General features: G+C 37.1%; 60 protein-coding genes and 1 riboswitch (1 of these 61 running past the window's edge). Of the genes, 33 read left to right on the plus strand and 27 right to left on the minus strand.

Features of this window, described 5'->3' with window-relative positions:
* Positions 1–472: 472 nt before the first annotated feature.
* The gene (locus ELS83_RS16405) at positions 473–1399 is read left to right on the plus strand and encodes a CsgG/HfaB family protein (RefSeq protein ID WP_171596635.1); all 927 of its coding nucleotides are present in this window, start codon (positions 473–475) and stop codon (positions 1397–1399) included.
* Between the two features lie 79 nt (positions 1400–1478).
* On the opposite strand, the gene ppgK is transcribed toward ELS83_RS16405, so the two are convergent.
* Entirely contained in the window at positions 1479–2219 is a 741-nt protein-coding gene (gene ppgK, locus ELS83_RS16410; RefSeq protein WP_171596636.1) for a polyphosphate--glucose phosphotransferase, read from the minus strand.
* A 234-nt stretch (positions 2220–2453) separates the two neighbouring features.
* On the opposite strand from ppgK, the gene ELS83_RS16415 reads away from it, so the two are divergent.
* From ELS83_RS16415 to ELS83_RS16425, 3 genes are all read left to right on the plus strand, one after another.
* Positions 2454–4964, plus strand: coding sequence for a S9 family peptidase (locus ELS83_RS16415; RefSeq protein WP_171596637.1), 2511 nt, complete (start codon positions 2454–2456; stop codon positions 4962–4964).
* Between the two features lie 194 nt (positions 4965–5158).
* Positions 5159–5662 carry a hypothetical protein gene (locus ELS83_RS16420; protein ID WP_171596638.1) on the plus strand — a complete coding sequence of 168 codons (504 nt, stop codon included), beginning with the start codon at positions 5159–5161 and terminating at the stop codon, positions 5660–5662.
* A gap of 7 nt (positions 5663–5669) precedes the next feature.
* On the plus strand, positions 5670–6410 hold the full coding sequence (locus ELS83_RS16425) for a L,D-transpeptidase family protein (protein WP_171596639.1): 741 nt from the start codon (positions 5670–5672) through the stop codon (positions 6408–6410).
* Here ELS83_RS16425 and ELS83_RS16430 read toward each other — a convergent pair whose 3' ends face one another.
* A complete protein-coding gene (locus ELS83_RS16430) occupies positions 6411–7457 on the minus strand; it encodes a 3-deoxy-7-phosphoheptulonate synthase (RefSeq protein WP_171596640.1) in 1047 nt (348 codons plus the stop codon). It lies immediately after the preceding gene.
* A gap of 366 nt (positions 7458–7823) precedes the next feature.
* Here ELS83_RS16430 and rsgA point away from each other — a divergent pair, with 366 nt between their 5' ends.
* The gene (rsgA, locus tag ELS83_RS16435) at positions 7824–8879 is read left to right on the plus strand and encodes a ribosome small subunit-dependent GTPase A (RefSeq protein WP_171596641.1); all 1056 of its coding nucleotides are present in this window, start codon (positions 7824–7826) and stop codon (positions 8877–8879) included.
* A gap of 54 nt (positions 8880–8933) precedes the next feature.
* Here rsgA and ELS83_RS16440 read toward each other — a convergent pair whose 3' ends face one another.
* Together ELS83_RS16440 and ELS83_RS16445 are read right to left on the minus strand one after the other, a co-directional pair.
* Positions 8934–10001 (minus strand): NAD(P)/FAD-dependent oxidoreductase, encoded by a 1068-nt coding sequence (locus ELS83_RS16440; RefSeq protein ID WP_171596642.1) that lies wholly within the window; start codon positions 9999–10001, stop codon positions 8934–8936.
* A gap of 94 nt (positions 10002–10095) precedes the next feature.
* Complete coding sequence (locus ELS83_RS16445; RefSeq protein ID WP_171596643.1) at positions 10096–11142, minus strand: NAD(P)/FAD-dependent oxidoreductase; 1047 nt, start codon at positions 11140–11142, stop codon at positions 10096–10098.
* A gap of 209 nt (positions 11143–11351) precedes the next feature.
* Here ELS83_RS16445 and trhO point away from each other — a divergent pair, with 209 nt between their 5' ends.
* The 19 genes from trhO to ELS83_RS16540 all read left to right on the plus strand — a co-directional run bounded on the left by trhO (position 11352) and on the right by ELS83_RS16540 (position 25452).
* A complete protein-coding gene (trhO, locus tag ELS83_RS16450; RefSeq protein WP_171596644.1) occupies positions 11352–12407 on the plus strand; it encodes an oxygen-dependent tRNA uridine(34) hydroxylase TrhO in 1056 nt (351 codons plus the stop codon).
* 29 nt (positions 12408–12436) lie between these two features.
* A complete protein-coding gene (locus tag ELS83_RS16455) occupies positions 12437–12970 on the plus strand; it encodes a GNAT family N-acetyltransferase (RefSeq protein WP_171596645.1) in 534 nt (177 codons plus the stop codon).
* 27 nt (positions 12971–12997) lie between these two features.
* Complete coding sequence (locus ELS83_RS16460) at positions 12998–13996, plus strand: tRNA dihydrouridine synthase (protein WP_171596646.1); 999 nt, start codon at positions 12998–13000, stop codon at positions 13994–13996.
* Between the two features lie 547 nt (positions 13997–14543).
* Complete coding sequence (locus ELS83_RS16465; RefSeq protein ID WP_171596647.1) at positions 14544–15317, plus strand: hypothetical protein; 774 nt, start codon at positions 14544–14546, stop codon at positions 15315–15317.
* A 12-nt stretch (positions 15318–15329) separates the two neighbouring features.
* Positions 15330–15893 (plus strand): hypothetical protein, encoded by a 564-nt coding sequence (locus ELS83_RS16470; protein WP_171596648.1) that lies wholly within the window; start codon positions 15330–15332, stop codon positions 15891–15893.
* A gap of 201 nt (positions 15894–16094) precedes the next feature.
* A complete protein-coding gene (locus ELS83_RS16475; RefSeq protein ID WP_171596649.1) occupies positions 16095–16508 on the plus strand; it encodes a flotillin-like FloA family protein in 414 nt (137 codons plus the stop codon).
* Between the two features lie 6 nt (positions 16509–16514).
* Positions 16515–17222: a GNAT family N-acetyltransferase gene (locus ELS83_RS16480; protein ID WP_171596650.1), complete on the plus strand. Its 708-nt coding sequence runs from the start codon at positions 16515–16517 to the stop codon at positions 17220–17222.
* Between the two features lie 21 nt (positions 17223–17243).
* A complete protein-coding gene (locus ELS83_RS16485; RefSeq protein WP_171596651.1) occupies positions 17244–17678 on the plus strand; it encodes a hypothetical protein in 435 nt (144 codons plus the stop codon).
* Positions 17679–17742: 64 nt separating this feature from the next.
* Positions 17743–18492, plus strand: a complete 750-nt coding sequence (locus ELS83_RS16490; protein ID WP_171596652.1) for a hypothetical protein — start codon at positions 17743–17745, stop codon at positions 18490–18492.
* A gap of 57 nt (positions 18493–18549) precedes the next feature.
* Positions 18550–19137: a hypothetical protein gene (locus tag ELS83_RS16495; RefSeq protein ID WP_171596653.1), complete on the plus strand. Its 588-nt coding sequence runs from the start codon at positions 18550–18552 to the stop codon at positions 19135–19137.
* Positions 19138–19175: 38 nt separating this feature from the next.
* Positions 19176–20273, plus strand: coding sequence for a nitrilase-related carbon-nitrogen hydrolase (locus ELS83_RS16500; protein WP_171596654.1), 1098 nt, complete (start codon positions 19176–19178; stop codon positions 20271–20273).
* Between the two features lie 23 nt (positions 20274–20296).
* The gene (locus ELS83_RS16505; protein ID WP_171596655.1) at positions 20297–20986 is read left to right on the plus strand and encodes a hypothetical protein; all 690 of its coding nucleotides are present in this window, start codon (positions 20297–20299) and stop codon (positions 20984–20986) included.
* Positions 20987–20997: 11 nt separating this feature from the next.
* A complete protein-coding gene (locus tag ELS83_RS16510) occupies positions 20998–21333 on the plus strand; it encodes a carboxymuconolactone decarboxylase family protein (protein ID WP_171596656.1) in 336 nt (111 codons plus the stop codon).
* Positions 21334–21388: 55 nt separating this feature from the next.
* Complete coding sequence (locus ELS83_RS16515) at positions 21389–22039, plus strand: hypothetical protein (protein ID WP_171596657.1); 651 nt, start codon at positions 21389–21391, stop codon at positions 22037–22039.
* A gap of 35 nt (positions 22040–22074) precedes the next feature.
* Positions 22075–22749 carry a hypothetical protein gene (locus tag ELS83_RS16520; protein WP_171596658.1) on the plus strand — a complete coding sequence of 225 codons (675 nt, stop codon included), beginning with the start codon at positions 22075–22077 and terminating at the stop codon, positions 22747–22749.
* Between the two features lie 170 nt (positions 22750–22919).
* Positions 22920–23141 (plus strand): hypothetical protein, encoded by a 222-nt coding sequence (locus tag ELS83_RS16525; protein ID WP_171596659.1) that lies wholly within the window; start codon positions 22920–22922, stop codon positions 23139–23141.
* Positions 23142–23143: 2 nt separating this feature from the next.
* A complete protein-coding gene (locus tag ELS83_RS16530; RefSeq protein WP_171596660.1) occupies positions 23144–23593 on the plus strand; it encodes a hypothetical protein in 450 nt (149 codons plus the stop codon).
* The gene (locus tag ELS83_RS16535) at positions 23590–24621 is read left to right on the plus strand and encodes a Rieske 2Fe-2S domain-containing protein (RefSeq protein ID WP_171596661.1); all 1032 of its coding nucleotides are present in this window, start codon (positions 23590–23592) and stop codon (positions 24619–24621) included. Before ELS83_RS16530 ends, ELS83_RS16535 begins: the two co-directional genes overlap by 4 nt.
* Positions 24622–24642: 21 nt before the next feature.
* A complete protein-coding gene (locus ELS83_RS16540) occupies positions 24643–25452 on the plus strand; it encodes a hypothetical protein (protein ID WP_171596662.1) in 810 nt (269 codons plus the stop codon).
* Here ELS83_RS16540 and ELS83_RS16545 read toward each other — a convergent pair.
* The 6 genes from ELS83_RS16545 to pta all read right to left on the minus strand — a co-directional run bounded on the left by ELS83_RS16545 (position 25449) and on the right by pta (position 34512).
* Complete coding sequence (locus tag ELS83_RS16545; RefSeq protein WP_171596663.1) at positions 25449–26588, minus strand: twitch domain-containing radical SAM protein; 1140 nt, start codon at positions 26586–26588, stop codon at positions 25449–25451. The genes ELS83_RS16540 and ELS83_RS16545 overlap by 4 nt on opposite strands.
* Before the next feature lie 122 nt (positions 26589–26710).
* Entirely contained in the window at positions 26711–27622 is a 912-nt protein-coding gene (locus ELS83_RS16550) for a phosphate acyltransferase (protein WP_171596664.1), read from the minus strand.
* A gap of 73 nt (positions 27623–27695) precedes the next feature.
* Positions 27696–28601, minus strand: coding sequence for a bifunctional enoyl-CoA hydratase/phosphate acetyltransferase (locus ELS83_RS16555; protein ID WP_171596665.1), 906 nt, complete (start codon positions 28599–28601; stop codon positions 27696–27698).
* A gap of 365 nt (positions 28602–28966) precedes the next feature.
* Positions 28967–32011: a sensor histidine kinase gene (locus ELS83_RS16560; protein ID WP_171596666.1), complete on the minus strand. Its 3045-nt coding sequence runs from the start codon at positions 32009–32011 to the stop codon at positions 28967–28969.
* 234 nt (positions 32012–32245) lie between these two features.
* Complete coding sequence (locus ELS83_RS16565) at positions 32246–33454, minus strand: acetate/propionate family kinase (RefSeq protein ID WP_171596667.1); 1209 nt, start codon at positions 33452–33454, stop codon at positions 32246–32248.
* Positions 33455–33510: 56 nt separating this feature from the next.
* Positions 33511–34512, minus strand: coding sequence for a phosphate acetyltransferase (gene pta / locus ELS83_RS16570; protein WP_171596668.1), 1002 nt, complete (start codon positions 34510–34512; stop codon positions 33511–33513).
* A 219-nt stretch (positions 34513–34731) separates the two neighbouring features.
* Between pta and ELS83_RS16575 the strand changes: the two genes are divergently transcribed.
* The 4 genes from ELS83_RS16575 to ELS83_RS16590 all read left to right on the plus strand — a co-directional run bounded on the left by ELS83_RS16575 (position 34732) and on the right by ELS83_RS16590 (position 41940).
* Positions 34732–37659 carry an FAD-binding and (Fe-S)-binding domain-containing protein gene (locus ELS83_RS16575; RefSeq protein ID WP_171596669.1) on the plus strand — a complete coding sequence of 976 codons (2928 nt, stop codon included), beginning with the start codon at positions 34732–34734 and terminating at the stop codon, positions 37657–37659.
* Between the two features lie 146 nt (positions 37660–37805).
* Entirely contained in the window at positions 37806–39596 is a 1791-nt protein-coding gene (locus ELS83_RS16580; protein ID WP_171596670.1) for a sensor histidine kinase, read from the plus strand.
* Positions 39586–40350 carry a LytR/AlgR family response regulator transcription factor gene (locus ELS83_RS16585; protein ID WP_171596671.1) on the plus strand — a complete coding sequence of 255 codons (765 nt, stop codon included), beginning with the start codon at positions 39586–39588 and terminating at the stop codon, positions 40348–40350. Before ELS83_RS16580 ends, ELS83_RS16585 begins: the two co-directional genes overlap by 11 nt.
* A 147-nt stretch (positions 40351–40497) precedes the next feature.
* Positions 40498–41940 carry a S41 family peptidase gene (locus tag ELS83_RS16590; RefSeq protein WP_171596672.1) on the plus strand — a complete coding sequence of 481 codons (1443 nt, stop codon included), beginning with the start codon at positions 40498–40500 and terminating at the stop codon, positions 41938–41940.
* A gap of 9 nt (positions 41941–41949) precedes the next feature.
* Here ELS83_RS16590 and ELS83_RS16595 read toward each other — a convergent pair whose 3' ends face one another.
* From ELS83_RS16595 to ELS83_RS16610, 4 genes are all read right to left on the minus strand, one after another.
* Entirely contained in the window at positions 41950–42507 is a 558-nt protein-coding gene (locus ELS83_RS16595; protein ID WP_171596673.1) for a cysteine hydrolase family protein, read from the minus strand.
* Positions 42508–42541: 34 nt separating this feature from the next.
* Positions 42542–43348: a bifunctional hydroxymethylpyrimidine kinase/phosphomethylpyrimidine kinase gene (gene thiD / locus ELS83_RS16600; RefSeq protein ID WP_171596674.1), complete on the minus strand. Its 807-nt coding sequence runs from the start codon at positions 43346–43348 to the stop codon at positions 42542–42544.
* Positions 43349–43367: 19 nt separating this feature from the next.
* Positions 43368–44015 (minus strand): thiaminase II, encoded by a 648-nt coding sequence (tenA, locus tag ELS83_RS16605; RefSeq protein WP_171596675.1) that lies wholly within the window; start codon positions 44013–44015, stop codon positions 43368–43370.
* An 88-nt stretch (positions 44016–44103) separates the two neighbouring features.
* A riboswitch (TPP riboswitch) is annotated at positions 44104–44203 on the minus strand.
* Positions 44204–44232: 29 nt separating this feature from the next.
* The gene (locus ELS83_RS16610) at positions 44233–44586 is read right to left on the minus strand and encodes a hypothetical protein (RefSeq protein ID WP_171596676.1); all 354 of its coding nucleotides are present in this window, start codon (positions 44584–44586) and stop codon (positions 44233–44235) included.
* A gap of 207 nt (positions 44587–44793) precedes the next feature.
* Here ELS83_RS16610 and ELS83_RS16615 point away from each other — a divergent pair, with 207 nt between their 5' ends.
* On the plus strand, positions 44794–45204 hold the full coding sequence (locus tag ELS83_RS16615) for a hypothetical protein (RefSeq protein ID WP_171596677.1): 411 nt from the start codon (positions 44794–44796) through the stop codon (positions 45202–45204).
* A gap of 6 nt (positions 45205–45210) precedes the next feature.
* Here ELS83_RS16615 and ELS83_RS16620 read toward each other — a convergent pair whose 3' ends face one another.
* From ELS83_RS16620 to ELS83_RS16630, 3 genes are read right to left on the minus strand one after another with little or no spacing between them, the layout of a single operon-like run.
* Positions 45211–45885: a hypothetical protein gene (locus ELS83_RS16620; protein WP_171596678.1), complete on the minus strand. Its 675-nt coding sequence runs from the start codon at positions 45883–45885 to the stop codon at positions 45211–45213.
* A 10-nt stretch (positions 45886–45895) separates the two neighbouring features.
* On the minus strand, positions 45896–46795 hold the full coding sequence (locus ELS83_RS16625; RefSeq protein WP_171596679.1) for a DUF4434 domain-containing protein: 900 nt from the start codon (positions 46793–46795) through the stop codon (positions 45896–45898).
* A gap of 12 nt (positions 46796–46807) precedes the next feature.
* Positions 46808–47968 carry an AGE family epimerase/isomerase gene (locus tag ELS83_RS16630; RefSeq protein ID WP_171596680.1) on the minus strand — a complete coding sequence of 387 codons (1161 nt, stop codon included), beginning with the start codon at positions 47966–47968 and terminating at the stop codon, positions 46808–46810.
* A gap of 149 nt (positions 47969–48117) precedes the next feature.
* Between ELS83_RS16630 and ELS83_RS16635 the strand changes: the two genes are divergently transcribed.
* Both ELS83_RS16635 and ELS83_RS16640 read left to right on the plus strand, forming a co-directional pair.
* Positions 48118–48501: a C-GCAxxG-C-C family (seleno)protein gene (locus ELS83_RS16635; protein ID WP_171596681.1), complete on the plus strand. Its 384-nt coding sequence runs from the start codon at positions 48118–48120 to the stop codon at positions 48499–48501.
* Positions 48498–48899 carry a (deoxy)nucleoside triphosphate pyrophosphohydrolase gene (locus ELS83_RS16640; RefSeq protein WP_171596682.1) on the plus strand — a complete coding sequence of 134 codons (402 nt, stop codon included), beginning with the start codon at positions 48498–48500 and terminating at the stop codon, positions 48897–48899. The genes ELS83_RS16635 and ELS83_RS16640 overlap by 4 nt, the downstream gene beginning before the upstream one ends.
* Here the strand turns inward: ELS83_RS16640 and folK are convergent.
* From folK to ELS83_RS16655, 3 genes are read right to left on the minus strand one after another with little or no spacing between them, the layout of a single operon-like run.
* Positions 48887–49255, minus strand: coding sequence for a 2-amino-4-hydroxy-6-hydroxymethyldihydropteridine diphosphokinase (gene folK / locus ELS83_RS16645; RefSeq protein ID WP_171596683.1), 369 nt, complete (start codon positions 49253–49255; stop codon positions 48887–48889). The two genes, ELS83_RS16640 and folK, sit on opposite strands and share 13 nt — an antisense overlap.
* A 17-nt stretch (positions 49256–49272) precedes the next feature.
* Positions 49273–49623 carry a dihydroneopterin triphosphate 2'-epimerase gene (folX, locus tag ELS83_RS16650; RefSeq protein ID WP_171596684.1) on the minus strand — a complete coding sequence of 117 codons (351 nt, stop codon included), beginning with the start codon at positions 49621–49623 and terminating at the stop codon, positions 49273–49275.
* Positions 49624–49633: 10 nt separating this feature from the next.
* On the minus strand, positions 49634–50350 hold the full coding sequence (locus ELS83_RS16655; RefSeq protein WP_171596685.1) for an SDR family NAD(P)-dependent oxidoreductase: 717 nt from the start codon (positions 50348–50350) through the stop codon (positions 49634–49636).
* A 161-nt stretch (positions 50351–50511) separates the two neighbouring features.
* Between ELS83_RS16655 and ELS83_RS16660 the strand changes: the two genes are divergently transcribed.
* Positions 50512–51171: a B3/B4 domain-containing protein gene (locus tag ELS83_RS16660; RefSeq protein ID WP_171596686.1), complete on the plus strand. Its 660-nt coding sequence runs from the start codon at positions 50512–50514 to the stop codon at positions 51169–51171.
* Between the two features lie 55 nt (positions 51172–51226).
* On the opposite strand, the gene ELS83_RS16665 is transcribed toward ELS83_RS16660, so the two are convergent.
* The 7 genes from ELS83_RS16665 to ELS83_RS16695 all read right to left on the minus strand — a co-directional run bounded on the left by ELS83_RS16665 (position 51227) and on the right by ELS83_RS16695 (position 57416).
* The gene (locus tag ELS83_RS16665; RefSeq protein ID WP_171596687.1) at positions 51227–51946 is read right to left on the minus strand and encodes an energy transducer TonB; all 720 of its coding nucleotides are present in this window, start codon (positions 51944–51946) and stop codon (positions 51227–51229) included.
* Between the two features lie 188 nt (positions 51947–52134).
* Positions 52135–52833 (minus strand): energy transducer TonB, encoded by a 699-nt coding sequence (locus tag ELS83_RS16670; protein ID WP_171596688.1) that lies wholly within the window; start codon positions 52831–52833, stop codon positions 52135–52137.
* A 66-nt stretch (positions 52834–52899) separates the two neighbouring features.
* Positions 52900–53604, minus strand: a complete 705-nt coding sequence (locus ELS83_RS16675) for an energy transducer TonB (protein ID WP_171596689.1) — start codon at positions 53602–53604, stop codon at positions 52900–52902.
* Between the two features lie 101 nt (positions 53605–53705).
* Positions 53706–55472: a TonB family protein gene (locus ELS83_RS16680; protein WP_171596690.1), complete on the minus strand. Its 1767-nt coding sequence runs from the start codon at positions 55470–55472 to the stop codon at positions 53706–53708.
* Positions 55473–55529: 57 nt separating this feature from the next.
* Positions 55530–55871, minus strand: a complete 342-nt coding sequence (locus tag ELS83_RS16685) for a BlaI/MecI/CopY family transcriptional regulator (protein ID WP_430438939.1) — start codon at positions 55869–55871, stop codon at positions 55530–55532.
* A 202-nt stretch (positions 55872–56073) separates the two neighbouring features.
* Positions 56074–56856 carry an amidohydrolase gene (locus tag ELS83_RS16690; protein WP_171596691.1) on the minus strand — a complete coding sequence of 261 codons (783 nt, stop codon included), beginning with the start codon at positions 56854–56856 and terminating at the stop codon, positions 56074–56076.
* Between the two features lie 11 nt (positions 56857–56867).
* Positions 56868–57416 carry a 1-acyl-sn-glycerol-3-phosphate acyltransferase gene (locus ELS83_RS16695; protein WP_171596692.1) on the minus strand — a complete coding sequence of 183 codons (549 nt, stop codon included), beginning with the start codon at positions 57414–57416 and terminating at the stop codon, positions 56868–56870.
* A 182-nt stretch (positions 57417–57598) separates the two neighbouring features.
* Here ELS83_RS16695 and ELS83_RS16700 point away from each other — a divergent pair, with 182 nt between their 5' ends.
* Positions 57599–57671, plus strand: partial view of a YitT family protein gene (locus ELS83_RS16700; protein ID WP_171596693.1) — the beginning only. The gene runs 938 nt beyond the window's last position; only the first 73 of its 1011 coding nucleotides appear in the window; the start codon lies at positions 57599–57601; its stop codon lies off the right edge, out of view.

Consider the following 57671-nt stretch of genomic DNA (forward strand, 5'->3'; position numbering starts at 1 on the left):
AGCAAATTCTTAGTAAAACCGGAAGCTGAGAACTTGTTCGAAGATCAGCCGGTTGCACTTAGAATTTGCAACAATGAAGGTGGGATTTATCATGTAGCCTTGAGCTTTTTGCTTCGTTTTTGGGTCAAGCCAAAAATGAAGAGACCTTCCAGCTTGAAACTAAGTCTAAAACGCTAAATAATATCTAAATTCGAACATGCCGTTGCAGTGATTTCCCAGAACAAATCAAAAGAAGCAAGGGCAACAATTTAGTTCATTACCACAAACCCAGGTTGACAGTCGCTTCAATCTTTAGACCTGGAAGAGAATAAAATTGGCCTTTCAGGTAAATAATCAGATGAAAGTTTGCACTGCCTTTGTTGCAAACAAAAAAGAAAAATCCACATCAAAATCCCCCCTTTACAAGCTCCATAAATTTCCGTAACTTACTTTATCTATTGATTTTTAGAATATTAACTAAACTTAAACCAAAATGAAAAAATACGGAAATTACATCAGGATAAGTGTTGTACTTATCTTATTTTCCTTCATAGCTTTTAAAGTATCGGCACAAGAACCACAAATTAAAAAGCGAATTGCAGTTTTTGTTTTTGAAGATAAAACAGATAAGAGTTGGAGATGGTGGAACAACAAGGGAGTTGGTGACGGTGTTAGCGATATGCTTACCACTGCATTGGTAAAATCGGGAAACTACCGAGTGATGGAACGTGCCGAAATTGATCGAATTTTAAATGAACAGGATTTTGGTCAGAGCGGTAGAGTAACCCAACAAAGTGCAGCAAAAATTGGCCAGGTATTGGGTGTCGAAATTGCAGTGATTGGTTCGGTTTCTGAATTTGGATACAAAAAGGGAGAAACCGGTGGTGCCATAAAAGGACTTGGTATTGGAGTATCGAACCAGCAGGCTGTTGTAGGTGTTGATGTGAGAATGGTAAATACAAACACAGGTGAAATTATTACTGCCGAGAATGTTCGTAAAAAGAAATCGGCAAAAGGTTTAAAGTTAAGAACCAATAAACTGGCCTTTAAAGACCGGAAAGATTTTGATGAATCCTTGGTTGGAAAGGCCGCCAGGGAAGCCATTGAAGATGTTGTTTCCATGATAGATAACAGTGCAAATAACATTCCATGGCAAGCCAAAGTGATCACCGAAAAGGGCGGAGTTGTATTTATCAATTCTGGCGAAGCTGATGGTCTTAAAGTTGGCGACGTATTTTCAGTTTACAGCAAAGGTGAAGATTTAATTGATCCGGACACGGGAATTTCACTTGGTAGCGTGGATTCCAAAATAGGAGAAATAAAAATTACAGATGCAAGCGTAGGAAATGGAAAAGCATCGAAATGCTCCATTGTACAAGGTTCAGGTTTTGCCAAAGGAAACTTTGTTAGGGTAAAATAGGAGAAACAATCCTAAAAATAAAAAACGCAGGATGGCATTTCATCTTGCGTTTCTTGTTTATTGTAGATTGAATCAATTCTTACTTAAGCCCATTGGCACTCACAGCAGCCCCAATAATACCAGCTCCATTCTGGAATTCGGCTACCAAAACAGGAACTTCCACATCAATTTCATCTTCGAATTTGTGAAGCTTCTTACTTGCTCCTCCTCCTATAATAAAGTAATCAGGAGCACATATTAAATTTACATGATGCAGAAATTCATTGAACCTTTTCCCCCACTCCGGAAAACTCAATTCTTCTTTTTTTCGAACTGAATCGGCTGCATATTTTTCAATAATTTTTCCATTCTTATACTTGAGCTGCCCCAATTCAAAATTTGGCAACAAGTGTCCGTTATAAAATACTCCAGAACCTAAACCAGTTCCGATGGTAACCATTACTACCAGGCCCGACTTATCTTTCCCAACTCCATATCTCATTTCGGCTAATCCTGCTGCATCGGCATCGTTCACTACTGTAACTTCCAGTCCGGTTTTCTTGCTAAAAAGTTCATCGACCTGAACGCCAATCCATGAAGGATCCATATTGCCGTGTGCCATTGCTTTTCCGTGCGAAATAATGGTAGGAAAACCACAACCCACAGGACCTGTCCAATTGAAATGATCAACGATTTCCTTTATCACATCAGCAACAGCTTCGGGTGTAGATGGCTGAGGTGTTGGAATTCTAAATCTTTCTTCCAACTGTTCGCCCGTTACAACATTCACCGGAGCTCCTTTAATTCCCGATCCTCCTATATCTATTCCTAGTATTTTCATAAATTTTGATTGTGGTTTTTAAATGATCAATAAAAATACAAAAATCAAAGGAGGAAATTCTCAACACAAGGCAATAATTGTAATGAATTCACCGAAATAAATCTTTACTATTGAATTACATCCCGAAAAATCACATCATTATCGAAATTGTGAAAATTTCCTCCTTTTATTTCGTCCTCTTCCTTATTTTTATTGTCTTAATTGCATTAATGCATAAAACAACAACTACCAATCATGAATAAACATTTATTGACTTTCCTGTTTTTGTTAATAGGAATTGGTGTATTTGCTCAGAAAACACCTGTTACACAGGCAAATTATGAATTGCCTGCAAAATTCTCACCTACCAAACTGAAGTCTATGGTATTCTCGACCAAGGTAAGACCACATTGGTTGAAGAATGGTCAAAAGTTCTGGTATACCTACAAAACTTCTGATGGTTTAAACTACTATTTGGTTGATCCGGTAAGAAATTCGAAGACCAAACTTTTCGATCCTGTAAAAATGGCTGCTGATATGAGTCGCCTTACGGGTGATCCGTTCGATGCCAAACACACAGACATTAAAAAACTGAAGTTCATTAAAAATGAAAGAGTAATTCAGTTCGAAGTGAAAAGTAAATTGGCCGAAGAGGAAGAAAAAGAAGAAGAGGAGAACGGCGATAAGCAGGAAGAAGAAAAAGACGGCAAGAAAAAGGATAAAAAGAAGAAAATGGTTGCCAAGGTTTGGCATTTCGAATACGAATTGGCAAGCCGTAAACTACGCTTGTTAGATGACTATGAAAAGCCATTGGAACAAAAGAAATGGGCTTCGGTAGCTCCAAATGAGGAGTATGTGATTTTTGCAAAGCACCATAACCTATACTGGATGGATGCCGAGAATTACAAAAAAGCACAGAAAAATGAAAAGGACACAACCATTGTAGAGCACCAGCTAACTACTGATGGCCTTGAGCATTTTGCATATGGCGATACTGGCTATGGCAAAACCAATACCGAAAAAGAGAAGGAAAAAGATGACAGAAAAGCTGCTTATGTAACTTTCTCTCACGACTCGAAAAAATTTGCAACGATCCGCGAAGACGAAAGAAAAGTGAAAGATCTTTGGGTGTTGAATTCGGTTGCAAAGGGTCGTCCAACATTAGAAACCTACAAATATCATATGGCCGGTGAAAAGGATGCGCCACAATATGAAATGTTGGTATTCGATTTTGAATCAAAGGAATCGGTAAAGGTAAAAGCTGATGTATGGAAAGACCAAACGCTTCGTATTTTACGTGCTCCTAGAAAAAAATCGAATGCTGATGATGATTTGAAGTTCTCAAAATGGCTTTCAAAAACAAGCGATGTGATCTACTTCAAACGTCAGAGTCGTGATATGAAGAGAGTTGATATCTGCTCGGCTAACACAAGCACTGGCGAAGTAAAAGTAATTATCGAGGAAAGATTAAACACTTATATCGAAACCCGTAACCTGGTAACTATCAACGATGGCAAGGAATTCATTCACTGGTCGGAGCGCGATGGCTGGGCTCACTTTTACCTATACGATGCTGAAGGCAATTTGAAAAATCAAATTACATCAGGTCCTTGGCATGCCGATGAAGTAAAAGGAGTTGATGAAAAGAACAGGGTACTTTATTTTACTGCCAATGGTCACGAAAAAGGAGAAGATCCTTATTACTTCCACCTGTACCGTGTAAACTTTGATGGAACCGGATTAAAGCTGTTGAATAAAGGCGATTTTAACCATGAAGTAAGCCTGAACGATCAGAACAACTATTTTGTGGACAACTCATCGAGAGTAAACACTGTTCCAGAATCGAAACTATACGATAACCGTGGTAATAAACTTATGGATCTGGAAACTGCTGACCTTTCATTGCTATTTGAAGCTGGTTACAAGTTCCCGGAAATTTTCACAGTTAAAGCTGGCGATGGCATTACCGATCTTTATGGTGTAATGTACAAGCCTTTCGATTTCGACGAAAACAAGAAATATCCAATCTTAACCTACGTATATCCTGGTCCGCAAACCGAAGCTGTATACAAGAGCTTCTCTACTCGCATGGATCGTGCAGACCGTATGGCTCAGTTTGGTTTCATCGTTGTAACTGTTGGACACAGAGGTGGTCATCCAGATCGTTCGAAATGGTATCACAACTACGGATATCAGAACATGAGAGACTACCCTCTTCTGGACAAGAAAGTTGCTTTGGAACGTTTGGCAAATCGTCACGATTTTATCGATATCAGCAGAGTTGGTATTTTTGGTCACTCAGGTGGTGGTTTCATGTCTACAGCTGCCATGTTTGTATATCCTGATTTCTTTAAAGTTGCTGTTTCGGCAGCTGGTAATCACGATAACAACATTTACAACCGTTGGTGGAGTGAAACCCATCATGGTGTAAAAGAGGTTGTTACCGAAAAAGACACTACTTTCCAGTACAAAATTGCAACCAATCCTAGTTTGGCTAAAAACCTGAAGGGAAAACTCTTATTGGTAACCGGTGATATCGATAACAACGTTCACCCTGCAAGTACAGTACGCGTTGCAAATGCATTGATCAAGGCGAACAAGCGATTCGATTTCTTTATCTACCCTGGCCAGCGTCATGGCTTTGGTAACATGAGCGAGTATTCGTTCTGGTTAAGAAGCGAATATTTCTGTAAGCACCTTTTAGGCGATTATCGCGAAGGAGCCGATTTTATCGAAATGCAGAATGAAAAACCTAAAAATTACTAAATCATTTGCATGATATTTTTCATCCCGATTTGCTTTGCAGATCGGGATTTTTTTGTGGAGTAAGATTCTTTTTAGATGGATTAATCTTAAAGTAAACAATGAATATAGAGCTTGTAAGCTCTAACAGCTAAATTATGAGAACATATGTATTTTCATCATTTATTGTTAGCTTTAACAAGTAAACAATATAACTGATGAATCAAATGCAAAGCACTATTGAACTTCTCGACAATCCGCTAAGAAAAATTACTTTTAACTCTCCACAATCCTCACGATTTTCAAGAATCGTTTTGCAAACTTTTATGATCCTGTTTTTTACAATTCCAGTGCTATCAACAATTTTGGTAGCCATTACAATAGGAGAAGTATCGCCGGCAATCGTGATTTTTTATATTGTGTTTGGTTTATGTGGGTACTATTTTTTAAGATTATTCTTGTGGAACAAATATGGCAAGGAAATGATCTACCTGGATACTCGCAAAATAACTTATGAAGCAGATTACAAAATGTTCAAATCCAATAAAGTTGAAATTAGCGAAGAAGATATAGAGGTAGAAGTAAACCCAGTATATTCAAACGAAAAATTGGCAACTCTAAAATTCAAATCGGAAAGCCAGAACATTGAAACTGTGGTAAAAGTGCCCATTGAAGAACTGGAAATACTAAAAAAGGAAATAGAGGCGGTTTATAATCAATAACACTCAAATGAAATTAGTTCTTACTTTTGCCCTTTTACTTCAATCCATTGCCATGACTTCCGGATTCAAATCCCAACAATTAAAATATCCTCGCGTTCGCGATGCTTATGCAGAAAAAGAACAAGTAATACTTGAAGTTCTCGAAGGCAAAAATATTAAAGTCGATCAACTGGAGGTGTATTTGCGTGCATTTAAATTCGGGAAATCGATACAGTTGTGGGGAAAAAACAAGACTGACAACAGATATAAGCTCCTGAAAGAATACAAAGTGTGCAGGAAATCAGGCCAACTTGGCCCAAAAAGAAAACAAGGCGATTTACAGGTTCCTGAGGGGTTTTATTATATCGATCGATTCAATCCGGCCAGTAATTTTCACCTTTCTTTGGGCATCAATTATCCGAATCAATCGGATAAGATATTGGCCGATCAAAACCATCCTGGCGGAGATATTTTTATTCATGGCGCCTGCGTAACTGTGGGGTGTTTACCCATTACCGATGAGCTGATTAAAGAGTTGTACCTATTCTGTGTTGAAGCCAAAAATAACGGTCAGAAACATATTCCTGTTCACATTTTCCCGGCAAAATTATCCGATAAAAATATAGAAGTGCTGCTTTCCAAATATCAAGAAGATACAGACAAAATAAACCTATGGAAGGCTTTGAAAGTAGCCTATGATAAATTTAATTCATCCAAACAAGTTCCAAGAGTAAAATTCCTGACCAATGGCTTGCACCAGGTCGAGTAATTATTTCAGGTTCTTACAAAAATCTCTTACTATTTCCTGGGTCGATTCCCAATCCAAACATTCATCGGTTACCGAAACGCCAAATTTCAAATCGTCTTTGTTTACAGGAATAGATTGTTTTCCAAATTCGAGGTTACTTTCGATCATGAAGCCCATGATGGAACGATTGCCATTTTGGATCTGTTTAGCAAGATCTTCGAGCACTAACTTTTGGTTGGCAGCCATTTTGCCTGAGTTTGCATGACTACAATCTACCATAATTCTTGGAGCAATATCCAAACGGCTTAGCTTATGTTCGATTTCTTCAACATATTTAGCCTCATAGTTTGGTGCCTTTCCTCCACGCAAGATAATATGTGTATTCGTATTTCCTTTTGTACGAACTACCGCCACATTGCCATCGGGATTGATACTCACAAAATTCTGTGGAGCTGCCACGGCCTGCATTGCATTCAAAGCAATATCGATATTCCCGTCGGTACCATTTTTAAAACCAACTACCGATGACAAGCCACTTGCCATATTTCTATGACTTTGCGATTCGGTTGTGCGTGCGCCAATGGCTGTCCACGAAAACAAATCCTGAATGTACTGTGGTGTCACAATATCTAAAGCCTCGCCTGCTGTTGGTAAACCCAGTTCTGCAATATAAACCAAAAGTTCCCTTGCTTGCTTTAATCCTTCTTCTATCTGGCAGGAATTATCCATATACGGATCATTAATTAATCCTTTCCACCCTACCGTTGTTCTTGGTTTTTCAAAATAAACCCTCATCACGATAAAAAGCTGATCTTGCAATTCATCAGCCAATGCCTTCATTTTTTGAGCATACTGTTTGGCTGCATCAGTATCGTGAATAGAACATGGGCCAACAATGGCCAGAATTCTCTTATCTCTCCCACTCAAAATGTTTTTGATTGTGGTTTGGCCTTTATGCACCGTTTCGATACATTTCTCGCTTAAGGGATACTGTTCTTTCAGTTTCGAAGGGGTAATAATGGCCTGTTCTACACTTACATTTAGGTTTTCTATTCTTGGATCTACCATAAGGGTAATAATTTTGGTCAAATTAGTCTCTTACCTGATAAGCTCCGAATTTAGTTCTTATTTTTGATCGAAAGAAAAATAAAGCCTTAAGATTGGGCATTTTGATTGAGTTTTTCATACAAACGACTAGAAGCCTAACGATTATCAACCAATTTTTTCTAACTTTGCAGCTCATGATTAAAAGATCGATTTCTACATACAATTCGGAGTCCGCAGAATAGGCAAGTCTATCGATTTGACCTAAATCAACTTGCCGCCACTTCAACATTGGTATCATTATTTCTTGATACCTAATATTTTATACCGTAAATTTTACTCATAAAATCAGTTAATTAAAATCATTAGCTGAATGGTAATCCGAATCAAATGAATACATTACAACAGTTGGGATGGTCTGCTAATTTTGACTCATCCTTAAACGATATCGATCATGAAAACATGACTATAGGTCGTGTTTCTACAGTAAATAAATCCAATTGTATTGTTATCCACGAAAGTGGAAGTAAAATATGCGAATTGGCTGGCAACCTCCTTTTTGGTATGGAAGAGTATGAAAAACCCAAAACGGGCGATTGGGTTTTGTTTCTTGACTATGGTGATTTGGGAATTATTTCTCACGTACTTCCCAGGCAGACATATCTTTCGCGTAAAAAGGCAGGGAAAGAGGTAGCAGAACAAATTATTGCTACAAATATTGATTATGCCATTGTTGTACAATGCCTTGAAATTGGTCTTAATTTGCGTAGGTTGGAACGTACCCTGGTTCAACTGCAAAATTGTAATATCGAAGCTATTATTCTGATCAATAAAATTGATTTAGCAATTACAACTGAGCAAAGAGAAGTGATGAATTTTATGGAGAATACCTATGGGGCAATTCCCGTAAGTGCCAATCAAAATATCAATTTAAAATTGATTCAATCCAAAATTCACACTGGCAAATCCTATGTTTTTATTGGTGCTTCTGGTGTAGGTAAATCATCAATTATCAATGCTCTTGAAGGAAGCAGTAAACTGAAAACGGGAGAAATTAGTCAGGCCACCAACAAAGGAGCACATACCACAACTTCGAGGGAATTGTATGTGCTAAACAGTGGTGGAATTGTGATTGACACGCCCGGAACCCGTGAGTTTGGACTTACAAGTGCTAGTTCGGAATCGGGCTCATCTGGATTTCGAGGAATTGACGAATTGGCAAAAGAGTGCAAATTTCACAACTGTACTCATACCAACGAGAAAGGTTGTAAAGTGCTAAAAGCTGCAAAATCTGGTGACATTTCGGAGGCTGAATATGACAATTTTATGAGATTGAATCGTGAAATGGAACATTATGCCAGCAGCTCGAAAGACAGAAAACAGAAGGGCAAACACCTTTCCAAAATTATTAAGAACATGAAAAAATCGGGTTATAAAAACCGATAAACAATAAAATGAGGCTGCCTAAAAGCAGCCTCATTTTTTATTAAGCCTAATGCTTTAGACTGGAACTTCTATGCTCGCATTTAAAAACCTGCGAATATCAATTTCTTTATCTAGGATGTAATTTCTATTTACGAGAGAATACATCATTTCTCGTGCAAAATAAGGAGCCAAAATCACCCCTTTGGTACCTAAACCATTAAACACTGCAATATGCTGATTATCTGGATGACAACCCAAAACAGGACGACGATCGGAGACTGCAGGACGAATTCCCGACCAATGATTTAGAATTTTATAAGGAAGTCTTAAGAGTTGATTTAGGCGTTCAAGTAAATCTGCTTTGCTATCGATAACCGACTTGCCATTTTGTTTGGAGTAATCGTAAGTTGCCCCTACTTTAAAGTGTGAATTACCCATAGGCATTACAAACATATTTTCATCGATGATATATTCCTCAGCCAGTTCTTCACATTCTATTTCTATTAATTCGCCCTTTGTTGGAACAAAAGGAATGCTCTTAAAATAAGGATTTTTTGTTGCATGATGCCCTTCACAAAACACGATGGTTTTTGCAATGACACCTCGCCAGGTAATGTGTCCATTGATAAAGCCAATATCCTGGTATTTAAAGTTGGCTTCAAGAAGGTGACCTTTTTCTCTAAAAAAGCTTTTTAGCTCGGCAAGTAGCTTTGCCAAATCTAGATAGCCCGATTTACCTACTCGATCGAATAAATTAAAATTGTCAATTCCTCTTTTGATCCAGCTTGTGTCGGCACTCTCCATATAATCCGAAAAATCACCATCAAAAATGCGTTCGTTCCATACCTTGATTTCCTTATCGCTTAAAGGCTGAGTAAAATCAATTGGGTAAAGAAACTGCTGACCAAGTTCTTTCTCAATGTCTTTATATAGGTTAGTCATTACTGGCAAAAGTTCATCAACATTCCAATTTTTCGCCAGTTTATCGAAAATAGCTGGATTGTATCTCCTGGTAGCAAGATCAGAAGCCATACTTTCATCGGGACTTGATACAATTTTAAATTGAAGTCCTGCCTTATACATATCGTAAGCGAGTAAGGAGCCGGCAATACCTTGCCCAACAATCAGGAATTGATTTTCCATAAGTATTCGTAGTTTAAGTCGATTAACTACTATCTACGAGTTACTATACAATAAGTTACGCCTGAAAAACATTGGCTGGTTGAAAGTGCTTATTTTACTTCAGAAACCTACGGATATCAATCTCTTTGCTAAGCGGATAATCGTTTACCGATAAAAAACGAGCCATTTCTCTTGCAAAATAAGGTGCCAGCATTACCCCTTTTGTACCCAAACCGTTAAAAATTGCAATGTGCTCGTGCAAAGGGTGAATTCCCAAAATGGGACGTCGATCGGAGACGGTTGGTCGCACTCCTGCCCATTGATTGATGACTTTGTAAGGTAAATCAATTAAATTTTCCAATCGGCTCAACAAATCTTGTTTTGCATCTTCTGTAGTTTCCTCATCCAGATGATTCCAATCGTAGGTGGCACCCACCTTAAAACGGTGATTTCCCACTGGCATCACAAAAAGGTTTTTATTCAAAATGTACTCTTCCTGAAGTTCTTTGCACTCTATTTCAATCAGTTCTCCTTTGGTTGGTTTAAAGCCAAGATCACCAAAGTACGGATTATCTATGGCTCGAAATCCTTCACAAAACACAATGGTTTCGGCCATAACGCCATGCCATGATATTTGATTATCGATAAAGCCCAAATCCTTATAGTTGAAATAAGAGTCGATAATTAAGCCCTCTTTTTTGAAAAATTTTCGGAGTTTCCTCAACATTTTTGGCAAATCAACATAGCCCGATTGAGTCACTTTTCCATAGTGCTGAAATCCTTTTAAGCCTTTGGCCACATTGTTGATTCCAATATCAGAAATATAATCGGTAAAATTAGCTTGTTCTCTTCTCTCCAACCACATTTCACTCTCCTTTTCCGACAAAGGTTTCAAAATGTCTTTTTCGTACACAAACTGATGTCCAAGAAGCTCTTCCAACTCCCGATAGGTTTCGAACATAACAGGCAAACAGTCATCTACCATCCAGCTCTTTGTAAGGCGCTTAAAAACAAGCGGATTAAATAATCCTGCTGCTACATCGGAGGCCTTTCGTAAATCAAGGCTCGATATGATCTTAAAACTTAAGCCTGCCTTGTACATATTGTACGCCAATAAGGATCCTGCAATTCCTTGTCCTACAATTAAAAACTTTTTGTTCATTTAAAAGTGCGAATTATGCGATGGTGTAATTACTCTATAAGTTACGGATTTCAGCAGCAAACCTAAACATTTTACATCAAATAAAGACTTACTTGTCCTTTTTTATGCCTAAATGCTTTGCGATTCATGGAAATGAACTATTTTTGCAGCGCTTATTTATTCTAAATAACAATAAGACCTTTGAGGTATCGAATTCAAAACAGGAAAAAATGCAACTATATAATAAACTAAGCAAGGAAGAATTGATGAAGGAAATGGAAGCTGAGAATTTTAAGCGTAAAACCATTTCTTTTTATCGATATGTAAATTTCGATGATCCGAAAGCATACAGAGATGAATTATTTAAAAAATGGTTTCTGCTGAATTGCAAAGGAAGAATTTACATTGCAAGGGAAGGAATTAATGCACAAATGAGTGTACCAGAACACAATCTGGATGCTTTCTTTACCGATATGAATTCAAGGAAAGAACTGGCTGATATGCCTATTAAATGGGCCGTTGAAGATGATGGTAAATCCTTTTATAAACTAACCATTAAGGTAAGACCTAAAATTGTTGCCGATGGTTTGGATGATGATGCTTTTGACACTACCAATGTAGGAAATCATCTTTCTCCCGTTGAATTTCACGAGCAGCTAAACAATCCAGAAAATATCATTATCGACATGAGAAACCATTACGAAAGTGAAGTGGGTCATTTCGAGAATGCCATTTGCCCTGATGTTGATACTTTTAGGGAAGAAATTGATATGGTGGTAAATGATTTTTCAAAAGACAAGGATAAGAAGTTCCTTTTGTACTGTACCGGTGGAGTACGATGCGAAAAAGCGAGTGCCTACCTTAAGCATCATGGTTTTGAGGATGTCAATCAGCTACATGGCGGCATTATTGCTTATGCACAAGAAATCAAGCAACTAGGATTGGAATCAAAATTTAGGGGAAAGAATTTTGTATTTGACGAACGCCTTGGAGAAAGCATCAACAATGAGGTAATTGCAAAATGTCATCAATGTGGAAAGCCTTGCGATACGCATACCAATTGTGCCAACGACGACTGCCATTTGTTATTTATACAGTGCGATGAATGTCGTGAACAATATAATGGTTGTTGCACTGATGAATGTAAGGAAATTATTGAGTTGCCCCAGGAAGAACGTGTAAAACTTCGTTCTAAATTCCACGATAAATATAGCAAGAGTCAGATTTACAGACAGCGCATCAGGCCAAAGCTAAAAGATATTTCGAAAGACAAAATCAATTCGTAAATTCCAAAAATGAAATTAATCCTTGGAAAATGAGTCAGAATTGTGAATTTAAAACAGAAAGATTAATCGTTCAGGATTGGCAAAATCAGCTTAGTACGGCAACAAAGCAACATGTATTTGCCGAAAAGGTAATTGGTATTCTTTCGCCTAAAGTTACTGAAGCTTTGCCAGATGGCTGGCAAAACATCAATACAATAGAAAAGGCGGAGCAATGGATACAAGAACGCTCACAAGAGGGGATATTCTCAAGTGTTTCCCTAAAATCAGAGGAAGAATTAATTGGCTTCCTTTTTCTATACGCATGTGTTTCTGAAAAGCAATTAATCGATATGCGCTTTGGATACCTCCTGGCTGAATCGGCCTGGAGAAAAGGCTTTGGAACAGAATTAATTAAAGGTTTGCTAAGTTGGTGCGAAGAACAAAAGAATATTCGTTCTCTTGCAGGAGGTGTTGAAAAAGAGAATATTGGTTCTATAAAGGTGATGGAAAAAACAGGTTTTACCATAGCCGCCGAAAGCAAAGCATCGGATGCTGTAATTTTTTACGAACGCAAGTTTCTGTAGATCAGAAAAATCAAAAAACAATACAAAATGACCAATTTTTGGCAAAATATACAAAGTCCTAATTTTTCACTAGCTCCAATGGAGGATGTTACAGATACTGCTTTTCGCGAAGTGGTATTAAAAACTGCGGCCAGCGGGAAGCTTCATTTACTATTTTCAGAATTCACATCGGTAGAGGGAATGTGCCACCCTGTTGGGCACGATAAGGTAAAACATCGTTTGAAAATTAATGAGTCGGAGCAAAAACTTCTGAAAGAAAAGAATGTAAAGCTAATAGCCCAGATTTGGGGAAAAGATCCTGAAAAGTACTATAAAACTGCCCAGTTTATTGCCAATGAAACCGAGTTTGATGCCATTGATATTAATATGGGCTGTCCTGTAAAAAATGTGGTAAAGAATGGGTGCTGTTCTGCCCTGATCACTCAACCAGAATTGGCCAGAGAAATTATTTTGGCCACCCGTGAAGCCACCAATTTACCGTTAAGTGTAAAAACCAGAATTGGTTTTAAGCAGGTAGTTACCGAATCGTGGATTTCACATTTGCTAAATACACCAATTGATGCCCTTACCATTCATGGCAGAATTCAGAAGCAGATGTCGGAAGGAATGGCCGATTGGAACGAAATCGCGAAAGCGGTAAAACTTCGCGATGAAATGGCTCCAAATATCAAAATTATTGGAAATGGTGATGTTGAATCGTACCAGGAAGGCTTAGAAAAGTGCGAAAAATACGGTGTTGATGGCGTAATGATTGGTCGAGGAATTTTTAAGAATCCCTGGTTTTTTGATCCTGACAAAAGGGATATTGAAATGGAAGAAAAAATAGAACTGATGAAGGAACACACTCGCCTGTTTGACCAAAGCTGGGGAGATAGCAAAAACTTTGCAATTCTGCGCAGGTTCTTTAAAATCTACACCAACGGTTTTCATGGTGCTTCGAGTCTTCGTAATGATTTAATGAGTACCAGAAATGCGGAAGAAGTTTATGCTGCGGTGAATCGATTTTTGCTAAGTGAGCAAGCTTGACCTATCTTAAAATTTCTCCATTGATTGATTAAAATCTAGCCTCCTTAATTTCGCTTCGTAGATTGTCAAGTATCGTTCGTCGATTCTCAGTACTCGTTTGTCGATATCGCTGGCATTTTAAAATCTTGAATGCTACTTTGGTACTATCAATAATCGTAAATGATGTTGTAATTATTTGTACATGTTGTCCTCCCCCGCTATCGTATGTTTAGATCCGATCGCATCCCCCCTCCACAAATACTAGGTGTAACAGTGCGATAGATCATCTTGTTAGCACTTCGATTCATACGATAGCAGGGGGATACCTTTTAAAATGGTCAACTTAAAAATAATCAAAGAGTACTTTCGCCAGGTAAACTGCCTCTTTCCTCTTTCAAAATTAAATTTATCTCAACTGTTTTATTGGAATCTATTTTAATTTGTTTAAAAAGATTGATTTTATATTAATCATTTTTATGATTTTACAAATGGGATATTGCTGTGCTTTTGGTAGTTTTGGTAGATAACAAAATATTTTATTAGTACAGAACAATTTCGAATAATTGAAATGAAACAGTTGAGTAAAATTCCATTTACCCTAAGAGTAAAAACCTTATTTTCAAGCAAGTTTGTCGGTGTAGGATTCTTTATTTTAATGATCCCTACAATTATTTTAGTTGGATTTCTGCCACACATCGATTTTATGAATTCTCGATACGAAAAAAATCATACTGCAAAGGTGGACGGAAAAATTCTTTCTATCCATAAAACCAATAGTTCTGTAAATGGAAAACAGGCATTGGAGTTTCGATACGAATTTAAACATGAGAACCAACCAATTTTAGGACAATCGTACGGTTTTGATGAATCATTTCAAGTTGGTGATCAAGTTGAAATTGAATATATAGCCAATGATGAGACAGTATCAAGAATAATTGGAACCAAGAATGGAGCATTTGATATTGGCAACCTGGAATTTCTTTTAGGATTTATCTTTGTAGGCTTACTTGTTCTTTTCATCCTAATATATCCAAAAATAAAAATACTAAAGCTACTAAAATCTGGTTTTGATATTGTGCCTTCAAAACTTCAATCCGAATATCAATCTCCAATTATTCCTGTTCCTAACATTAAGCCCATATACCGTCTTAAATTCGACTATAATGCTTCTGGAAACACATATAACAAAGTGATTTACACTTCAAGAGATCAATACAGTATCGCGCGGATAAGAATGAGTAATATTGTTGTTGATACACACAATCGCAACAATGCATTTGTACTGGAAACATTACCAATTAAAATGAGAGATTATATCATTGAAAAAATTAGTCTAAACTAAACCAAAAAGCTAATGGCAGACTTTATAAAAACAATCAGCAAAGACCTACAGGAAAGCCAGATCAATTGGAAAGTTGCCATACTATTTATTCCAATCGCATTTGCTTCCTATTTGTTTCATGAGTTTGGACATTGGTGCCTGGGTGAGTTCCTGGGCAATGACATGGTTTTGAGTTTGAACAATGCATCGCCCAAGAGTGGTAGGTTTATCGAAGCATCCCATGCTTTATGGTCTGCCATTGGTGGTCCATTGTTTACAATTCTCCAGGCCATGATATTCTTGCTAATTTGTATCAAAAACAAATCGACAATTGCCTATTCGGTAGTTTTCTTTGCAGTTTTTCTACGCTTTTACTGCATTGTTTTTGGAGGATTACAATTACAGGATGAAGGTAGAATTGCAAGCATGTTAGGTACAAACAAATACCTGATTGCAGCAATTGTTCTGATGATTCTGTTCAGCATTTTATGGAAAGCAAGCCGAACATTGAAACTGAGTGGCAAAGCCATAGGCTATTATTCTGTTTTATCGGTTATCGCAATTCTAAGTGTAATTGGCACCTACCAATTAATCTAGACTGTAAATCAGCAACATGGCTCAGCTTTAAAAAATAGGATTACCCGTTTTCAATGATCAAAACAATACCTACTCTTTAAATAATAAAGAATCATTTTGAATTGCCAGATTCTTTGCATTCATTAAGATTATGTGTGATAGTTTTCTTAGATTTAAAAGTCCTATGTTATAATTAAAAGACTTCATAAAAACTACCTTAATATGGAAAATCTTGACACCATTATATTCATCGCAATTGTAATAGCAGCTATTCCCCTTGCTTTGTATCTTTTTCCTGTTGCAATCTGGTTTTCTGCTCTCTTATCCGGAGTAAGAATCAGTATGATTGACCTGACATTTATGAGGCTAAGAAGATCTCCCGTAGCTCAAATTATAAGAGCATTAATTATAGCCGCCAAAGGAGGTATTATTATTGACAGGTTTGAATTGGAGGCTCATGCCCTTGCCGGAGGCAATGTAACCAAAGTAGTTTATGGAATGGTTGCTGCCAAAAAAGCTGGATTAGAACTTAGCTTTCAGAAAGCATCGGCATCAGATTTTAAAGGCATTGATTTGGTAAAGGCAGTGCACAAAGAGATTGAGACAAGAAAGGAAAAAGAGATTATTTTTGAATAAAAACCTATGGATCAAAACTTATTCAATATCCTGAATTCAAATCCGTCCAGAAATATCGCTGTATTAGGATTCCTCAACTCCTACCCTTTAATGGAATACTATATTGAAGGAAAGTCGGCATTAATTCTTGCCAAAAGCGATTATAACTGGGCACATATTGCAAGTTTTTCTGAGGAGGAGCTGTCTATTTTACTGCAAAAGCATCATAACAAAAGCAAGTATTACTATTCGCTGGAAGATTGGATGATTCCTCTAATACTGAAGCATGGTGAAGAAGATTGGAGAATGACCACCAACCGTTTTGTATTGGATGATAAAGAAGTTCCTGACTTACCCAAACTTAACATTAAGCCTATAGACAAATCGTACACAGAATTTATGTATGAAAATTCGGATTATAAGGAGTACTTGTCGCTGGATTATATTGAAGACAGGTTAAGCAAAGACATTTCGGCAGGAATTTGGATAGAAGGAAAACTGGTTGCCTGGGGATTTACACATGATGATGGGGCACTGGGTTTTCTGCATGTACTCGAAGAGCACCGACAAAAAGGTTATGCTATAGAAATAATGCTTGGGCTGATTCAAATGAGAAAAAATGAAAACAAGGCAGTTTTTGGGAATATCCTTCCCCACAACCATGCGTCTACAAATCTGGTGAAAAAACTTGGATTTAGATTGGATTGCAGAATCAGTTGGTTGAAATTAAAATAGAATGATCAAATTATAAGAAATATGGCAAACGCATTAGACGATTTATTGGGAGACGCTAAAAAGAAAGGATCTGAAATTTGGAGCAGCATCAAAAGTACGGGAAAAGATAAACTGAAAAACGCAATTGAAAACCTGAACAAGGCACAGCCTGATATCGAGGAAGCTGGTTTTGTGTTGGTTCGTTTAGATGTTGATATCGCACTACTTCCGCGCCTGTTTGCCCGATTTAAGCAAGTACGCCAAATCAGCAATGAAGAAAAAGAAACCATTCTTGCAAAAACCAAAAAGAACAAGTTTTTGAACTTCATTTTAATCGGTTTATTCAAGGCTGTCGAAATCAGAAAAGAAGTTTCTATCGACAATATGGATCTTCAGGAAATTGAGTTGGAAATCGGCCTCACTCCTTCTGCCAAAATCATCTTCCGCCGCGAAGAACGATTGAAGTTGATGGAGTAATATATTTTTTGCTAGTAGAATATCACTCTTGGTTAAAGGAAGTTAAGTTTAAACCTATCCAAACATGAAAAAACACATCCACCATTTTATTGCTGCTTTTATTTTATTAATGACAATCGCTTGTTCGAATCAATCGAGAATTCTGTATGTAGATAATGTAAAGGATGCAAACAGTTCTTACCCCTACAAACTCAAGCAAAATAAAGCAAAAGAGCTTATTGATGTAAAGAAATCAGACAGTGTTTTTCATTATCATATTCTTGATACAGTTATTGAAATCCATCAGTTTATAAGAGATCCACAGAAAGAATTCCAGGAATTAAAATTAATGATGGCGAAGTTAAAAGGCCGAAAAAACATTCCTCATTTTGAAGTCGATTCGGCAACTTTTATTGAATCGGAGAAATTTGAAGGACAAACTTGCTTTTCCTTTGCATTAGAAAGTTTCTTTGAGGCAAATGGCATCAACCCACACCCTTATTTCGATTCGGAAACATTAATCAGCTCTAAAAGCTACCAACTGGTACTAAATGCCATTCAATCAGAATCTTCGGTAATAGCATGGAAAGAGTTCAAAAAAGGCAAATTCACTTTACCTAATGAGGCTTTAATAGCCTTACAAGAACAAGGAAGGCGCAATCATGGAATTTACTATAAAGATGGACTTTTCTATTCCAAAAATGGGTTTTCCAGACCTGCCAGATTTCCAGATTTAAAAAGTATCGTGAAATCGTACAAGTATACCGACACCATTTGGGTTTATACCATCGACGGAGAGAAGTTAAACATGTTTATAGAAAAATCAATCGAATAAAATAGCCCAGATTTCCATACAAATGGAATTAAATATGGTCGTTTGACCGAAGCAATCATGAAAAAAACAGAAAAAATCCTTGCTATAGTGGCCGTGCTATCTGTTCTGTTAAACCTGAGTACAGTGCCATTTTCTGCAGTATTAACTACCATAAGTTTTACAGGTCTGTCACTGCTCTACATGTATTTAAGTTTTGCATTATTCAATAACATTTCATTCAGGCAGATATTAAAGAAAGAGTCCTACCAAGAAGTAAGCAGAATAAGAATATTTGCTACAGTTTTAACTGGTATGGCTTTATCTGTTTGTTTAATAGGCATACTATTCAAGTTACTACTTTATCCTTTTGCTGAAATTAATCTGATCACAGGATTGAATGGACTTTCCATCGCCATAATCGTTTCAGCCATAATGTATGTTATTCGTAAAGACAAATTTTATGTGTCAATTCTTAAACGAATCATGATTGTTGGAGCTGTTGGAATTCTATTTACACTAACGTCAAGAGAACAGATTATCGATATCAAATACAGAAATCACCCAGAACATAAAGAAGCATTAAAAAAGGCCTGGGCCGATCCTGAAAACCAGGAGCTCTGGAAAAAAGCAGAAGAAGAAAGTTTGAAAATGCATAACGAAAAATAGGGACTTGCCTGGCAAGTACTCACAAGCCCAATCAAAATATGAAAAAACTAATCCTACCTATTTTACTGACCATTTGTGTCATCGCGATTTCTTGTCAACAGAAAGAAAAGCAAAACAGTATTCCGAAAATGGTAAATTCAGATGGAAGCTACGAAACTGTTCCATTGGAGAAAGATACTTTGGTTCTGAAACTGATACAAAATTCAGTTAGAAATGTAAAGAAAATAGAAAATGCCAAAGAGGTGGTTAACGAAAACCTACAAAAGGTTAAAAACCTGGTGGTTGAAGCCTGCACTACCGGAGACAAACCGAACATTGTATTGATGCACGAATTTCCGCTTACAGGTTATTTATATGGTGGCAGAAAAGACAAAGTACAAATGGCCTTGCAAATTCCCGGAGAGGAAACAAGCGAACTATGCGCTTTGGCAAAGCAATACGATACTTATATTATTTTTGGCAGTTATGCCATCGATCCTGAATGGCCCGATCATATTTTAAGTTTGACCACTGTGATTGGTCGCGATGGAGAAATCCTAAAAAAGATCTGGAAACCCAGAAATATCAAGCGTTTCTATTCTAGCTTCGAAATTACAACTACTACTGTTGAGAGTGTTCGCGAAAAGTTCATCGAAAAATATGGAATAGAAGAAGAATTGCCGGTTTTGAGAACCGAATATGGAAATATCGCTTTAAGCACAGTACAGTTAGATCCTTTTATTTTCTCGGCATTTACAATGAAAGGTGCTGAAATCATACTGCGAACTTCTACCCTATTTTTCGAATCGGATATTATCTACACTGCCATGGCAAATAATGTGTATTCGGCAATGGCAAATATTCCTGCCGATTCACCTTATGGTGGAAACTCTATGGTTGTAGCCCCAAGTGGTAAGGTAATGGCTCGTTTAGACAAAACGACTGAAGGCGTTCTGGAAGCCAAAATTCCAATTGCAAAATTCAGGGAAAATCGCAAATTGCCTCAGTACGCAATCGAGTTGACCAAGGACATTTTTAAGCAATACCAGGAGGAGATTCCTGCCAATCATTTGGATATGCCAAAGGAAAAACTACCACAAAATGGCAAAGAAATGAAAGTTTTGCTAGATAGTTTAAGCACCTGGCTAAATCAATAAAGTTGTCATTTAAAATCCTAATCATGATAAAAACCAAACAAAGCCTTCTTTTTATGCTTGCGTTACTTCTATGCGGTACAAGTGTAAAAAGTCAAACACGAGCCGTAACTGAATTGGGCGATACCATTTATGTATACAACAATGGCACATGGAGCTTTGAAATTCAGGAAGAAGCACCCGTTGTAAACGAATTTGATTTTCTGAATCAGATATTGGACATTGATACCATTCAGAAACCGTACTCTTATCCTGCCAATGCCAAAAAGCAAGTTAAAAGTGAAAGAAATCAATTCGCAGTAAAATACAACGATAAAATCTGGAAAAGAATACCGCCTGCAACACTTAACGAAGAGGCGGAAATTGCGTTCCAGGCAAAACACACTGATATTTGGTGCGTGATCATCACCGAAGTAACACCGATTGATGCCGATAAACTTTTCAAAATTGCAAAGAAAATGATGGAGGAAAATACCGGTGGCATCGCAAAAATAAAAAAAACAGAAGTCCGAACAGTAAACGAAAATCAGATTTTTTACGGAAAGTTAGAAACCGATTTTTCAGGCATCAATTTCATTTTTAATTCCTATTATTTTTCAAACGAAAAAGGATCGGTTCAATTTGTAACATGGACCAGCAGTACACTTCACGAATTAAATAAGGATCTTATTCAAGATCTCTTAAATGGTTTTGTTGTGTTGGATCAACCATCATAAAGCTAGTTGTTATGAGTATTTCGAAAAAAAACGATAAACGCTGTGAGCTGAATCAAATGATGGCCGATAATGATAAGTTCTTTGCAAGTTTTGGCGAACTGGATAATGCTGTTTACGCAGAAGGAGCAATTCCTAAAAAGTACAAAGAACTTACGGGCCTATCCATTTCTATCTTGTCTCGATGCGAAGAATGCATATTGTATCATTTGCAGGGCTGTTTAGAACAAAGCTGTACCAAACAGGAAATTGTTGAAGCTATTAAATTAGGGGTAATAGGCGGCGGATCAATTTGCTACCCATCGGCACGTTACGCCTTCAAACTAATGAAGGAATTAGAAATACTATAGTAGATATACAACATCTCAAATTACTGATAAAACAATTCACCTTTAACAAATAAACATGAAACACTTTTTACTACTTCTATTTTCAATTACTATTCTATCGAGTCTACATGCTCAGATACAAAAAGGATCTGTAATCACTGGCGGTTATTTAAACTATAACACAAATGATGTATCGCAAAAGCCAAATAATGGTGGACATACGTTTACCGATATAGAATCAAACAACCTCACTCTTGCTCCGCAGGTAGGAGTTTTTGTAAATGAATCAACACTAATTGGTTTAGGCTTAACTTATGAGCATACAAAGAACAAGAGCAGCTACGAATCGATGTATTATAATTCTGAAAGCTATGAAGACAAGCGCAATTTGTTTTTGATTAATCCCTATTTGACCAAGTACAGTAAATTAAAAGACAAACTTTACTTTACAACAAGACTAAACCTAATGGTCGGATTTGGAAAACATGAAGAAAGCAAGTTGCTTGCCTTTAGGGCAAATGCCACACCAGGCCTTACTTATTTTGTATCCGATAAATGGGCATTAACCTGCAATGTGGGACAAATTTACTACAACAGGATGCGTTCGAAACTTACAACAGAAGATTTCACCAATAAAAGTATCGATGAAGATTATGGCTTAAGGGTGAGCTTTAACACCTTTACCGTTGGTTTTCAATATGTAATCAATAAAAAATCGAGAGAATAAATCCAATCCGTAACAAAGACCGATAATGTAAAAACATGAAACAAATTTTACCATTTCTGTTTGCATTCACGCTATGTACAACGCTGAATGCACAAATAAATAAAGGATCTGTAATTACCGGGGGTGAGTTTTTCTTTCATGGAAGTGATCATTCAAAATTATTATCCCCTGAAAACAATAGAACCATAGACTTAGAATCCGACAATCTAAAGATTGCTCCACAATTTGGTTTTTTTGTAAATGAATCCACGCTTATTGGATTAGGCTTGACATTTGAACACTACAAGTATAAGAATTTTCGCAGATCAGTTTACTACTATGACAACGATGTAATTCTTGTAGATGAAGGCACATACAAAGAAAAACGTAACCTCTTCTTAATCAACCCATATCTGACCAAGTACAGCAAATTAAAAGATCGTCTCTACTTTACCACCAGGCTGAATATGGCAGTTGGTTTTGGAAAAGATGGAGAAAGCAAATTGTATGCCTTTAGAGCAAATGTCACACCAGGTCTTACTTATTTTGTGTCCGATAAATGGGCATTAACCTGTAATGTGGGTCAGCTATATTACAACAGAATGCGATCTAAATTTGAAGTTGATTCTTATTCCAACAAAACCATTGAGGAGGATCTCGGCTTTAAAGTCGATTTCAACACATTCACAATTGGCTTTCAATATGTGATTAATAAAAAAACAAGAGAATAAAACCTTTACCCCAGATGATATTTCTGGGGTATTTTTTTGAAAAAGAATACCGATTGTTGTGGCAGCTAGCCACTCAAAAAGATTACATATTCACCCTTACTGCCTAATTACTACCTCTTTTCATTTGATTTTCGTAAATTAGATAGACAAGCACCACAAATTATTGATCTATGCTATTTACAACATCATTTACTTTTCTGCTTGAATTTCTCATTCAGGCCTTTGCTGTTTACTTATTGGCAGGTGTATTTTTTTACCTGTTTTTCGTTTTTATTGGAATGAAAAAGCTAGATGAGTCTACTCGAAATACCAATATCTGGTTTAAAATAATTATTGGCCCTGCAAGCATATACCTTTGGCCCATTTTATTGTATAAACTCTTAAAGCTATAATCATGACCAAAGCACAAAGAAAACTACACCTTCTTAGCTGGATTGTATTGTCTATTTGCATTCCTCTAGGATTCATCTCTTCCTTTTTGGTCATTCCAGATAAAATTATGCAAGAGAATGTTTTTTTAAACAAAAGCATTCAGCTTGAAAATATCCTGACAAAATCGAGTCATGACAATTTAATTGTTCTGCTTCGAAGCGATAGTGAAAAATCAAAATACCAATTGGAAGTCATCATCACCACACCTTTTAAAACCCCGGAGGTAGGCACCTATATTTCTTCCAGTCAAAATTTTATTATGGACGAAGCGTACTATTTGGGCAATCTTGGTTCAGCCAATGGGAAGCTCTTTTCACTTCCTTCTTCGCTGGTACAGCAAGAACAAATTCAGGTTGTATTGTTCGATCCAATTAAAAATGAATTACTCAAGCAGATAACAATCACACCATGAGCCATCAATACAAAGCCATTCATTGGAACCCCCAGAAAAAAGCTTACGATTTACTAATTGTACTGCTTATCATCAGCTATTTATTGGCTTTTGTGGGTGTTAGTGCAATCATTCATCCCAACCTCGATCCGGTAAACCTGCTGATTAGAGCCTTTGGCAGCTTAAGCCTGCTTCTGCTGCATTTAGTACTGATAATTGGTCCGTTATGTCGACTTTCAGCGCGCTTCTTACCAATGCTTTACAACCGTCGACATTTGGGAGTATCTACCTTTCTTATTGCGGCTTTTCATGGTATTTTGAGTTTAATTCAGTTTCACGCCTATGGCGATTCTAATATGCTGATATCATTATTTACTGCCAATACACAATACACATCTCTGGCTCAGTTTCCCTTCCAGGTATTGGGATTTTTTGCTTTGATTATTCTCTTCTTTATGGCAGCAACAAGCCATGATTTTTGGCTAAAAAACCTGGGTCAAAATTTCTGGAAACGACTTCATATGCTTATCTACCTGGTTTATATTTTGGTGATTATGCATGTTATGCTTGGTGTGATACAGCTAGAGTCTTCGCCATTGCTTGTAATATTTCTATGCATTGGATTTTCGCTGGTAATTGGTTTACACCTGCTAGCAGGATGGAAAGAAGTAAAACTCGATAGGCAATTACAGGAACTAAAAGATGATGGATATCTTTTGGTGGGATCGATAAATAGCTGGGAAGAAGGAAAGGCCAGAATCGTAAACAATGGCAAGCAGCGAATTGCCATCTTCAAAAATGGAAATGAATTTTCGGCCATTAGCAACAGGTGTGCACACCAGGGAGGACCATTGGGTGAAGGTCAGGTAATCGACGGATTGATAACCTGCCCTTGGCATGGCTACCAATATCGCACCGATGATGGCTGCTCTCCTCCACCATTTACAGAAAAAGTTTCCACTTTTAATTTGCAATTATTAGGCGATAAAATATTGGTAGATCCCATTCCAAATCAGCCAGGAACAAAAGGTGAACAAGTAAAACTTTAAATTCCATTAATCCTTACGAGCATGAAAAATGAATTCTACATTGGATACATTAATAAGTTGCCAAAACAAACTGCTAAAACAATTAAAAAGAGCATTTTCGTTTTGATTTTTGTATTTGTTGCATCGGGAGTTGTAATTGCATTGCATCACCAAAAAGTTTCGAATTCAAAGTTTGAATTGGGTCAGTTAAGTACAATTGAGGGATATTATTTTAACGAACCTGTTCCTATGATCAAACTTCTCGAAGGCAAAGACATTCATGGAAATCATATCTTTAAGAGTATCCCTTTGGTAAACTATGCAAAGTTTGGCGTGGAAGAATTGGTGGGTATTTATGAAGAAGAAAATAAAATATCCCTACAGGGGAAAAAAGTAAAAATAGTTGGAACCTATCTTTACGACGATGGAAAAGCCCTTTTTGAATTAACAAAAAGAGCCGAATCGATTTTGGAGGTCAGTTCTTTAAATGATCCTGCAATTAAAGAAATGATTCAACCCAAAATAGAAAAACTGGGAGTGAACAGCATTAAGGGCGAAATTGTTGATTCAAAATGCTATTTCGGTGCCATGCGGCCCGGATTTGGTAAAACTCACCGAGCATGCGCAGTACGCTGTATATCAGGAGGAATTCCACCAGTTCTGGCTGCTACCAATTATAGTGGAGAGGTGAACTATTTCCTGATCCGCGGAAGCGAAAAAGAAGCCATTAACAAAGAGGTATTGCCTTATGTGGCTGAGCCGGTTCGCTTAACCGGAGAGTTGGTAAAAATAGACGATTGGATGGTGATTTATGTGAACCCGAAAAGTGGAATTGAAAGGGTGAAGAACTAGAAATCACAACAAGATTCGCCTCTCAAGTCATCAAGCAATTGAGTTTCTTTCTCGAATTGCGCCCAATGTTTCGATAGATTTTCGCTTAACATGTACACTTCACATTCCTTAAATTGGTCAATTACCGATTGTGGAATTTGTTTCTTCTCGGCCCAATGGTAAAACTTCTGATATTCAGCAACTACTTCCTCTTTCATTTGAGCAGGCAATATTTTTGTGTTGTAATACAAGGGTCTGTCGAGCATGTTAATGTAAAGACCATCGGCCTCTATCATCTGTTCCATAAGGCAGGTACGATACAATTCGGGCAAGTTTTTTACCGATAAAACCGATATGGTAGGTGCAATTACAAAACGAATGTGCTGCAATGATCTTATGGCCTCACGATTGGCCTGAAAAACTTCCCAATCCATGCCTTTCCGGATATATTCTCCCAGTTTTCCGTACGCATCTATACTGGCCAAAATTTCCACTTCGGGAAAATGTTTCCAGAAATTAAGAACATCGTTTCCTCCAAAATTTAGGACCGAAAAGTTGGTATTGTATCTCAGTTTCATTTGAGTGGCATTATTCTTCACCAACCAGTCGAGCAATAAATAATGTTCTTTGCTTACCAATGGTTCACCTCCTGCAAAATAGATCTCTTTGGCTTGCAGCAAGGCGTCTCCAGTTTCTGTTATGAAACGATCAAAATCAGTAATGTTCTGCAATAAAGCCTCATCGCCCAAATTACGTTTCAACTTTTTAGCTTCGGGAAACCAGCCCGAACTAGCCCCATGCCAACAGGTTCGACAAGCAAAATTGCAGGCATTCGAGAATCGGATATCAAAGTAAATGGGCAGATTTACTTTATTCGTCTCAAAGTAGGTTCCAAATTTCTCATGAGTTTCCTGACGGATACTCTTCCCTCCTGCAGCTTCCAATCGCATACAAACTCCACACCTGTTATCAGATTCACCTTTCTGAAATTTCTCTCGAATTTGAGTGATTGCATCACCATTCCATATTTCTTCGAAAGAGTCGGTATTGCAATCTCCGTAAGGAATATTGGCTACACAGCAGGCTTTAACTTTCCCGGCATTCCCTACATGGTAGTGCACCCACGGCATCAGACAAAAAGGTGTTTGATTTGGCATGTTTTCTTGATTTTTAAGACAAATTTCACAAATTAAATTACATGTGCGAAAATTGTCGTTAAAAAAAGAGACACGAACAGTCGCATCTCTTTCAATTTCTTTATCATATTAGGATGAATAGCTTAGTCTGCCATTAAAACCGATAAAGCAATACAGTAAAATTTAGACTTTTCGCTTTCGCTTCTCGACATTACCACAACAGGTTTTGTTGTACCTTGTATCAATCCGCCAAGCTCTCCGCCGCCAAATAACATCAGCCCTTTATAGAAGGAGTTACAAGCTTCCAATGATGGAAAAATCAAACAATCTGCTTCACCATTAATTGGAGTTGGAATTCCTTTAATTTCAACCGATGCCGGATCGCAAGCTAGGAAGACATCTAAGGGTCCATCTACAATACAATCTTTGATTTGACCGCGATCAGCCATTTTACAGATAATTGAATCGTCGACCGATCCCTGGAAAGCAGGATTTGGTTTTTCGGTAGCTGAAATTAAAGCAACTTTTGGTTTTTCGATGCCAAATTTCTTTGCCATCTTAACCGAATAGTTTACCATCGCAACCTTCTGATTTAAATCAGGATAAGGCAAAACTGCAGTATCAGAAACAAATAATAACTTATCGTATTTAGGCAAATCCAAAGCACAAACATAGCTCATTACTGCTTTTGGAGGCAATAAACCTTTTTCTTTGTTCAATACGGCTTTTAGGAACTTATCTGTTCCCACCAAGCCTTTCATCACAACATCTGCCTCATCTTCACGTGCCATACGAACCGCTTCGGTAGTTGCTTCTACGTCGTTTGGAATGTGAACAATGGTAAAAATAGCAGGATCAATTCCTTCAGCCTCGGCTTTCGAACGGATTTCATTTTCATCACCAATCATTACTGCCTCTACAAAACCTTCGTTTATGGCTTTTGCAATTGCTCCAATGGTATTTGGATCTTGTGCATAAGCAACAGCAATTTTCTTTTTCTTTCCGCTTTCGCGAAGATGATCGACCATTTGGTCGAGAGAACGAATTGGGGACATATCTATTTAAATTTATGAGGATATTAAAGCTACAAAAAGAGACGCATGAATATGCGTCTCGATCTGAAATATATTATTTTGAAGCTACAAGAGCAGCTAGAGCAATCGAATACAATTTTGTAAGAACACTATCGCCACGAGATGAAAGAATAGCCGGACATTTTGCACCAACCACAAATGCACCAAGTTCTGCATTCGCTAACTTTGTATTGGTTTTGTAGAAAACATTACCCGATTCGATATTTGGGAATACCAAACAGTCAGCATCACCAGCAACTTTCGATTCTAATTTCTTAATCTCAACTGATTCCTTATCAATGGCAACATCAATTGCCAAAGGACCATCAACATAAGCATTTTTAATTTGACCACGATCAGCCATTTTAGAAATGATGGTAGCATCTACACAAGCTTCCATTTTAGGAAGAACCTGCTCAGAAGCTGCAACCAAAGCAACTTTTGGAGTTTCGATACCCAAAGCTCTTGCTACGTTGATTACATAGTTTGTTAAAGCAATTTTCTGGTTCAAATCTGGCTGTGGAATCACTGCAACATCACTACATACCAACAATTTGTGGTAATTTGGATTTTCCATTACAGTAACGTGGCTCAAGACAGCTTTTGGCGGCATTAATCCAGTTTCTTTGTTTAGGATTGCTTTCATATACTTATCGGTACTTACCAATCCTTTCATGATCATATCACCTTCGCCATTGCGAATTAACTCAACAGCTTTTTGAGCAGCTTTTAACTCTACTGGTTCGTGAACAACAGTAAATTTGCTTACATCAATATTGTGTTCTGCACAAGTTTTTTCGATGGTTGCCTGATCACCTACCAAAGTTGCTTCAACAATTCCTTTTTCTACTGCATTGTTAACAGCTTCAATTGTGTGAGCATCGTTAGCATAAGCAGCTACCAAACGCTTTTTTTCGTTGCTTTTAAGAACGTCAATGATTTGCTCCAAACGTGTAATCATCTTCTTTATGTATTTTAGTGTTTGTTTTTCGGAATAAATTCCCGCTTGATTTAGTTGTAAGGCAAAAATATGAAATAATTACGAATCACATCTAATACAATACACAAAACTTACAATTAATTACAAATATTAGAATTATTCTAACAATGTGATATTTCTTAAGTTTGAGTAAGGCTGGATTGCAGAAAAAATCTAACGCCTCCTAATTACAAGACAAATAATAAAGCGCAGGTGAAACATTGCATTCTTAACAGTTTATACCATAGCTATTTCTAATTGCCACTGTATAAAGCCAAGTGGCAGATAGTAAGGAAGCTTATTTGTAAAATGATATTTTTAGCTTGTGCGATAACTAACTGAATCAATTATTTTTTCTTTAAAGGAATCGAAAAGTAGAATGAAGTTCCTTGTCCTTTCACACTGCTCACACGAATTTGTCCACCATTCATTTCTACAAATTCCTTACTTAGCATTAGTCCAAAACCTGTACCTGTTTCGTTGGCTGTGCCTTCGCTGGTGAAAACCGTATCAATTTTAAATAGTTTTTTCATTTGTGTTTCGGTCATTCCAATTCCTTCATCTTTTACCTGTACAATTGCAAAATTCTCCTTTTTTATGGCACGCAACAAAATGGTTTGGTTGGCATATGAAAATTTAATTGCATTCGACATCAGGTTCCTGATCACTGTATCCACCATAGCTTTATCGGCATCAACCTGTAGGCTTTCAAATTCACCTTCTACATTAATATCTTTTAAAGAAGCCAGGTTTTTATGCAAGTCAAGATTCGATTGCATGACTTCTGCCAAATCAAATTCGGCTTTGTTCAGTTTGAATTTCCCTTTTTGAACATTGGCCCATTCCAATAAACTTTCCAGAAGTTTGAAAGTATCATCTGAACTTTTGTAAATCATTTCGGTAAGTTCCTTTTTCTCTTCTTCCGATAACATTTCTGCGTCGTGAATCAACATCTTAGAAAAGCCTCGAATGGCATTGAATGGGTTTCGCAAGTCATGCCCTATTATCGACAGAAATCGATCTTTTGCTTTGTTTGCCAAAAGTAAATTCTCGTTGGCATCCTGCAACTGGGAAGTACGCTCGGAAACCAATTTTTCCAATTCCACCATGTGTTTTTTGGCTCTTCGCTTACTGTACTCACTGGAAAGGTAAATAATTAATAAAATCAGAATTAATTCTGATAGAAGAACATACCAGCGTAAATACCACACCTGGTTTACTCGTAGTGGAATGAGCTGATGTTCGCTCCACGTATAGTTTCCTTCATGCTTACAGCGAATACATACCATATAATCGCCTGGCTCCATATCCGAAACAATCACCTGGTTTTTATTCGATAACTCCTTCCAATCGGAAACTTTCTTCTCTCCTTTTAAGATACAATACTGAAACTGATTCTGCTTTTGCGGATAGATGGTTGCAGTAACATCGAGCAGCAACATGGAACCCGAGGTAACTTCCAGCGAAGTATTAGGTTGAATAAATTGCGATTCCTCTTTCGCGATATGCACAATCGGTTTTGGAGTTCTTGGAATGGTATCGGTAATATGAGCATATGCCAAACCGTTGGATGTACCCACCCACAAAAATCCTTTATCATCGATAAGTAAATTGCCAATGGTAAAAGTTTTGGAAGGCAATCCCTGATCGGGTGTAAATAAAGATATATCATCCTTGCGTTTGCGCAATACACCTCTGCTTGTAGTTACCCAAATGGCATTGAATTTATCTACTACAACTGCATTGATTTCATTCTTTGAATATTCACCCAAATCTACTTCCTCGATTTTCGAATCGAAGTATTTGTATAAACCTGCCGAACTTCCAATATACACGGTATCATTAACAGGTTCTAAATCGCGAACCCAAAAATCATTTGTTCCAACATTAGGGATAGATTCGCTAATATTATAGAATTTATCCGTTTCACGATTGTATTTGTACAAGTAGGAATGTTTGTACTCTCCTCCAACAAAAAGCATATTGTTTTTGCATAGGCAAATATCCTGTACAATTCGCCTGTTGCTAAATTCTTCGAGGTAACTTTTAATCGATTCATCTTCTAAATTCACCTTAAAAAGTTCCTTATCGGCTACCACCCAGGCAGTATTGGCCGACTCAAATTCCAAATCGCTTATGGTTTGAGTACTAATTTGTATGGTTTTCAGCAATTCATTCTTCTGATACAACATCAACTGACCTTGTTCTGTTCCAATTAAGGTATAATCGCCATATTTTTGAAATACATTTAAAGAACCTTCAAAATTGAAGTCCATCAAATCGATATGCTGCTCGTCGGTAATTTTGTAAAAATGACTTCGGCCGGCACAGATAATATCACCATTGGTTGATTTTCTTATGCTGGCAACATATTCAGAATTGGCAGTAAGAAATTGTGAGCTAAAAAATTTTTTCTCCATCACAATCACACCTGAGTTGGTAGAAACCCAGTATTTACCAAATTCATCACGGAAGAGATCGTTCACCGTAAAGTATGGAAATCCGCCTACGGTAAAAAATTTATGCTCTTCATTCAATTGAATTTCTACCAAGCCCTGGAACCAGGTTCCTGCTAAAATTCTTGTTTCGTCAATTCTTTCGAAACATGAAGCAACAATATCTTTTGAAATGGTTTCGTGATGAACCACCCTCCCTTTAAAATCAAAAATAATTTTAATTACTCCTAAGGAAGTTCCCAACAAAAACTCATTGGCTCCTATCTTAAAAGAGGAATGAACCAAAAAGCCAGGCTGATAAGAAGATTCTTTAAAAGAATTGCTTTTTGAATCGTAATTGTAGAACCATCCTTTTTGAGAAACCACAATAAGGTTTCCGTTATCGCACTCTAAAAATTGAAAGGATCTTGCATATGAGCTGGTAAGGTTTTTATCGCCCATAGCGTATTTTTCCACAGTACCATTGTTTAATCGGTAAATGTGATTGTAATCGGTGATCCAAATTCTGCTTTTACTATCCTCGAAAGCATGTTTCGGATATTTCGGAGCCGATGGATCCAAATTGCACTCCAATAACAACTTGATATTATTGGATTCGAATGAAGGAGTAATTTCGTAGATTGCATCATCGGAAACAGCAAGTAATTTCCCGCTGCTCAATTTGAATAATTCTTTGAAATACTGTGATTTTCCCTCTGGTAATTGGTAAAGGTTAAAATTATCATTGATGAGCGAATAAACTCCTCCATCGGTGGCAAAATAATAGATTCCGAGAGAATCCTGCCCAGTTGATTTTACAAGTTCTTCGCTAAGTTTGTTCTGCTTGTTGTACTCATGTAATCGGAAATCGACTCTTTGTGCATTTATCGTATTAGTGAATACAAAACAGCACATTACAAGTAGTGTAAATTTATATAATGGTAGTAGATTGGTCATATAATAGCTTTAAAGAAATCTCACCTTTTGAGTGAGTAGTCACATCTCTAAACGATAATGCCTGTATTTTGTTACAGTAAAATACAGCAAAATCGGCTATTCATCAAATCAAAACAGCTATTTATATCATTTTTTTAATCATTTACCACGAATCATAGCTTAAAGCCAACAGACAAGCTTACACAAAAAAAGCCTGGCGAAACACCAGGCTTTAAAATATTTATATCGAATGGATTATTTTACTCCGTTCAAAATTCTCTGAGTATCAGAAGCAATTACCAATTCCTCGTTGGTAGTAACTACCATTGCAGTAACTTTTGATCCTTCTTTAGAAATCACAGCATCTTTACCTCTTAATCCATCATTGGTTTCAGCATCGAAGTCAAGACCTAAATATCCGAAATCTTTAATGATTTTTTCACGAGATACAGAATCATTTTCACCGATACCACCTGTGAATAGAACCAAATCAACACCACCCATCGAAGCAGAATATGATCCCACAAATCTCTTCACACGGTATGCAAACATATCCAATGCCAATTGTGCTCTCTCGTTTCCTCCTTCAGCAGCAATTTCAAGATCTCTCATATCAGAAGAAATTCCTGAGATACCAGCTAAACCTGATTGCTTGTTGATTAATTTGTTTGTTTCTTCGATCGAAAGGTTTTTCTTCTCAGCAATGTAAAGAAGTGCACCTAAGTCAAGATTACCAGTACGAGTTCCCATCAAAAGACCTTCGTTTGGCGTGAAACCCATTGAAGTTTCAACAGACTTACCACCATCAATTGCACAAACAGAAGCACCGTTTCCTAAGTGACAGCTAACAATCTTTTTATCTTCGATGTTCCATCCCAAAATTTCACAAGCTTTGTTTGCAACATATTTGTGACTTGTTCCGTGGAAACCATACTTACGAACTCTGTACTTTTCGTAGCAATCGTATGGTAAACCATACATAAATGCTTCGGCAGGAAGAGTTTGGTGGAATGATGTATCGAATACTGCAACCTGTGGCAATCCAGGAAGTAATTTTTCCATTGAAAGGATACCTTCAAGGTTAGCAGGGTTATGTAATGGAGCCAATTCACAACAAGCAGCAATATTTTCTTTTGCTTTCTCATCGATCAAGGCACTATCTTTAAAGAATTCACCACCATGTGCAACACGGTGACCTGCAGCATCAATTTCCTTTAAATCAGAAATAACACCGTGCTCTGGACTCACCAAAGCTTTAAGAACCAAATCAATACCTACGCTGTGATTTGGAATGTCCTGTACCAATTCAAATTTACCTTTTCCTTCAGGTTTATGAGTTAGTACACCTTCTTTTAGACCAATTCGCTCTACAAGACCTTTCGCCAACAATGTAGCTTCTTCACCCATATTCAACAACTGATACTTCAAAGAAGAGCTACCACAATTAAAAACTAGAACGTTCATCAGATTTTTTGTTTATTATTTTTAGTTTGGATTTTATTTACTTGAGTTGATTTTAATTACATTCCTGCAGCTTGGTTTGCAGTAATTGCAACTAGATTTACGATATCGCTTACCGAACAACCTCTTGATAGGTCGTTAATTGGAGCTGCCATACCTTGAAGAACAGGACCTACTGCTTCGGCACCAGCCAAACGTTGTACCAATTTGTATCCAATGTTACCTACTTCAAGAGTTGGGAAAACCAATACGTTTGCTTTACCAGCAACTTCGCTTCCCGGAGCTTTTTTTGCACCAATGGCTTCAACAATTGCAGCATCAGCTTGCATCTCTCCATCAATTTGGAATTCTGGAGCCATTTCTTTGGCCAAACGAGTTGCTTCTGCAACCTTGTCAACCATTTCGTGTTTTGCAGATCCCATGGTTGAGAAACTCAACATGGCAACGCGTGGTTCCATTTCGGCAATTGCCTTAGTCGTTTTGGCAGTTGCAACAGCAATTTCTGCCAATTCGCTAGCTGTTGGGTTTGGATGAACAGCACAATCGGCAAATACCATCATTCCATCGTTTCCGTAAGACTTGTCTTTCAAAATCATAATGAAAGCTCCGGAAACAACCGAAATACCTGGCATAGTTTTAACAATCTGGAATGCAGGACGAAGTACATCTCCCGTTGCATTTAATGCACCTGCAACTTCTCCATCAGCATCACCAGCTTTAATCATTAAGGTGGCTAAATAAAGAGGATCTTGTACCAATTCCATAGCTTGTTCAAAGGTCATCCCCTTTTTCTTTCTTAGTTCCACTAAAATTTCAGCATAAGCTTCCATTTTATCGTGGTTTTTAGGATCAACGATAATTGCCTTATCGATATTTTTTAATCCCAGGCGATCAGCCTCTCCTTTAATCTCAGCAGGAGCACCAATCAAAATAATTTGTGCGATACCTTCCTCCAGCAAGATATCTGTAGCTTGCAAAGTTCTTTCCTCTGTTCCCTCAGGAAGAACAATTCGTTTGTTGTGTAGTTTGGCGTTTTTCTTAATCTTTTGCAATAAGTCCATTGTAGATCAATATATTAATCAGTTTTGTAATCTCGACATTGCAAATTTAGGAATAAAACGTAAACTTTAGATTTCTAAATTCATAATTTTTGTCAGTTTTTGCCCGAAATTTTTAATAAATAATCATTCTTGATAAGCGCTTGTTCTGAAATAAAAATGTAACTTCAATTTTGAAGAATCACACACATGCAACAAATGCTTTAAACTGGCTTATTTACTATGAAACCCTCAAATCATATCAATCCATTTCAACAACTGCAGGAAGAAATTCTGGGAGAAGTATTTACCGATCAGACCACCCGTATTTTATATGCCACCGATGCCTCGGCCTACAAAGTAATGCCTTTGGCAGTGGTTTATCCTAAAAACGAGGAAGACATTCAAAAACTGATTGAATTTGCCATGCAGGAAAACTTATCCTTGATACCACGAGCTGCCGGAACTTCCCTGGCCGGGCAGGTTGTTGGAAATGGCGTTGTGGTAGATATTTCGAAACATCTTACCAAAATATTAGAGCTAAATGTAGAAGAAAAATGGGTCAGAGTGCAACCCGGAGTAATTTTAGATGAGTTGAATCTTTACCTCAAAGAGTTTGGTTTATTCTTTGGACCGGAAACCTCAACATCCGGAAGATGCATGCTTGGAGGAATGTTGGGCAACAACTCCTGCGGTTCTCACTCTATTATATATGGTAGTACGCGAGATCACACATTGGAAGTAAAAGCCATTTTAAGCGATGGAAGTAAGGCTGTGTTCGGAAATCTCAATCAGGAAGAGTTTAAGCAAAAATGTTCTGCCTCGAATCTAGAAGGCCAGCTCTATCAACACATCAATTCAATTCTTTCGCTAAAAGAAAACCAGGAGAATATCAGAAATGAATATCCCGATCCTGATATCAAAAGAAGAAACACAGGATATGCCATTGATTTACTTCTTGAAACAAATCCCTTTACAAAGGAAGGTAAAGATTTTAATTTCAGCGACCTATTGGCCGGATCGGAAGGAACACTGGCATTTACGACCGAAATTAAATTGAATCTTGTTCCAGCTCCTCCTAAAGAAAAAGCATTGATATGTGCTCATTTTGAAAGTCTTGAAGAGGCCATAAAAGGAAACCTGATTGCCTTAAAATATAAACCTGGTGCGGTGGAGTTAATGGACGATCAGATTCTAAAACTAACCGAAGGGAATATTCTACAGGCAAAAAATCGTTTTTTTCTGAAAGGAAATCCTGGTGCTCTGCTGATAATCGATTTTGCAAGGGAAAGCATGTCTGAAATTGAAGCCATTGCAAAAGAAATGGAAAAAGATTTTAAAGCAAATTCCCTGGGCTATCATTTTCCAATTGTTACAGGAGTCGAAAATATAACCAGGGTTTGGGATTTACGAAAATCTGCTCTCGGCGTACTTTCCAACATGGCTGGCGATGCAAAACCAGTATCTCTTATCGAGGATACATCGGTAAAACCAGAAGTTTTATACGATTACATTGCAGAATTTAAGGAACTCATGAAAAAGCACAATATTAGTTGTGTGTTTCATGCCCATATTGGCAGTGGAGAAATTCATTTGCGCCCCGTATTAAATTTAAAAGCTAAGGCCGATCAGGAAAAATTCCATGCCATTGGTTTAGATTCTGCCAAATTGGTAAAAAAGTACAAAGGTTCCTTAAGTGGAGAACATGGCGATGGACGATTACGAGGTGAGTTTATCCCAATCATGATTGGAGAAAAGAACTACGAACTGTTAAGAGAAATCAAACACATTTGGGATCCAAACAATATCTTCAACCCTGGTAAAATTGTGGATACCCCAAAAATGAATACCCATTTGCGATACGAAGCCAACCAGCAAACCCGCGAAATTGATACCTATTTCGATTTCTCATCGGATTTGGGCATTGTACGTGCAACAGAACGCTGTAACGGATCGGGCGATTGCAGAAACACTCATCTTACGGGTAAAGCCCTGTGTCCAAGCTATCAAGCAAGTCTGGATGAAAAGCTGAGCACACGTGCAAGAGCAAATCTGTTCCGCGAATTTATCAGCAATACCGAACAGAAAAATCCTTTCAACAGCGAGGAATTGTATGATATTCTGGATTTTTGCCTTTCGTGCAAAGCCTGTAAATCGGAATGTCCTTCGAATGTTGATATGGCCAAACTAAAAGCGGAATTTTTACAGCAGTATTACGATGTAAACCCAATTCCTTTGCGAAGTAAGCTGATTGCCAACATTACTAAAATTAACCAATGGGGAAGCTATGCTCCTTCCCTTTTTAATTTTGTAAATCAACATCCGTTTATCGGAAAAATTGTAAAAAGGAATTTAGGATTTGCCCAGGAAAGAAGCATACCAAAACTACATGATACAACGCTCAAAAAATGGCATTCCAATTTAAATCAAAACGAATCGAAAAAAAGAGTTTACCTTTTTGCCGATGAGTTTACCGATTACAACGACACTCCAATAGGCATTAAAACAGTTGAACTACTGAACAAACTGGGTTATGAGGTAAGTATCCCAAAACACGCCGAAAGTGGCAGAACCTACCTTTCGAAAGGTTTGGTGAAAAAAGCAAAATTCCTTGCCATTAAAAATGTAAACCTTTTACAGGATATCATTAGCGAAGAAAGCCCGTTAATCGGTATCGAGCCCTCTGCAATTCTTACATTCAGAGATGAATATATCGATTTGGTAACCGATAGCATGAGAGATGCTGCAAGAAATCTCGCTAAAAATGTACTGATGATTGAAGAGTTCCTGCACAAGGAAATGCAGGCTGGAACCATTAAGAAAGAACAGTTTAGCAGCGAAGTGAGAGAAATTAAATTTCATGCACATTGCTACCAGAAATCATTGGCATCTTCTCTTCCAGTTAAAGAGATTTTAAGTTTTCCTGAGAATTACTCGGCAGTTGAAATTAAATCGGGCTGTTGTGGAATGGCAGGCTCTTTTGGTTATGAAGAAGAGCATTACGATTTAAGTAAAAAAGTAGGTGAACTCATTCTTCTGCCCGAAGTGCGAAAAACCCCTGAATCGGTTTTAATAGCAGCATCAGGTACATCGTGCCGCCATCAAATTAAAGATGAAACAGAGCGTGAAGCTCAGCATCCTGTCGAGATTTTGTGGGAAGCTTTGAAATAAGCTCTTTCCACTTAAGTATTGATATTTTTATTTAACAACAAAAACAAAACTGTTTATCGGACAATAAATATGCTTTGTCGGATATATCTTGTAGTTTTATACTTCTAAAGATTTCTTTGCTCTTGAAATCTTTTAAGCAATAAATTATGAGACAATTCATTCTGCCTTTACTTGTACTGGTCGTTCTAATACCAGTCGCATTATTGGGACAAACTAGTAACAATCCATCTAATTTTGACCAATCCTATTGGAATTATATTCGAGTCAAAATTTTGCCACCCAATGCAAAGGCCTATCGTTTTGAAAAGGATATTCGAGTACAATTGAAAGGCAATTTCAACAAGGAAGATTCAATTTGCATTCAACAAATAATTGGGAAGTTAAAACCTCTAATCAGTTCTGTGCGGATTGAAGCTTCGGATTCATTACCAAATATTACTTTATGGCTGCGAGAAGGAACTGGCGCAAGAAAGGTTCATAACTTCTATGGTTTGCAAAAATTTGGAAGCATTAGTTCACAGGAATACCAATTCTCTTTTGACCAATACACCCAAGATGAGCGAAATGCACATCTTATGTATTACCTGGTAAGAAGTTTGAGTAAAATTCAACACAATCCTCATGGGGATATGAACATTACTCAAAGTATTTTTAACGAGGATGATCCATTAAAAAGCGACTTTATCCAGGTAGATAAGTTTTTAATTAAAAAACTTTATTCCAAAGATTTCTACAGTCAGTTCAAATCAAATTTTAATGGCTCGCTTATAGACTATTATCATTACCGTTTTGGCGATAGAATACGATTTGCAAGTGAGGCAATCGCCATTATACTAGGCTTTGTATCATTGCTTCTGTTGTTAAAATACAGAATAATTCAAACCGAATCGAAAAATTGGAAAGAGTTTATAAAACAAGGTCTGCTGATCATTAATTGCATACTTTTCTTTTACCTACTTTCACAACGGTTTACTGCCTACAAATTCATTTCCTGGCCAAACATTTTAAAAATCGTTTTGCTTACGCAGATCTTGCTAATCCTTGAGTTATTTTTCATATCAGTAATCGAGAGAAGATTTTCCGGACATAAAATTGCAAGCAAGCTTTTCGTCCAATCTGTGACCACATCCGTTTTTACTTATATCTTCTTTCTTATTTATACCCCTATAGTTGCTCTTTCTTTATCACATAAAATCTATTGGGATTGGGAATTAAGTTTCGAGCAAATCACAATCATTATCATGATCGTTTGCTTCCGATTGACCTTTAATTTCACCAATTTTAAAAACATACAAGAAGTGAGGAAGCGAGATATGGAACTAGCGAAACTGAAACTCCTAAAAACCAAAGCTGAATTGCAATCATTGCAATCAAGAATTAATCCTCACTTTCTGTACAATTCATTAAACTCTATTGCCACACTCACTCATATCAATCCTGAAAAAACAGAGGAAATGGCATTATCATTGTCCGATTTTTTCAGATATGCCATTAATCACAAGGACCAGGACATGATAGAGGTTCAGCAGGAAGTTGAAATAGCCAGGACCTATTTGCACATCGAAAAAGTGCGTTTTGGTGATAGGCTGGAGTTTTATATCGAGATAGAGGATTCCATTCTAAAAAATCTGGTGCCCCGCTTTTTAATCCAACCATTAATCGAAAACTCAATAAAACATGGGATTTCTGCCATTCAGGAGAAAGGAATAATCAAACTGGAAATTACAAAACAGTCAGGTTATTTGCACATACGAGTACAAGACAATGGTCCCGCTTTTCCAGATACACCAGTTTCCGGATATGGATTACGAAGTTTGTATGAAAAACTAGAACTGATTTATGGAGGATCTGCACAATTTTCCTGGCAAAACCAGCCGGAAAAAAGCATCTGTATTCGTTTGCCTCTTTCACAAAAACCGATAACACATGAAAACTAAATACCGCTCACTAATTATTGATGATGAACAGCTTGCAAGACAACGACTAGTCAACTTACTGCTTCCACATGCCGATAGAATCGAAATTATAGGGGAAGCTGCCAATGGCAGTGAGGCCATCGAATTGATTAATAGGCTGGAACCAGATTTAATTTTCCTGGATATTCAAATGCCCGAAAAATCAGGTTTTGATATTTTAAAAGAGTTGAAGCACCAGCCACTAATTATTTTTTGTACGGCCCACGACGAATATGCACTTATGGCTTTTGAAACAGTCAGTATTGACTATCTGCTTAAACCAATCAAAAAAGAACGACTGCAAAAAGCCATAGACAAGCTACATCTAATTGGAAAGGAGAACGATGTAAGGAAGCTGGAAAATATGCTTGCCAAACAAATCCAATCTCTGGGCAAAAAAGAGATCAGTACCATTCCTGTAAAGACAGGAGATCGGGTAGCCTTTGTTTCCATTGAAGACATCACTCATTTTAAAGCTGAAGATAAGTACGTAAACATCTATAAAAGTGATGGAAAAGAATTTATTGTTGATCATAGCTTAAGCTACCTTTCGGAAAAGCTGGATAGTAATTTTTTGCGTATACAGAGATCTTATATCGTTAACATCAACTACATCAAAGAAATAAAGCGTTATTTAGGAGGTAGATATATATTCTTACTTCACGATTCACAAAAAACAAAAATTATTAGCGGCAAGAATTACCACGATCAAATTAAAGGTTTAATGAACTTTTAATCGCTCATATACTATCCAAAAAACTACAACACTCTATCTATCAAAAGCTTTCTCAACAGCAATCGCGAAAGCCTATGATAAGAAAGCAGATATCGGTCTGCCCTTACCTGAACAATTTATCTTTAACACAATCAAAAATGCACTGAAATGAAACAATTTATAGCAACAAGCCTTTTACTACTTGTATTTTTTTATAGCCAGGCCCAAGAAACAAAATACCTGGCAGATTTTGACTTTGTCATTCATAAAATTAAAAACGATTACCCCGGATATGCAGATAAAGTAAATGAGAAAAATTTGATTGAATTAAAAAAGCTTGAAAATGAAATCCGGGATTTGATGATTCAATATCCTGATTCCTGCTATCAATATTTGAATATGTATACAGCCTGGTTCAAAGATTATCATTTAAGGATCTCCTATCAGCGAAAAGCTAAAAAGAGAAATACAACAGAGTCTTGTGAAAAAAAATATGCCTCATTCAACCTGGATTCATTGCAAAAAGAATCTAAATCACTTGAAGGAATCTGGATTGGTTACAGAGGTAGTTTTGCCATCAAAAAAATGGATCAACAATACATTGGTATCTCAATAGACCTGCCTGCTTATGAAGAAAATCAAGTCCTTTTTGAGGCGATTGAGAAAGGAGATAATGAATTTGATTTAACTACCTATCGCAATTATAGACAGTTTGCTGCCCGACAGGAAAAAGCCTCTCTATTGGAAAACAATTCTGTTCTTGAAATTCACGATGACACAAGATATGTAAGGAAGACCACAAACAAAAAATCGGACATGGCCTTTTTGCTTGCCTATCTCCCTAAATATCCAAATGGCTTGAATACATACACCTTATCTATGAGTCTTAATGACAGTACCTTCTATTTAAGAATTCCCGGTTTTTCTTCAAATCATTGCAATGAAATCGTTGAAAAATACTGGAAAGAAATCACTACAAGGCCAAATTTAATCATTGACATCAGGAATAATGGTGGCGGTCAGGATACATATTACCAAAAACTTGCTGAACTTATATATACCAATCCATACGAAAGTAAAGGTGTTGAATGGTATTCCACTAAAGGAATTATCGAAGACTGGGAAAAAGCTATTAAATATGGGCATATAAAAAAAGGCGGAGAGGAATGGTCCGAAGCCCTTGTAAATAAAATGAAAGAAAATATAGGTGGATTTGTAATACACCCTTTTTATGAAGCTGATACCACAGTTACAAGGGATACAATTTACAGCTATCCTAAAAAGGTAGGCATCATCATTAATGGCAGGAATGCCTCCTCTGCAGAACAATTTCTGCTCACTGCAAAGAACAGTTCAAAAGTCACCTTATTTGGAAATGAGAGTACGGCCGGAGTGCTAGATTATTCAAACATTACACCTAAAGAATTGCCATCTGGGAAATACAATCTCTGGTTGCCGGCAACACGTTCGAGAAGGTTGCTCGAAAAACCAATTGATAATATTGGTATTGCACCAGATATTTACATTCCAATGGAACCAGCTTTTCAATTGTACGACAGACTTGATGATTGGGTGTATTTTGTTCAATATTATTTAGAATATCAAGATTAAAAGTCAGCCTCATTTTATCAGGTCTACACTTTGAATCACCCTTGCAAACTCCTCATGCAAGCTAGCCAAAGCAGTATCGTGAATGAGTTGGGCCGAAAGTTTTTTTCCATCTAAACCTATCTTGTCGAAGGTAGCCACTGCATCTTCGATCAGGTAGGTTTCGTAACCAAAGTTTCCGGCCATTCGCGTTGTTGTTGATATGCAATGATCAGTAGTCAGGCCAACAATCACAAGTTTTTTTATCCCCATTTCATCGAGCTGCTCTTTCAAATCAGTACCAATAAAAGCAGAATTTACATTTTTTTGAATGATTTTTTCTCCAGCTAATGGTTTTGTAAGATCCAGAAAATCATTGCCCGCATTCCCAGGCATAAGTGGAGATCCCGGAGTAGTTGAGCAGTGCTGAATATGAAACAATGGCAGATTCATTTCACGCCAGGCATTAAGAATTTTTGAGGCATTTAATTCTGCATCGGGATTGTTTCTTCCACCACCCCAATATTCAATATCTTCGAAGCCTTTCTGAAGGTCAATAAGCAATAAAGCTGTATTCTTGTCTGCTTTCATATTCTTTATTTTTCCTGTGAAAATACGGATAAAATTAATTCCAAAAGTCATAAAAATGATGAACAGGCCCATGTCCTTCGCCAATTTTATAATCGGCGCCAGCCAAAATCGCATTGTTAATGTATTCTTTGGCTTTAATGGCACAATCCTGAAGGTCAAATCCCTGCGAAAGAAAGGCCGCAAAAGCCGATGACATACTGCAACCTGTTCCGTGGGTATTTCGGGAATCAATTCTCTTCGATTTGAGTTCCAACAATTCATTCTTTTCAAAATCGAAGAAGATATCAATCAAATCATCTTGTAACAAATGTCCTGCCTTTAGCACAACTGAGGTTTCGAATTTCTCTGCCAACTGCTTTGCGCTGGCGTAAATATCAGTCTGATTGGTAATTTTTGCATTCAATAAAACCTCAGCTTCAGGCATATTAGGTGTAATAACTCTCACTTTTGGAATTAGTACTTCCTTAAGCGTTCTTATGGCCTCATCTTGTAATAGTTTATCTCCCGATGTTGCCACCATAACTGGATCTAAAACCACATTTTCGATCTGATATTTTTCCAAAGCATTGGCTACCACCTTAATGGTTTCAGATGAATGCAGCATTCCAATCTTAATAGCATCTACGCCAATATCACTTAAAACGGCATCAATTTGCTCTGCAAGAATCTGATTCGGAATAGCATGTACATTACTCACGCCCAAGGTATTTTGAACAGTGATGGCTGTAATTGCAGTCGCCGCAAAAGATCCGCATGCCGAAATAGATTTGATATCAGCCTGTATGCCTGCTCCTCCTCCCGAATCGCTTCCCGCAATGCTGAGTACTCTATTGTATTTCATTTGATATTTTAACTAAAGTTTAAACCGGCCAACCCTCTTTTTTATAGGCGCTATCCCAAAAAATCCATTCCATTTTTGATGCCTTTACAAAAGCATCCCACATTTTTTTCCTTTTCTCTATGGAAGCTTGCACAGCAAGTTTATCGCAAATTGAAATGGCTTTCTCAACTGCCTGGGCAAACTCTTCTCCCCCGTAGGTATCGATCCAGTTCTGATAAGGATTGTCTTCTTTTGACTGGTTGGCAAGAATATAATCTCCTACTTTTTTATAGATCCAGAAACAAGGTAGAACTGCTGCTGCGGCCTCAAGAACGGATGCTGCCGCCAACTGCTTGTGAATAAATGAGGTGTACAGCAAACATGAAGGTGAAGCTGTTGTTTTTTTCTTTTGATCGCTCAAATAAAACTGGTGCACAGCCTGTTCAACCGAAACCGTATCGCTGGCAAAATCCAGGAATGCTTTTCTGTGTTCAGAATCTTCCAGTTTACCGGCAATACCTGCAAGTACTTTTCCAAATTCGGCAAGATACAATGAATCTTGCTGCAGGTAAAAATTGAATTTTTCACGTTCCAATTCACCACTCATTAAATCGTTGATAAAAGGATGTTCAAGAATCTGGGTATAAATCCCTTCGATTCGTCGCCATGCCTCAACAGACCATTTCATATGTTATATTTTAACTTGTTTCGTAAGCATAAAAAAAACCGCTTCAAATCAATGAAACGGTTTTATCTATATGAGATTAATAATATCATTTTAAGATGAATCGTTTCCCTACGCTACCATTATGCAGATCAGGTGAAAGGGTATTTCTCAGCATGAAATCACAAATTCAAGCACCCCTAACGCAAAGGCAAAGGTAAAATTTTAAATCGAAATCAGCTTAATAATTTTGTTCCTGATATCCCACCGCAAAAAACCTTGCCGGATTTTTATGAATAGAGTTTTGGTAACGAATATTCTCATCTACAACCGTAGCAGCCCACCAGGCAACCGATAAAACATCATGTCCAAAAGAATGTTCTTTCTTTTTAAATCTTAAATCGCCCAGTTGCAGCACAGGTTTCTTTTCAACAATCTCGGAAAGAAATTTTTCTTTTTCAACATCCTGATTAAAAGGTGCTTTCTGCTCTTTATACATTTTCCACTTTTCAAGATAATCATCATCAGTAGCTGATTGTGCCAATAATGAAAAGGAAAAGAACATGAGTACACACAAAGCTATTACAGTTTTCATATGCTAAAAATTATTATGATATAAATATAGGTTTATCATGCCAGATAATCAAATGTTTATTTTGAAATCCCCTTCTCAAAATGCATTCCATACAACAACTTGTTTATGATCTTATTTTCTTGCTACTGAGGCAGGAATTCTATAGGATAAATTGAATTCAGCCATTCATTTTTTATTAACTTCAACTCTCCAATTAAACAGATTAATATGTACCAAAAAGATTACATTCTTCGAATGATTGAGCTCATTGCTGAGCTTATTGCTCAAATTTTAGGTTTACTTACAAAAAACAATACACAAGAAGCTTCTAAAATTTTGGAAAATGCTTATCGTGATTTTTTAAAAGAGGATGCGGCATTTTTCAGAAATATCCCAAAAGAAAAGCTTAATACAACCCTTTTGGAGCAACACAATTATACCAATGAACACTTGCAAATATTAGCAGAGCTTTTCTATGCCGAGGCCGAGATACAAACTGCCAAGAATCAGTTGGAACTTTCACAGGAATTTTACCAAAAATCGATGGTATTGTTCCAATTTGTTGATGAAAATGCAGTGAGTTTCTCGATTCATTTACAAAAAAGAATTAATCTGATTAAAAGCAAATTACAAAACTAAACAGGATCAGGATTTATAAAAGGTTTCCTGCATTGGTTTAAGTTGAATACTTCTCCTGTCTTTGTTCTGCTTCATCAATTGATACTTCTGGTGGAACTTGTTTTTCAATGCTTTATCGATAAGCTGATATTCCAGGTAAGTTTTTGACTTGTAGTAATGAATGATTGGAACCAGCTCTTTCACCGAATCATTTTTCACCTGCAATACTCCGTAATATTTTGATATTGAATCTTTTTTTGCGCTAAAATCTATTAAACTGAAAACCTGGTTCGTAAAATGAAACTTTTTATATCCTGATATTTGCCTTGTTTCAAACTGTTTTTCCATATTACCGTAATGCCATCCCGATTTGTAAAATGCCCTAATCCTGTGTTTTTGCGGACGAGATTTTGAAATTTCCAGAGAAATTAAATTTCCAACTCTTTGCCTGGATTGTGCCCCTTTTAGTGTGTACGAACCATCATACCATTCATTTTCAACCTGGTAAAAATACCTTACGGTTTGTGTCCAGTTTACTTGCTTTCCAAACGAAACTGTATGCATTTGTGCATCGTAAATTACAGCATTCTTGGTAAGGGTTTTACCAAAAAACACAGTAGGCAATGTAAAACCATTCCAGGCAAAATAAGCGAAAAAGCCAAGAAATAAAATGCCAAACGCCCAGGGATTAAATTTTCTCATTTGTTGATGATTAAAGTTTTGTAAATTCTCTGTATCTATCTAACAAAAAATGTGCCGAAGGATAAATAGAATTTGGACTCATAAAATGAGAAAATTCGAAAGTAATCAACTTGCTTACTCCTACTTTTTGTGCAACATCCATCTTCATCTTCAAATTTCGCCAATCAATGGGAAGAAAATTAATGGGCATCCCCCGTTCAAAACTTTCCACATTGGCCCACGATTCAATGCCATGTTGATCTGCCAACTTTTTATTTACCCTCGAAAAATCTTCCAATTCAAAAAAATCGACTTGTCCATCCTGAAAGGCAACAATATCTACTTTACCCGATAACGCCGAAAAAATTTGATCCCACTGTGCTTCATGTTCTTCTAATGTAATTGGATCTTCGAACTGCATTCGTCCCTTTACATAGGGAGAAATCAGGATGGGAATGTTTTTAATTGATTTTAATTCTTCACACAACTCACCTACCAAGCTTAGTTGATCCTCATCGTGAACACTTAATTCATGACTCGCATACCACCCTTTAAAAGCTTTTCGTTCTCCATATTTTTCTGCTACCTCTTTGGCAAGCTCTTTATTAATTTCAAGTTCTTTTTTATAATCTCCTTTGTGCCAATACTCTCCCGAGTCGTACAAACCAAAATAAAAGTTCATGCCGCAGCGTTCTGCCTGTTCCAGAAAAAGATCTACTAAATCGATGTAAACAGGATAAGGCTGAATGTACTTTTTAAGGCTTTCCGAGTCGAAAGTCAATTTGTTTTTATATCCTGCTCTAATCAGGATTACAGTATCGATTCCGATGGCTTTCATTTCATCAAAATCCTTGGCCCACTCCTTTCTTCCCCAGTTCGATGATGGGATATCATGTGATATTTCGTCGAGAAAAGTTCCAGTAATTTTCATTTTTCTTGTTCTTTAAATCAAACTTTTTAATAATTCCACACACAAAAACAAAGCTCTCGGTACATGAAAACAACCTTTGTATGGCCCTCCTTTAAAATGTTGGGAAACTTTCCCTTCCCGATCTAAATATCCATACCACTCCCCATTTTCATGATCTGGAAAATGTGCCAATGTATAATCCTTAATCATTTGAAAGCGCTTCCAATCTTCCTGCGATTTTGTTTCGGCATAAATTAAAAGTGTCGCGTACAAAGCTTCGCAATGTGGCCACCACAATTTTCGATCCCATTCCAATTGGGTTGGAGAAAATCCTTTGGCATCCAGGAAATAAAAAATGCCACCATGCTCCTGATCCCAGCCCTGGTCCAAAGAGCTTGTAATCATGGTGTTCGACAAGGCATTCAAATCCTTATCCTCTAGTCTCTTTGCCCAATGTTTCATAAACCAGCCAGCCTCAATGGCATGTCCCGGGTTTAATAGTCTGCCAGCCGAGGAATCATGCAGTTCCCCATTAGTCAATACATTTTCGTAAACGGTAGAATTCACCACATGCATTTTGACTTTAGCAATACATTCGTCAACCATATTCCGAACCAAATGAAAATCGTGCTGATACACTTCTTCAATCAGGTTTAAAATGATCATGGGAACTGCCAGGTTTTGAAAATCAGGCTCTCCCTTGTATACCGGACGATTTATTAATTCCGGTTTTTGACTCATTTCCAAAACCGACTGAAACATCTGCCTCGATTGTTCTTTTAATTCATCTGAACGAATCGCTTTGGCATATTCGGCCACAGCCATCACATAAAAGCATTCCGAGAATATTTTTCTCTGCATATAAACTGGTTCACCCTTTTCATTTAATGAAAAGTACACCCGATTGTTTTCGGTGATTGCAAATTTTTTCAGAAACTCAAAACCATGAGTAGCGATGGTAAGCCATTTTTCTTTCTTTTCAAGTGTATTGTATAGCTTTGAGAACATCCAGACCTGCCTTCCATGCAACCACATGTATTTGTTTGTATCATAAATATTCCCATTTTTATCCAAACAGTTATAATAACCTCCATTTTGCTGATCGATGGAATATTTTTCCCAAAATGGCAAAACATGGTGGAACAACTCCTTCTCCAACTCAGTTTTTAGTTTTTCCAATTCAATTGTACTCATGTAATCAATTTACTTATCAATTCTTTATGATTTCTACACTAAATCTATATAAAAATGATGACAAAGTTCATGTTCTAAAAGAGCTTAATTATTTGGTCTTTCATTTTTGAAAAAGCTACATTTGTTGGTAACCAACTTGAACCTTTACAATGAGTTTTTTTCACAGAAAAAGCAAAGCAGATATTGCTTTGAAGTACTTTCATAAACCTCCAGGGTATTACAATTGCTCACAGGCAATTTTTAAAGCTTTTCAGGAGGAATACCAAATTAGCAACGATCAAATTGTTGAGCTGGCCAAATATGGGAATGGCAAAGCTCCCGAGGGGTATTGCGGAGCCTATTTTGCTGCTCTGGAACTACTTAAAGACAAACCTGCCTTGGCCGATGAATTTACAAAACGATTTCAGGAAAAATCTGACCACCTGACTTGTTTCGATATCAGGTTCAACTATTCCATGTCTTGTAAAAACTTGGTGCGATTGGCTGCTAATCTATTGCATGAACTCGATCCGGTGCAAAAGGATACAAAATGAAAGCAATCCCTGTTTGTGCAGCAATCATCAGAAAAGGAGATCGTATTTTGGTGGCTCAAAGGAATCATCATGACGAATTGGGTTTGAAATGGGAATTTCCGGGAGGAAAGCTTGAACCCAACGAAACTGCCGAAGAATGCATGGTACGGGAACTTTTTGAAGAGTTTGGCATTCAATCAAAAGTGAAAGGATTTCTTGGTGAGAACACACACGATTATGGCAATAAAAAAGTTTGTCTGAAAGCTTATTTTGTTGAACATCTATCAGGAGAATTTCAAATTAGAGTTCATCAAAGCGTGAAATGGGTGCATTATTCAGAACTGAAAGATCTCGATTGGGCACCGGCTGATATCAAACTGGTTGAACTGCTTTTAGACCATTATGGCTATAGAAGTTGATTTACTGAGTCGCGCAAGAAATCACGGGTATGGTAATCTTCATCTATGATTTCACCATTCCAAACTACAATGTCCAAATCGATCACTCGCGGACCAAATTTTGGCAAAGTCCTATCGCGTCCCATTCTATCTTCCAATCGCTTTAAATAGTTTCGGAACTCATCAATATCATGATGTGTTTCCACCCTCACAGCACCATTCATAAAATCATCCTGATCGGTGATTCCGATCGGAGCTGTTTTGACCCATGATGAGTGGCGTCCTACTCTATGATCTTTTGCAAGCAAAGACAGCATTCTTTTGATATTTTCTTTCGGATTAATATTCGATCCAATGCCAATAATACAGGAGTTCATATTGATTCAGATTAGAGTTACCTATTCGCTTCGAGTTCTATGGATACAGATTCGGCAAATCGCAAGGCATGTGGCTTGTCTACCTCAACTTTGGCCCATTCTACATTCTCATTTTTCATGATTAAATCGAGAACTTGTTGGGTTAAATTTTCAAGCATTTTAAATTTCCCTTCCTGCACCATAGCAATCACCTTTTTGGTGATCACCTTATAATTGTACGAGTTGTCAACATCATCATTCTTAATGGCTTCACTTACATCAGTTTTAATACTCATGTTGATCACCACATCCTGTTTGTTTCTCAGTTCTTCAGGATTAAATCCAATGTATGTTCTAATTAATAAATTTTTTACACGAATAATTGCCATAAGCTTTAATTTATAAGAGTTGTTCCCCACCATCGCAGTATAAAATCTGCCCGGTTAGGTTTTCATTGTCCAAAATGTAATCAAGCGATTGAAGAATCGGTTTTACACCGCCTGGAATTTTCATTGGTGTTTTTTCAGCCAGGTTCTTTAAATATTCATCCCCTTTTCCTTCGGGTGGTAAAGTAGCTCCGGGTGCAATTCCATTCACCCTGATATTTGGTCCACATTCCAGTGCCATCATTTTTGTTAGGTGAGCCAATCCTACTTTCGAAATGCTGTAAGCAGCATGGGAATTCGAATAACCTGTAATTCTAGTATCCAAAAAATTAACGATGATTCCCTTTTTGTTATTCAGCACAAAATCTCTTGATAGCACAAATGGCGCCTTTAGGTTCACATCCATTTGAAGATTATAGAGTTTTACATCAGTTTCCCTAATGATACCAGGATCAAAAACCGATGCATTGTTTATGAGAACATCCAACTTATCGAAAAAGTTCATCACTTTATCGGTGAATTGTTCCAATTCTAACTCATTGCCTAAATCGCACTGAAAAATTTTAAACTTTTGGGTAGGATATAGATCCATTAGTTTGGCTTGCAATTCCAAAGCTTCCTTTTTAGACGAATTGTAATGCAAGGCAATGCTGAATCCTTTGGCAGCCATATGTTCTGCTACTTCCTTTCCCAGGCGCTTAATGGCTCCGGTTATTAGTACATTTCTCATTTCACCTCAATTAATCGTTTACGCTTTCCTTTAAATTTAATCAATATTCAATCTTTAAAGAAATTTATGATAAGATAATTTAAAGATTCACAGAAATTATCTCCTTATTAATTTCTATTTTTGAGAATTACATTTGTTTATTCTCAAAATTAATGCTGAAAATGATAGACATTCGAATAGAAGAAGAGTTGAAAAATAAGTGTCCTGAATTAAAGCTTGGTGTAATTCAGTGTGGAGTTGAAACCGTTGAAGACTGCCCGGAACTTTGGCGGGAGATCGATGAATGTATCAAAATAAAGGAAGCAGAATTAAGTCCTGAAAAAATACGTGAATTGCCCTCTGTTAAGAGTACAAAACTAGGCTACAGAACCATAGGTAAAGATCCAAGTCGTTACAGGCCTTCTGCCGAGGCACTTCTGCGACGGGTAGTGAGCGGAAAGGGTTTGTACAAAATCAATAATGTTGTAGATCTTTTGAACCTGGTTTCGATTGATAGCGGTTTTTCTATTGGTGGTTACAATGCTGAGAAAATTAATGGTAAAATCCAATTGGGGATTGGACTAAAAAATGAACCTTATAAAGGGATCGGACGCGGCGAATTAAACATTGAGTTCCTGCCTGTTTTTCGAGATGATTCCGGAGCATTTGGTAGTCCTACCAGCGATTCTCTTCGCACATCGATTACCAAAGATTGTTCCCAGTTTTTAATGATTATTCTAAGTTTCCAGGGAGAGCATGAACTAGGTGAAGCCATGAATTTTGCGGTTTCATTGCTAGAAAAATATGCCAGGGCCGAGAACATCAATACACAAATCATATAAATGAAAAGGTCCGCAAAAATCTTGCGGACCTTCTTTTTCAAGTCTGTCTGGTAAATTATTGTAATACAAATTTAATTACTGAAGTATAGGATACTTTTACTGGTTTACCTCTTTGTTTTCCTGGGGCAAATTTTGGTAAATTCTGAATCACTCGGATTGCCTCCTGGTCCAGGGATGGATCTACTCCTCGCAATACCTCAATATCATAAATCCCACCATCTTTACCTACTACAAATTTCACAAACACTCTTCCTGTTATGCCATTTTCCTGGGCCACAATAGGATATTTCAGGTTTTTGTAAATGTATCGGTAAAGCTCTGCATCTCCTTCTTTCTGATTGTTACAGATATCAGGGCGAAAAATTGGCATTTCTTCAACAATAACAAAGATTTGAGCTTCATCTAATTCTTCCTCTTCTTGAACAATTTCGCGAATCGGTTGAATTTCGACCTCAGTTTCCTGATTGATGTCTTCCTCAATAATTTCTAATTCTTCCTCGAGTTCAACATCATCATCTACAATTGTAATAACATCCGTAATCTTGATTTTGGGCGGTAGTTTCGGTGGAGCCTGAATTTCTTCCTGCCTGGTAATCGGTACCATTTCTTCATCAATTGTAAATTCGCTTTCAGGAGTAAAGTGAATTGCTTCCTTTACATTCGATTTCCATTCGAAAGAAACAAAGGTTACAGCCAGTGCCACGACCATCCCAATTTCGAAGAATAAGGATTTCCGTTTTTCCAAATCGACGTTTGGATTCTTTTTTGGAATCATAGCTGCACATTTTACGGTAACAAGATGCTATATACACAAGTCTTTCATCAAGTACGAAGCATTACTGTTTCGTGCAAAATACTGACCTCATGAGAGGATGAGTTCAAAGAACGTTTTACTTCTTAATAGTACGAAATTTAGAATTTATTGTTTCGAATCAGCAAGTCAATTAATTGTTGATTATCAGATTATTGCAATTTAAAATTCACATATGCCGAGTAGTAAACAGAAACAGGTTTTAGTCTTTGCATTCCAGGTTTAAATTTTGGCAAGTTTTTCAAGACTCTAATCACTTCGTTATCTAAGAGTGGATCAACCGATCGTGTGATTTGAATGTCTGAAATATCACCCGTTTTTGTCACCACAAAGCGAACATATACTTTCCCTTGTATACCTGTTTCCTGAGCAGTTACTGGATACTTTACAGAAGTTTGCAAGGTTCTGAAAAGATCCATATTCCCTGCTTTAAAGTCTTTATTTCTATCAGGTCTGAACACGGGCATAAACTCGGCGTGCACAAATGGAGTTTCCTCCTCCTCTTCGATATCATTTTCCACAGGCAGTTGTACATCATCCTCAATGTCTCCAAATGAATCAATTGGTTCATAATCAGGATCTGCATCAATATCCTCGACTATTGTTGGATTAAGCAGTGTAATTTTCTTTACCTGTGGTGGCTCTATTGGCTTTTCGGGTTCACGATAAGTAATTGGTATGAGCATATCCACATCATCTAATACATCCAAAACCACATCTTTGGGTTCTTCGAAAGGAACTTTGTATTCGAAAGCAGTTAACACCAGCATAAAGCTGAAAATTAAACCGAACTGCAAAAACATGATTCTCTTCTTCTCTAAATTATATTGGGGATTCTTCTTCTCTTTCATAGCACAATGATTTAAAGGTTCAACAATACATTTAAACTAATTTCTTAGTTAATGTAGGTAAAAAAATTATTGCAGTACAAACGAAATGTATCCACTAAACCAAACACTAACTGGCTTGTTTCTTTGCATTCCTGGTTTAAATTTTGGCAGGTTGCTAACCACTCTAATGGCTTCTTTATCCAAAGCTGGATCTACCGAACGAACAACTTTAATATTGGAAATTTCGCCAGTTTTGGTTACAACAAACCTAACAAATACTTTACCCTGTACTCCATTCTCCTGAGCAACGATTGGATAGCGGGTCATTTTTTGCATGGTAATGAATAAATCGCGCTGACCTTGCTCGTAGGTTTTGTTCTTTTTAGGATTGAAAATTGGCATTTGCTCTACCTTCACGAATGGTGTGTCTTCATCAACTTCCTCAACATCTTCACTTACATCACGAATATCGTACTCATCATCTTCAGACAAGCTTGCATCAATGATTTCCAAATCATCGATTTCGTCATCATCTTCGGTAAGCATGATTTCTGTCAATTCCATTAATTTCACTTTGGGCTGCTCTTTCGGTTTTGGTTTATCCTGAACGGTAACTGGAACAATTTCGTCTATTTCTTCCATGATATCCATGGCTAATTCCTCGGTTTCGGCAACCGGTGTTTTGTATTCGAATGCAGCCAAAACAAATAAAAAGCTGATTAAAAAACCGATTTGTAAGAACATTCCTCTTTTCTTTTCTAAATCGTGGCGGGGATTCTTTTTTACTTCCATAACATTGAATTTTGGTTAGACAATAAATTGGTTTTTGGGTTTATCCCTAAAAAATTAGTCCTTACAACTAATTTCTTAGTTAATATACGTAAAAAATTTTATTAATTCAAAGCAAAACGGATAGGAATTGTATAACTCACCTTTACTTTTACACCTTTTTGTTCGCCTGGAATCCAATAAGGCATGCTATTTATCACGCGTAGCGCTTCCTGATTTAATTCTACATTTGCCCCTTTAATAACTCTGGCGTGCGAAACACTTCCATCTTTATTTACATTGAACTTCACATACACTTTCCCTTCATATCCTTGTTCAACAGCCAAAATCGGATACCTGATATTTCGTGCAACCCACTTCCTTAGGTTTCCATCTCCACCTGGAAATTCAGGCATTTTTTCAACAAGGGTAAAGGTTTCGTTATAGTTTTCCAGTTTCGCCAGGTTATCTGAGTGATAATCTGATGCATTCTTAATTTTTTCAAGTACAGGGTTTCTGGTTAAAAGTGGTTGTTCCACATCAAAATCTTCCAGTTTAAAATCAATTGGTAATGTATAAGCCACATTTACCAAGTTCCCTTTAAGTTTTCCCGGAGTCCATTTTGGCAGACTCGCCACAACCCTGCGTGCTTCTTTGTCTAAATCAGGAGATACTCCTTTATTAACAAACACATTCTTTACTTCACCCGTTTTTCCTACTACAAAACTTATAAATACTTTTCCTTCAATTTTGTTCTTGCTGGCATTTTTAGGGTAACGAATCTCACTGGCAATGTAATTCTGCAGTACATTTATCCCTCCAGGGTATTCAGGCATTTGATCTACAATTCGGTAAACCTGGTTTGGGTTCACATTTTCTTTGTAAGCTAGTGTCGAGATACCATTATCTGCCTTTCCTCTCACAAAATTTACATCCTCTTCTTTATAGGTATATTCTCTATCGGAGAAAGAATAGAACTGTTTTAAGCCATCAGGTATCATTTCGGAAAAGGAGATATTGTTTGCCAACTTCTCTTCCTCTTCGATGGTAAAGGCAAAGGCTGATAACAAAACCAAAACAATTGGCACCAAAAGAATCAATTTCACAAGGGCAATTTTTGGTGTCTTAATTTTGCCCAACATGGAAATTCTCTTCTTCAGGGTAGATTGTCCAAAATTATTTGCCAACCTAAACAAATCGCCACCTGCAAACTGATTTACAATGTGCATTTTGTATTCGTTTGGATTTGCCGATCCATTCACCACCTTATCGTCTGCAAGGTATTCATGAACTTCCTGTATGGAACTCTTGTACATCCATACCAAAGGATTGATCCAGAAAACAACGGTAAGAATCTCCAACATCAGCAAGTCGAAGGTGTGCAATTGGTCCACGTGAACTCTTTCGTGCGCCAAAATGGAGGAAAAACCAGGTTTTTGATAATCCTTCTTGCTGATAAAAATGGCATTCAAGAAAGAGAAAGGAGGGTAATCATCTTTCATCACAACCAACTGTACTCCGTCTTCACGAATTCGTTTGTTGGTTCGGGTCCAAATGAATAATTGGATCAGATTTTTAAAAAATCTGGCACTAAGTAATAATAATCCAATCAAGTAAATAAATCCGATGTACTGATACCAATCAATATGCTTATCGGCTGTTACAACAACCTCTTGCAGCATATTTGCACTTAAATATTGTTGAGAAGTAAGCACAACCGCATCCAGCATGGCGTAATCTGTTGAAACCGAATTGGAGTTTAACTCAAAAGGAATTTCGAGCGAAGGAATGAGTAGTGAGGCAGCCAATGTCAGCAACAAGAACACACGGTTGATCCTGAAGAATGTATCTCTCTTCAGAAACAACCAATACAGGGCATAAAAAAATGCCATGCAAATTGCTGATTGTAAAAAATATAGAATTATGCCTGTAACCATTCCTGGAACTATTTAAGAGCTTTGTTTTTTAATTTGCTCTTCTACCATTCTTTTTACTTCTTCCAATTCCGATAAACTTACCTGCTCCTCTTTAGCGAAAAATGAAACCATATCGCGATAAGAGTTCGAAAAGTAATTGCGTACGAAGCCTTTCATAAATTTGCGGGTATATTCTTTTTTGGTAATCAATGGGTGATATCTGTGACTTTTACCAAAAGCAACATGTCCAACAAATCCTTTTTTCTCAAGAATTCGAACAATTGTTGAAACGGTATTGTAAGCTGGTTTAGGCTCAGGAATACGTTCGATAACTTCCTTTACAAAGGCACTTTCAAGTTCCCAAAGGATTTGCATTACCTGTTCTTCAGCTCTGGTTAATTCTTTCATTATTATTTGTTTTATTTAAAGTGGGACAACAAGTTTTTGTTTATTGATTTTTTTATTCTTTGACTTTAGTCATAAATATAAAACTATAATTTTAGTTTTCCAATACTGATGAATAAAATCACAGGGACTACTTTTTTAATACACTGATTTTCCATCAAAAAGAATGCCTTTATTTGTCTATTTGAAATGAATCTGCATCTAAAAATACCGGAAATTTGTCTCTGAACTGATTTAAGTCGTTCAAACTAATGCTGTAGGTTTGAATTTCCGATTGGTGATCTTCACATTTAACCAATAGTTTTCCTTTTGCATCGAAGAGCGATGAATCTCCGGAATAGGACAAATTCATTCCATCTGCACCAATCCTGTTTACGCCTGCAGTATAAGCCTGATTTTCTATGGCTCTAGCCTTTAAGAGTGTATTCCAAACCTCGCGACGTGCTTCGGGCCAGTTCGCAACATACAGTAGGAGGTCGTAATCGTTATTCCCTCTACTCCATACCGGAAAACGCAAGTCGTAACAAACCAACGGGCAAATTCTCCATTTGCCTATTTCAAATATGAGTCTTTCGGTTCCGGCTTTGAAATGATTCTGCTCCTCTCCCATGCGAAACAAATGCCTTTTATCGTAAGTGCCCATTAATCCTTTTGCATTGACCACAAATAAGCGGTTAAAAAAGTCTCCTTCATCATTCACAATAATACTGCCTACAACTACAGCACCTAGCTGAGAAGCTTTTTCCTGCATCCAATTCACACTAATTTCCTCGAATGGAGCAATTTCTTCCTTTTTATCCATTAAAAATCCGGAGGTGAACATTTCCGGTAAAACTAGCAAATCAGTTTTTAGCTTGGCATCGGCTATCAATTTGGAAAAATGAGCCAGGTTGTCCTCAACATTCCCCCATATCAATTCTGTTTGCACAAGGCTCACATTTAAGTGATCAGTCATATCGGCTCATATTATAATCCTGTCGAAAACTTCTCAGGATGTTTAGGTTTTGAATTGATGTAATGACTCTTAATGGCAATCATATCTTTCTCAACATCACCAGTTGGGTAAAACGGAATGCCGCAGGTAAGTGTTTTATCTTCGTAGTTGATTTCTGCCAAATAAATTGGAACATTGGCCTTAAGAGCAATAAAATAGAAACCTCTTTTCCATTCTTTTCTCAAACTTCTACTTCCTTCTGGCGCAATGGAAATGTACAATGATTCTCTTTTCGAGAATTCTTCCGCCAACTGATCTGTCATGTTTCCTTTTTTCGACCTGTCGACAGGTATCACACCCCAGGATTTCAACAAATATTTTAATGGGAATACGTACAATTCCTTCTTCATCAGGATGGTTGTACTCACATTGTGCGATAAAAATGCCAATTTTCCCCATACAAAATCCCAATTCGAGGTATGTGGCACCGCAACAATTACTGCTTTTTTAATTTCTGGTACATCACCAATATATTTCCAACCGAACATTCTCATGATCAGTCTACTAATAGCTGCTCTCATATTTTTAGTTTGATTTCTATGCAAAGCAATCAATTCTTAACGGGTAAAACAACCTTTAATTAAAGAAATTCTCGGAAAATAGCGTAGATTCTGTAAAGTATTCAATCAAAAATTATTTATTTTTGCAAAATCTTACTATTCTTACAATTAATTGATACTTACACACTAAAAACAGATTCACTTTGGCTTTTATTCAGAAGGATGCCATTTTCTCAGGAAAGTGGTTTTACAATTACTCATTGGTTATTGCAGGAG

It is taken from the genome of Marinifilum caeruleilacunae, assembly GCF_013141825.1.
Classification (GTDB): domain Bacteria; phylum Bacteroidota; class Bacteroidia; order Bacteroidales; family Marinifilaceae; genus Marinifilum; species Marinifilum caeruleilacunae.

Bases quoted from the DNA above. Each gene is read 5' to 3' on its own strand.
- ELS83_RS16405 (WP_171596635.1), top strand. From the start codon at position 473: ATGAAAAAATACGGAAATTACATCAGGATAAGTGTTGTACTTATCTTA.
- ppgK (WP_171596636.1), bottom strand. From the start codon at position 2,219: ATGAAAATACTAGGAATAGATATAGGAGGATCGGGAATTAAAGGAGCT.
- ELS83_RS16415 (WP_171596637.1), top strand. From the start codon at position 2,454: ATGAATAAACATTTATTGACTTTCCTGTTTTTGTTAATAGGAATTGGT.
- ELS83_RS16420 (WP_171596638.1), top strand. From the start codon at position 5,159: ATGAATCAAATGCAAAGCACTATTGAACTTCTCGACAATCCGCTAAGA.
- ELS83_RS16425 (WP_171596639.1), top strand. From the start codon at position 5,670: ATGAAATTAGTTCTTACTTTTGCCCTTTTACTTCAATCCATTGCCATG.
- ELS83_RS16430 (WP_171596640.1), bottom strand. From the start codon at position 7,457: ATGGTAGATCCAAGAATAGAAAACCTAAATGTAAGTGTAGAACAGGCC.
- rsgA (WP_171596641.1), top strand. From the start codon at position 7,824: ATGAATACATTACAACAGTTGGGATGGTCTGCTAATTTTGACTCATCC.
- ELS83_RS16440 (WP_171596642.1), bottom strand. From the start codon at position 10,001: ATGGAAAATCAATTCCTGATTGTTGGGCAAGGTATTGCCGGCTCCTTA.
- ELS83_RS16445 (WP_171596643.1), bottom strand. From the start codon at position 11,142: ATGAACAAAAAGTTTTTAATTGTAGGACAAGGAATTGCAGGATCCTTA.
- trhO (WP_171596644.1), top strand. From the start codon at position 11,352: ATGCAACTATATAATAAACTAAGCAAGGAAGAATTGATGAAGGAAATG.
- ELS83_RS16455 (WP_171596645.1), top strand. From the start codon at position 12,437: ATGAGTCAGAATTGTGAATTTAAAACAGAAAGATTAATCGTTCAGGAT.
- ELS83_RS16460 (WP_171596646.1), top strand. From the start codon at position 12,998: ATGACCAATTTTTGGCAAAATATACAAAGTCCTAATTTTTCACTAGCT.
- ELS83_RS16465 (WP_171596647.1), top strand. From the start codon at position 14,544: ATGAAACAGTTGAGTAAAATTCCATTTACCCTAAGAGTAAAAACCTTA.
- ELS83_RS16470 (WP_171596648.1), top strand. From the start codon at position 15,330: ATGGCAGACTTTATAAAAACAATCAGCAAAGACCTACAGGAAAGCCAG.
- ELS83_RS16475 (WP_171596649.1), top strand. From the start codon at position 16,095: ATGGAAAATCTTGACACCATTATATTCATCGCAATTGTAATAGCAGCT.
- ELS83_RS16480 (WP_171596650.1), top strand. From the start codon at position 16,515: ATGGATCAAAACTTATTCAATATCCTGAATTCAAATCCGTCCAGAAAT.
- ELS83_RS16485 (WP_171596651.1), top strand. From the start codon at position 17,244: ATGGCAAACGCATTAGACGATTTATTGGGAGACGCTAAAAAGAAAGGA.
- ELS83_RS16490 (WP_171596652.1), top strand. From the start codon at position 17,743: ATGAAAAAACACATCCACCATTTTATTGCTGCTTTTATTTTATTAATG.
- ELS83_RS16495 (WP_171596653.1), top strand. From the start codon at position 18,550: ATGAAAAAAACAGAAAAAATCCTTGCTATAGTGGCCGTGCTATCTGTT.
- ELS83_RS16500 (WP_171596654.1), top strand. From the start codon at position 19,176: ATGAAAAAACTAATCCTACCTATTTTACTGACCATTTGTGTCATCGCG.
- ELS83_RS16505 (WP_171596655.1), top strand. From the start codon at position 20,297: ATGATAAAAACCAAACAAAGCCTTCTTTTTATGCTTGCGTTACTTCTA.
- ELS83_RS16510 (WP_171596656.1), top strand. From the start codon at position 20,998: ATGAGTATTTCGAAAAAAAACGATAAACGCTGTGAGCTGAATCAAATG.
- ELS83_RS16515 (WP_171596657.1), top strand. From the start codon at position 21,389: ATGAAACACTTTTTACTACTTCTATTTTCAATTACTATTCTATCGAGT.
- ELS83_RS16520 (WP_171596658.1), top strand. From the start codon at position 22,075: ATGAAACAAATTTTACCATTTCTGTTTGCATTCACGCTATGTACAACG.
- ELS83_RS16525 (WP_171596659.1), top strand. From the start codon at position 22,920: ATGCTATTTACAACATCATTTACTTTTCTGCTTGAATTTCTCATTCAG.
- ELS83_RS16530 (WP_171596660.1), top strand. From the start codon at position 23,144: ATGACCAAAGCACAAAGAAAACTACACCTTCTTAGCTGGATTGTATTG.
- ELS83_RS16535 (WP_171596661.1), top strand. From the start codon at position 23,590: ATGAGCCATCAATACAAAGCCATTCATTGGAACCCCCAGAAAAAAGCT.
- ELS83_RS16540 (WP_171596662.1), top strand. From the start codon at position 24,643: ATGAAAAATGAATTCTACATTGGATACATTAATAAGTTGCCAAAACAA.
- ELS83_RS16545 (WP_171596663.1), bottom strand. From the start codon at position 26,588: ATGCCAAATCAAACACCTTTTTGTCTGATGCCGTGGGTGCACTACCAT.
- ELS83_RS16550 (WP_171596664.1), bottom strand. From the start codon at position 27,622: ATGTCCCCAATTCGTTCTCTCGACCAAATGGTCGATCATCTTCGCGAA.
- ELS83_RS16555 (WP_171596665.1), bottom strand. From the start codon at position 28,601: ATGATTACACGTTTGGAGCAAATCATTGACGTTCTTAAAAGCAACGAA.
- ELS83_RS16560 (WP_171596666.1), bottom strand. From the start codon at position 32,011: ATGACCAATCTACTACCATTATATAAATTTACACTACTTGTAATGTGC.
- ELS83_RS16565 (WP_171596667.1), bottom strand. From the start codon at position 33,454: ATGAACGTTCTAGTTTTTAATTGTGGTAGCTCTTCTTTGAAGTATCAG.
- pta (WP_171596668.1), bottom strand. From the start codon at position 34,512: ATGGACTTATTGCAAAAGATTAAGAAAAACGCCAAACTACACAACAAA.
- ELS83_RS16575 (WP_171596669.1), top strand. From the start codon at position 34,732: ATGAAACCCTCAAATCATATCAATCCATTTCAACAACTGCAGGAAGAA.
- ELS83_RS16580 (WP_171596670.1), top strand. From the start codon at position 37,806: ATGAGACAATTCATTCTGCCTTTACTTGTACTGGTCGTTCTAATACCA.
- ELS83_RS16585 (WP_171596671.1), top strand. From the start codon at position 39,586: ATGAAAACTAAATACCGCTCACTAATTATTGATGATGAACAGCTTGCA.
- ELS83_RS16590 (WP_171596672.1), top strand. From the start codon at position 40,498: ATGAAACAATTTATAGCAACAAGCCTTTTACTACTTGTATTTTTTTAT.
- ELS83_RS16595 (WP_171596673.1), bottom strand. From the start codon at position 42,507: ATGAAAGCAGACAAGAATACAGCTTTATTGCTTATTGACCTTCAGAAA.
- thiD (WP_171596674.1), bottom strand. From the start codon at position 43,348: ATGAAATACAATAGAGTACTCAGCATTGCGGGAAGCGATTCGGGAGGA.
- tenA (WP_171596675.1), bottom strand. From the start codon at position 44,015: ATGAAATGGTCTGTTGAGGCATGGCGACGAATCGAAGGGATTTATACC.
- ELS83_RS16610 (WP_171596676.1), bottom strand. From the start codon at position 44,586: ATGAAAACTGTAATAGCTTTGTGTGTACTCATGTTCTTTTCCTTTTCA.
- ELS83_RS16615 (WP_171596677.1), top strand. From the start codon at position 44,794: ATGTACCAAAAAGATTACATTCTTCGAATGATTGAGCTCATTGCTGAG.
- ELS83_RS16620 (WP_171596678.1), bottom strand. From the start codon at position 45,885: ATGAGAAAATTTAATCCCTGGGCGTTTGGCATTTTATTTCTTGGCTTT.
- ELS83_RS16625 (WP_171596679.1), bottom strand. From the start codon at position 46,795: ATGAAAATTACTGGAACTTTTCTCGACGAAATATCACATGATATCCCA.
- ELS83_RS16630 (WP_171596680.1), bottom strand. From the start codon at position 47,968: ATGAGTACAATTGAATTGGAAAAACTAAAAACTGAGTTGGAGAAGGAG.
- ELS83_RS16635 (WP_171596681.1), top strand. From the start codon at position 48,118: ATGAGTTTTTTTCACAGAAAAAGCAAAGCAGATATTGCTTTGAAGTAC.
- ELS83_RS16640 (WP_171596682.1), top strand. From the start codon at position 48,498: ATGAAAGCAATCCCTGTTTGTGCAGCAATCATCAGAAAAGGAGATCGT.
- folK (WP_171596683.1), bottom strand. From the start codon at position 49,255: ATGAACTCCTGTATTATTGGCATTGGATCGAATATTAATCCGAAAGAA.
- folX (WP_171596684.1), bottom strand. From the start codon at position 49,623: ATGGCAATTATTCGTGTAAAAAATTTATTAATTAGAACATACATTGGA.
- ELS83_RS16655 (WP_171596685.1), bottom strand. From the start codon at position 50,350: ATGAGAAATGTACTAATAACCGGAGCCATTAAGCGCCTGGGAAAGGAA.
- ELS83_RS16660 (WP_171596686.1), top strand. From the start codon at position 50,512: ATGATAGACATTCGAATAGAAGAAGAGTTGAAAAATAAGTGTCCTGAA.
- ELS83_RS16665 (WP_171596687.1), bottom strand. From the start codon at position 51,946: ATGATTCCAAAAAAGAATCCAAACGTCGATTTGGAAAAACGGAAATCC.
- ELS83_RS16670 (WP_171596688.1), bottom strand. From the start codon at position 52,833: ATGAAAGAGAAGAAGAATCCCCAATATAATTTAGAGAAGAAGAGAATC.
- ELS83_RS16675 (WP_171596689.1), bottom strand. From the start codon at position 53,604: ATGGAAGTAAAAAAGAATCCCCGCCACGATTTAGAAAAGAAAAGAGGA.
- ELS83_RS16680 (WP_171596690.1), bottom strand. From the start codon at position 55,472: ATGGCATTTTTTTATGCCCTGTATTGGTTGTTTCTGAAGAGAGATACA.
- ELS83_RS16685 (WP_430438939.1), bottom strand. From the start codon at position 55,871: ATGCAAATCCTTTGGGAACTTGAAAGTGCCTTTGTAAAGGAAGTTATC.
- ELS83_RS16690 (WP_171596691.1), bottom strand. From the start codon at position 56,856: ATGACTGATCACTTAAATGTGAGCCTTGTGCAAACAGAATTGATATGG.
- ELS83_RS16695 (WP_171596692.1), bottom strand. From the start codon at position 57,416: ATGAGAGCAGCTATTAGTAGACTGATCATGAGAATGTTCGGTTGGAAA.